53 protein-coding genes, 1 tRNA gene and 2 pseudogenes (2 of these 56 cut by a window edge) are annotated in these 55,996 nt (G+C 71.9%); 30 read left to right on the forward strand and 26 right to left on the reverse strand.

Going from position 1 to position 55,996, the window contains the following annotated elements:
- Positions 1 to 359, forward strand: partial view of a VOC family protein gene (locus tag H958_RS0106435; protein ID WP_028058058.1) — the 3' portion only. It extends 25 nt beyond the left edge of the window; only the last 359 of its 384 coding nucleotides appear in the window; its start codon lies off the left edge, out of view; it ends in the stop codon at positions 357 to 359.
- Here the strand turns inward: H958_RS0106435 and H958_RS35470 are convergent.
- Entirely contained in the window at positions 341 to 964 is a 624-nt protein-coding gene (locus tag H958_RS35470; RefSeq protein ID WP_196807242.1) for a polysaccharide deacetylase family protein, read from the reverse strand. The genes H958_RS0106435 and H958_RS35470 overlap by 19 nt on opposite strands.
- Before the next feature lie 99 nt (positions 965 to 1,063).
- On the opposite strand from H958_RS35470, the gene H958_RS35475 reads away from it, so the two are divergent.
- Both H958_RS35475 and H958_RS0106450 read left to right on the forward strand, forming a co-directional pair.
- Complete coding sequence (locus tag H958_RS35475; RefSeq protein ID WP_051323903.1) at positions 1,064 to 1,780, forward strand: acylphosphatase; 717 nt, start codon at positions 1,064 to 1,066, stop codon at positions 1,778 to 1,780.
- Between the two features lie 119 nt (positions 1,781 to 1,899).
- Positions 1,900 to 3,738: a bifunctional metallophosphatase/5'-nucleotidase gene (locus H958_RS0106450; RefSeq protein ID WP_028058059.1), complete on the forward strand. Its 1,839-nt coding sequence runs from the start codon at positions 1,900 to 1,902 to the stop codon at positions 3,736 to 3,738.
- A 63-nt stretch (positions 3,739 to 3,801) separates the two neighbouring features.
- On the opposite strand, the gene H958_RS0106455 is transcribed toward H958_RS0106450, so the two are convergent.
- The 3 genes from H958_RS0106455 to H958_RS0106465 are packed head-to-tail and all read right to left on the reverse strand — an operon-like array spanning position 3,802 to position 6,081.
- On the reverse strand, positions 3,802 to 4,455 hold the full coding sequence (locus tag H958_RS0106455) for a thymidylate synthase (RefSeq protein ID WP_028058060.1): 654 nt from the start codon (positions 4,453 to 4,455) through the stop codon (positions 3,802 to 3,804).
- Positions 4,456 to 5,169 carry a metal-dependent transcriptional regulator gene (locus H958_RS0106460; RefSeq protein WP_028058061.1) on the reverse strand — a complete coding sequence of 238 codons (714 nt, stop codon included), beginning with the start codon at positions 5,167 to 5,169 and terminating at the stop codon, positions 4,456 to 4,458.
- An 18-nt stretch (positions 5,170 to 5,187) separates the two neighbouring features.
- Positions 5,188 to 6,081: a LysR family transcriptional regulator gene (locus H958_RS0106465; protein WP_231379183.1), complete on the reverse strand. Its 894-nt coding sequence runs from the start codon at positions 6,079 to 6,081 to the stop codon at positions 5,188 to 5,190.
- 212 nt (positions 6,082 to 6,293) lie between these two features.
- Here H958_RS0106465 and H958_RS0106475 point away from each other — a divergent pair, with 212 nt between their 5' ends.
- Positions 6,294 to 7,238, forward strand: a complete 945-nt coding sequence (locus tag H958_RS0106475) for an ATP-dependent DNA ligase (RefSeq protein ID WP_028058063.1) — start codon at positions 6,294 to 6,296, stop codon at positions 7,236 to 7,238.
- Between the two features lie 16 nt (positions 7,239 to 7,254).
- Here H958_RS0106475 and H958_RS47375 read toward each other — a convergent pair whose 3' ends face one another.
- A complete protein-coding gene (locus H958_RS47375) occupies positions 7,255 to 7,572 on the reverse strand; it encodes a winged helix-turn-helix transcriptional regulator (RefSeq protein ID WP_028058064.1) in 318 nt (105 codons plus the stop codon).
- Positions 7,573 to 7,604: 32 nt separating this feature from the next.
- The gene (locus tag H958_RS47380; protein ID WP_196807243.1) at positions 7,605 to 8,525 is read right to left on the reverse strand and encodes a DNA polymerase domain-containing protein; all 921 of its coding nucleotides are present in this window, start codon (positions 8,523 to 8,525) and stop codon (positions 7,605 to 7,607) included.
- Positions 8,526 to 8,552: 27 nt separating this feature from the next.
- Here H958_RS47380 and H958_RS0106490 point away from each other — a divergent pair, with 27 nt between their 5' ends.
- Positions 8,553 to 9,560 carry a glycerate kinase gene (locus tag H958_RS0106490; RefSeq protein ID WP_028058065.1) on the forward strand — a complete coding sequence of 336 codons (1,008 nt, stop codon included), beginning with the start codon at positions 8,553 to 8,555 and terminating at the stop codon, positions 9,558 to 9,560.
- Between the two features lie 77 nt (positions 9,561 to 9,637).
- On the forward strand, positions 9,638 to 10,126 hold the full coding sequence (locus H958_RS0106495; protein WP_156027738.1) for an SIMPL domain-containing protein: 489 nt from the start codon (positions 9,638 to 9,640) through the stop codon (positions 10,124 to 10,126).
- 78 nt (positions 10,127 to 10,204) lie between these two features.
- Here H958_RS0106495 and H958_RS35485 read toward each other — a convergent pair whose 3' ends face one another.
- Entirely contained in the window at positions 10,205 to 11,071 is an 867-nt protein-coding gene (locus H958_RS35485; protein ID WP_156027739.1) for a polysaccharide deacetylase family protein, read from the reverse strand.
- Between the two features lie 76 nt (positions 11,072 to 11,147).
- Here H958_RS35485 and H958_RS35490 point away from each other — a divergent pair, with 76 nt between their 5' ends.
- Entirely contained in the window at positions 11,148 to 12,245 is a 1,098-nt protein-coding gene (locus H958_RS35490; RefSeq protein ID WP_231379184.1) for an NAD(P)H-dependent glycerol-3-phosphate dehydrogenase, read from the forward strand.
- Positions 12,246 to 12,255: 10 nt separating this feature from the next.
- Here H958_RS35490 and H958_RS35495 read toward each other — a convergent pair whose 3' ends face one another.
- The gene (locus H958_RS35495) at positions 12,256 to 13,602 is read right to left on the reverse strand and encodes a sensor histidine kinase (RefSeq protein WP_051323907.1); all 1,347 of its coding nucleotides are present in this window, start codon (positions 13,600 to 13,602) and stop codon (positions 12,256 to 12,258) included.
- Positions 13,602 to 14,282, reverse strand: coding sequence for a response regulator transcription factor (locus H958_RS0106520; protein ID WP_037409326.1), 681 nt, complete (start codon positions 14,280 to 14,282; stop codon positions 13,602 to 13,604). Before H958_RS0106520 ends, H958_RS35495 begins: the two co-directional genes overlap by 1 nt.
- Before the next feature lie 114 nt (positions 14,283 to 14,396).
- Here H958_RS0106520 and H958_RS35500 point away from each other — a divergent pair, with 114 nt between their 5' ends.
- From H958_RS35500 to egtD, 7 genes are all read left to right on the forward strand, one after another.
- Positions 14,397 to 15,509, forward strand: coding sequence for a S1C family serine protease (locus tag H958_RS35500; protein ID WP_196807244.1), 1,113 nt, complete (start codon positions 14,397 to 14,399; stop codon positions 15,507 to 15,509).
- A 31-nt stretch (positions 15,510 to 15,540) separates the two neighbouring features.
- The gene (locus H958_RS35505) at positions 15,541 to 16,569 is read left to right on the forward strand and encodes an AAA family ATPase (protein ID WP_051323909.1); all 1,029 of its coding nucleotides are present in this window, start codon (positions 15,541 to 15,543) and stop codon (positions 16,567 to 16,569) included.
- A gap of 7 nt (positions 16,570 to 16,576) precedes the next feature.
- On the forward strand, positions 16,577 to 17,545 hold the full coding sequence (locus H958_RS0106535; RefSeq protein WP_028058069.1) for a VWA domain-containing protein: 969 nt from the start codon (positions 16,577 to 16,579) through the stop codon (positions 17,543 to 17,545).
- Positions 17,542 to 18,540, forward strand: coding sequence for a DUF58 domain-containing protein (locus H958_RS35510; protein ID WP_051323910.1), 999 nt, complete (start codon positions 17,542 to 17,544; stop codon positions 18,538 to 18,540). The genes H958_RS0106535 and H958_RS35510 overlap by 4 nt, the downstream gene beginning before the upstream one ends.
- 67 nt (positions 18,541 to 18,607) lie before the next feature.
- A complete protein-coding gene (locus H958_RS0106545; RefSeq protein WP_037409328.1) occupies positions 18,608 to 19,582 on the forward strand; it encodes a VWA domain-containing protein in 975 nt (324 codons plus the stop codon).
- 46 nt (positions 19,583 to 19,628) lie between these two features.
- Positions 19,629 to 20,675, forward strand: a complete 1,047-nt coding sequence (locus tag H958_RS0106550) for a DinB family protein (RefSeq protein ID WP_051323911.1) — start codon at positions 19,629 to 19,631, stop codon at positions 20,673 to 20,675.
- Between the two features lie 2 nt (positions 20,676 to 20,677).
- Positions 20,678 to 21,655 carry an L-histidine N(alpha)-methyltransferase gene (egtD, locus tag H958_RS0106555; protein ID WP_407641131.1) on the forward strand — a complete coding sequence of 326 codons (978 nt, stop codon included), beginning with the start codon at positions 20,678 to 20,680 and terminating at the stop codon, positions 21,653 to 21,655.
- A gap of 159 nt (positions 21,656 to 21,814) precedes the next feature.
- Here egtD and H958_RS0106560 read toward each other — a convergent pair whose 3' ends face one another.
- Positions 21,815 to 22,198, reverse strand: a complete 384-nt coding sequence (locus tag H958_RS0106560) for a hypothetical protein (protein WP_156027740.1) — start codon at positions 22,196 to 22,198, stop codon at positions 21,815 to 21,817.
- Positions 22,199 to 22,271: 73 nt separating this feature from the next.
- Complete coding sequence (locus H958_RS0106565) at positions 22,272 to 22,673, reverse strand: hypothetical protein (protein ID WP_028058074.1); 402 nt, start codon at positions 22,671 to 22,673, stop codon at positions 22,272 to 22,274.
- Between the two features lie 53 nt (positions 22,674 to 22,726).
- Between H958_RS0106565 and H958_RS0106570 the strand changes: the two genes are divergently transcribed.
- Positions 22,727 to 23,137: a MarR family winged helix-turn-helix transcriptional regulator gene (locus H958_RS0106570; protein WP_037409330.1), complete on the forward strand. Its 411-nt coding sequence runs from the start codon at positions 22,727 to 22,729 to the stop codon at positions 23,135 to 23,137.
- A gap of 658 nt (positions 23,138 to 23,795) precedes the next feature.
- Here H958_RS0106570 and H958_RS42895 read toward each other — a convergent pair.
- Positions 23,796 to 25,076 (reverse strand): sigma-70 family RNA polymerase sigma factor, encoded by a 1,281-nt coding sequence (locus H958_RS42895; protein WP_196807245.1) that lies wholly within the window; start codon positions 25,074 to 25,076, stop codon positions 23,796 to 23,798.
- Between the two features lie 111 nt (positions 25,077 to 25,187).
- Here H958_RS42895 and H958_RS45975 point away from each other — a divergent pair, with 111 nt between their 5' ends.
- A complete protein-coding gene (locus H958_RS45975; protein ID WP_028058076.1) occupies positions 25,188 to 25,571 on the forward strand; it encodes a hypothetical protein in 384 nt (127 codons plus the stop codon).
- A gap of 260 nt (positions 25,572 to 25,831) precedes the next feature.
- Entirely contained in the window at positions 25,832 to 26,236 is a 405-nt protein-coding gene (locus H958_RS0106590) for a Clp protease N-terminal domain-containing protein (RefSeq protein ID WP_028058077.1), read from the forward strand.
- 180 nt (positions 26,237 to 26,416) lie between these two features.
- On the opposite strand, the gene H958_RS0106595 is transcribed toward H958_RS0106590, so the two are convergent.
- On the reverse strand, positions 26,417 to 26,851 hold the full coding sequence (locus H958_RS0106595) for a hypothetical protein (protein ID WP_156027741.1): 435 nt from the start codon (positions 26,849 to 26,851) through the stop codon (positions 26,417 to 26,419).
- 101 nt (positions 26,852 to 26,952) lie between these two features.
- Between H958_RS0106595 and H958_RS0106600 the strand changes: the two genes are divergently transcribed.
- A complete protein-coding gene (locus H958_RS0106600) occupies positions 26,953 to 29,235 on the forward strand; it encodes a DEAD/DEAH box helicase (protein WP_028058079.1) in 2,283 nt (760 codons plus the stop codon).
- On the opposite strand, the gene H958_RS0106605 is transcribed toward H958_RS0106600, so the two are convergent.
- The 5 genes from H958_RS0106605 to H958_RS45980 all read right to left on the reverse strand — a co-directional run bounded on the left by H958_RS0106605 (position 29,232) and on the right by H958_RS45980 (position 33,419).
- Complete coding sequence (locus H958_RS0106605; RefSeq protein WP_028058080.1) at positions 29,232 to 29,660, reverse strand: VOC family protein; 429 nt, start codon at positions 29,658 to 29,660, stop codon at positions 29,232 to 29,234. The genes H958_RS0106600 and H958_RS0106605 overlap by 4 nt on opposite strands.
- A gap of 10 nt (positions 29,661 to 29,670) precedes the next feature.
- Entirely contained in the window at positions 29,671 to 30,105 is a 435-nt protein-coding gene (locus H958_RS0106610; protein ID WP_156027742.1) for a helix-turn-helix domain-containing protein, read from the reverse strand.
- Complete coding sequence (locus tag H958_RS42900) at positions 30,102 to 30,980, reverse strand: M23 family metallopeptidase (protein WP_051323914.1); 879 nt, start codon at positions 30,978 to 30,980, stop codon at positions 30,102 to 30,104. The genes H958_RS0106610 and H958_RS42900 overlap by 4 nt, the downstream gene beginning before the upstream one ends.
- A 69-nt stretch (positions 30,981 to 31,049) precedes the next feature.
- Positions 31,050 to 33,095 carry a putative bifunctional diguanylate cyclase/phosphodiesterase gene (locus H958_RS35525; RefSeq protein ID WP_051323915.1) on the reverse strand — a complete coding sequence of 682 codons (2,046 nt, stop codon included), beginning with the start codon at positions 33,093 to 33,095 and terminating at the stop codon, positions 31,050 to 31,052.
- A 90-nt stretch (positions 33,096 to 33,185) separates the two neighbouring features.
- On the reverse strand, positions 33,186 to 33,419 hold the full coding sequence (locus H958_RS45980) for a hypothetical protein (RefSeq protein WP_156027743.1): 234 nt from the start codon (positions 33,417 to 33,419) through the stop codon (positions 33,186 to 33,188).
- Here H958_RS45980 and H958_RS0106630 point away from each other — a divergent pair.
- From H958_RS0106630 to H958_RS49010, 5 genes and pseudogenes are all read left to right on the forward strand, one after another.
- The gene (locus tag H958_RS0106630) at positions 33,418 to 33,975 is read left to right on the forward strand and encodes a DUF5317 domain-containing protein (RefSeq protein ID WP_028058082.1); all 558 of its coding nucleotides are present in this window, start codon (positions 33,418 to 33,420) and stop codon (positions 33,973 to 33,975) included. The two genes, H958_RS45980 and H958_RS0106630, sit on opposite strands and share 2 nt — an antisense overlap.
- Before the next feature lies 1 nt (position 33,976).
- Positions 33,977 to 35,212, forward strand: a complete 1,236-nt coding sequence (locus tag H958_RS0106635) for an MFS transporter (protein ID WP_037409334.1) — start codon at positions 33,977 to 33,979, stop codon at positions 35,210 to 35,212.
- A gap of 16 nt (positions 35,213 to 35,228) precedes the next feature.
- A tRNA-Phe gene (locus tag H958_RS0106640) sits at positions 35,229 to 35,301 on the forward strand.
- 377 nt (positions 35,302 to 35,678) lie between these two features.
- Entirely contained in the window at positions 35,679 to 35,915 is a 237-nt protein-coding gene (locus H958_RS49005; protein ID WP_081685662.1) for an epoxide hydrolase N-terminal domain-containing protein, read from the forward strand.
- Positions 35,900 to 35,989 (forward strand): annotated as a pseudogene (locus H958_RS49010) (DUF1059 domain-containing protein); the annotation flags it as partial. The gene H958_RS49005 and the pseudogene H958_RS49010, both read left to right, overlap by 16 nt.
- A 108-nt stretch (positions 35,990 to 36,097) precedes the next feature.
- Here the strand turns inward: H958_RS49010 and H958_RS47395 are convergent.
- Positions 36,098 to 37,099 (reverse strand): substrate-binding domain-containing protein, encoded by a 1,002-nt coding sequence (locus H958_RS47395; RefSeq protein WP_028058084.1) that lies wholly within the window; start codon positions 37,097 to 37,099, stop codon positions 36,098 to 36,100.
- A 264-nt stretch (positions 37,100 to 37,363) separates the two neighbouring features.
- Between H958_RS47395 and H958_RS49015 the strand changes: the two genes are divergently transcribed.
- On the forward strand, positions 37,364 to 38,320 hold the full coding sequence (locus H958_RS49015; RefSeq protein ID WP_407641127.1) for an SEC-C metal-binding domain-containing protein: 957 nt from the start codon (positions 37,364 to 37,366) through the stop codon (positions 38,318 to 38,320).
- A complete protein-coding gene (locus tag H958_RS42905) occupies positions 38,223 to 40,631 on the forward strand; it encodes a sensor histidine kinase (protein WP_051323917.1) in 2,409 nt (802 codons plus the stop codon). The genes H958_RS49015 and H958_RS42905 overlap by 98 nt, the downstream gene beginning before the upstream one ends.
- Before the next feature lie 563 nt (positions 40,632 to 41,194).
- On the opposite strand, the gene H958_RS45990 is transcribed toward H958_RS42905, so the two are convergent.
- The 3 genes and pseudogenes from H958_RS45990 to H958_RS49020 all read right to left on the reverse strand — a co-directional run.
- Positions 41,195 to 41,365, reverse strand: coding sequence for an SDR family NAD(P)-dependent oxidoreductase (locus H958_RS45990; RefSeq protein WP_156027745.1), 171 nt, complete (start codon positions 41,363 to 41,365; stop codon positions 41,195 to 41,197).
- Positions 41,362 to 42,147 (reverse strand): muconolactone Delta-isomerase family protein, encoded by a 786-nt coding sequence (locus H958_RS42910; protein ID WP_051323918.1) that lies wholly within the window; start codon positions 42,145 to 42,147, stop codon positions 41,362 to 41,364. The genes H958_RS45990 and H958_RS42910 overlap by 4 nt, the downstream gene beginning before the upstream one ends.
- 49 nt (positions 42,148 to 42,196) lie before the next feature.
- Positions 42,197 to 42,682, reverse strand: a pseudogene (locus H958_RS49020) (MFS transporter); the annotation flags it as partial.
- Between the two features lie 81 nt (positions 42,683 to 42,763).
- Here H958_RS49020 and H958_RS48865 point away from each other — a divergent pair.
- Positions 42,764 to 43,696, forward strand: a complete 933-nt coding sequence (locus H958_RS48865; protein ID WP_028058087.1) for a LysR family transcriptional regulator — start codon at positions 42,764 to 42,766, stop codon at positions 43,694 to 43,696.
- A 658-nt stretch (positions 43,697 to 44,354) separates the two neighbouring features.
- On the opposite strand, the gene H958_RS0106690 is transcribed toward H958_RS48865, so the two are convergent.
- Entirely contained in the window at positions 44,355 to 44,633 is a 279-nt protein-coding gene (locus H958_RS0106690; protein WP_028058088.1) for a site-specific integrase, read from the reverse strand.
- A 35-nt stretch (positions 44,634 to 44,668) separates the two neighbouring features.
- Positions 44,669 to 46,201: a carboxylesterase/lipase family protein gene (locus H958_RS35535; protein ID WP_051323919.1), complete on the reverse strand. Its 1,533-nt coding sequence runs from the start codon at positions 46,199 to 46,201 to the stop codon at positions 44,669 to 44,671.
- A gap of 507 nt (positions 46,202 to 46,708) precedes the next feature.
- Here H958_RS35535 and H958_RS0106700 point away from each other — a divergent pair.
- Positions 46,709 to 47,212, forward strand: a complete 504-nt coding sequence (locus H958_RS0106700) for a hypothetical protein (protein ID WP_028058089.1) — start codon at positions 46,709 to 46,711, stop codon at positions 47,210 to 47,212.
- Between the two features lie 379 nt (positions 47,213 to 47,591).
- Here the strand turns inward: H958_RS0106700 and H958_RS0106705 are convergent, their stop codons facing one another.
- On the reverse strand, positions 47,592 to 48,347 hold the full coding sequence (locus H958_RS0106705; RefSeq protein WP_028058090.1) for an SDR family oxidoreductase: 756 nt from the start codon (positions 48,345 to 48,347) through the stop codon (positions 47,592 to 47,594).
- A 39-nt stretch (positions 48,348 to 48,386) separates the two neighbouring features.
- The gene (locus H958_RS0106710) at positions 48,387 to 49,274 is read right to left on the reverse strand and encodes a hypothetical protein (RefSeq protein ID WP_231379186.1); all 888 of its coding nucleotides are present in this window, start codon (positions 49,272 to 49,274) and stop codon (positions 48,387 to 48,389) included.
- 243 nt (positions 49,275 to 49,517) lie between these two features.
- Between H958_RS0106710 and H958_RS48135 the strand changes: the two genes are divergently transcribed.
- The 3 genes from H958_RS48135 to H958_RS44885 form a co-directional block, all read left to right on the forward strand.
- A complete protein-coding gene (locus tag H958_RS48135; protein WP_028058092.1) occupies positions 49,518 to 50,117 on the forward strand; it encodes a TetR/AcrR family transcriptional regulator in 600 nt (199 codons plus the stop codon).
- Positions 50,118 to 50,395: 278 nt separating this feature from the next.
- On the forward strand, positions 50,396 to 51,760 hold the full coding sequence (locus tag H958_RS0106720; protein ID WP_028058093.1) for an ABC transporter substrate-binding protein: 1,365 nt from the start codon (positions 50,396 to 50,398) through the stop codon (positions 51,758 to 51,760).
- Between the two features lie 102 nt (positions 51,761 to 51,862).
- A protein-coding gene (locus tag H958_RS44885) for a GAF domain-containing protein (RefSeq protein WP_081685664.1) crosses the window boundary here: on the forward strand, positions 51,863 to 55,996 show its 5' portion. Its footprint extends 234 nt past the window's final position; 4,134 of the gene's 4,368 nt are visible here — the first part of the coding sequence; it begins with the start codon at positions 51,863 to 51,865; its stop codon lies beyond the right edge, outside the window.

Here is a 55,996-nt window from a genome sequence, read left to right on the forward strand (position 1 = left end):
GCTACATGGTCGACGACGTCGAGAACGCCGTCGGCTTCTACACCACCCACTTCGGCTTCACGCTGCGCACCAGCGCCGCACCCGCGTTCGCCGACGTCGTGCGTGGGAACCTGCGGCTGCTGCTCAGCGGGCCGGCGAGCTCGGCCGGGCGGCCGATGCCCGACGGCCGCACCCCGCAGCCGGGAGGCTGGAACCGCATCCACTTCATCGTCGAAGACATCGCGGCCGAGGTCGAGCGGCTGCGTGCCGCCGGCCTGACGTTCCGCAACGACATCGTCAGCGGTCCGGGCGGCCGGCAGATCCTGCTCGAGGACCCCGCCGGCAACCCGATCGAGCTGTTTCAGCCGGCGGGCAGGTGACGTACGGCGCCGGCGTGGCCGGCAACAAGCTGTGACGCGGTCACGGCGTGCCAGCCACGGCCCCGAAGCTCATGCAGCACCCGATCCACCGCCTCGGCGGTTGGCATCAGCTCGGGCCGGTCGTCGTGCAGCAGGACGATCGAGCCCGGGCGGATCGCGGCGATGATCCGGTCATAGATGGCCTGAGCGCCCGGGTCTTCGTAGTCGCGAGGGTCGACGTCCCACAACAGCGTCCTGAGCCGGTGCCGGGCCGCGGCCAGCTGCAGCCGCCGATTCGTGAGTCCGAACGGCGGGCGGAACAAGCGCGGCTCGACGCCGCACACCGAACGGATGACGGCCGCCGTGCGGGCGGCGCCGCGCGCGCCGGCCAGCGGGTGGTTGCGGTGATCGTCGTGGGCCCATCCGTGCACCCCGATCTCCTGACCCTCCTGCACCGCGCGCCTCACGTGCTCTTCGCGACCGGCGATCCGCTCACCTAGGACGTTGAACGTCGCGCCCGCGCCATGCTCGCGCAAGACGTCGAGGATCGCGGTCGTCACCGCTCCCGGCCCGTCGTCGAACGTCAACGCGATCGCCGGCACGTTGCGCGGTCCATGAGCCAGCACGCTCAGCACGGATATGAAGTCTGCGCGCCGCGCGCCGCGGCGTTGCGCGAGATGCGACCACCGCACGGCGCGGCCGCGATCTGCGGCTACGCTCGGGCGATGGCGTCACCACACAGGGCGCTGCGGGCGACGGCCGGCGGGGGCATCGGCGCCGAGGACTTGGCCGCCAAGGCCCGCGAGCTGGGTGTCATGGGTTGGGTACGGCCCACCGGGGAGATCCATGCCGAGGGCGCGCCCGACGCGGTGCACGAGCTGATGGCGTTCCTCGGGGACACGGTTGCGATCGAGCGCGCGCGCGTGGAAGGGCACGAGCAGTTCGCGATCCGCGGCGTGAGCGCGGGGGCGTTCGTCGTCCAGGAGCACCAGGCGACCGCCCACCACTACGACCTGCGCTTGGAGGTCGGCGGGCTCATGCGCTCCTGGGCCGTGCCCAAGGGGCCGTCGCTGGATCCCGCCGCCAAGCGCCTGGCCGTGGAGGTCGGCGACCACGAGGTCGACCACAACGACTTCGAGGGCACGCTCGGCGACGGCGGCGTGATCGTGTGGGACCGCGGCACCTATGAGCAGGGAGGCCGCGTCGCCTGGCCCGGGGCGATCGAGCGCGGCCACGCCGTCTTCGTCCTACACGGCGAGAAGCTGCGCGGCGGCTTCGCGCTCCAGCGCACCGGAGCGGGCGCCAAGCCGCAATGGCTGCTGATCAAGCGCCGCGACGACGAGGCGCGCCCCGGCTCGGACATCGTCGTCGAGCGGCCCGAGTCGGTCCTGAGCGGCCGCACGCTCGCGCAGCTGCTCGCCACGGAGACGCATCGGCCATGAGCCCCTCGACGCTCGACCGGGTCACACGCTTCCATCACGACATGCTCATGAACTAGGTTCTCGGCTATCGCGGCGCCGGGTTCTCGTGTCCGGCGTGGGCCGACACCGAAAGGGGACCGATGAAGAGGCGTCTCGCGAGCGTGCTCGCGCTGATTGCAGTGGTGGCGCTGCCGGGCACGGCCGCGGCGGATCACAGGGACCAGGACAGGCACGCGCCCAGGCAGAAGGACCGCGACGCGCACGTCCAGCTCCTGGCGATCAACGACCTGCATGGTCACCTCGCCGCGAACACGCCCGGCACGATCCAGACCGGCTGCTGCCGGCCCGTGATCACCAACGGAGTGCAGACCGGTTGGACCCAGATGACGGTGCCGACGGGCGGCATCGCGTACCTTGCCGCGCACATCAAGGCGCTGCGGGCGACGAATCCCGACACGATCACCGTGGGCGCTGGAGACCTGATCGGCGCCAGCCCGCTCGTGTCCGCGCTCTTCCATGACGAGCCGACGATCGAGGCGATGAACTCGATCGGCCTCGACGTGACCGGCGTCGGCAACCACGAGTTCGACGAGGGCGTCGCCGAGCTGCGGCGGATGCAGTACGGCGATCAGCACGGCGGCGACGGCTGTCATCCGGTCGACGGCTGTCAGGACGGCACGCCGTTCGGCGGCTCGCTCTTCCAGTACCTCGCGGCCAATGTCTTCTATGCGGGCACGAACCGCACGATCCTGCCGCCGTACGAGGTGCGCAAGGTCGGCAACGCGAAGATCGCGTTCATCGGCCTCACCTTCGAGGGCACGCCTACGGTCGTGACGCCGAGCGGGGTGGCGGGACTCGAGTTCCGGCCGGAGATCGCCACGGTCAACGCGCTCGTGCGTCAGCTGCGCCACGAGCGGGGGGTCAAGGCGTTCGTCGTGCTGCTGCATCAGGGCGGTACGCAGGTGCCGCCGGCGCCGCCCGCATCGCCGTCGGCAACGCCGGCCGGCGACGAGTACACCGACGTGAACCGCTGCGTGAACTTCAACGGTCCGGAGATCCAGTCGATCGCCAACGGGCTCGACCCGCGCGTCAGCGTGATCGTCAGCGCCCACACACATCAGCCCTACATCTGCCGCATGGCCGGAAAGCTCGTCACGAGCGCGGCGTCGTTCGGTCGCGTCATCACGGACATCGACCTCAAGATCGATCACCGGTCCAAGGAGGTGACCGCGGCAAGCGCCACCAACAGGATCGTGACCCAGGACATCGCGCAGGACCCCGCCGCCAAGGCGATCCTCGACAAGTACACGACGCTCTCGGCACCGCTCGCCAACCGGGTCATCGGCAGCATCGGCGGCGACATCCGCTCGGCGCGCGACGCCCCCAACGGCCAGAACGCGGCCGGGGAGCAGCCCATGGGCGACGTGATCGCCGACGCGATGCTGGAGGCCACCGCTCCCAGTGACTTCGGCGGCGCGGTCGCGGCGTTCATGAACTCCGGCGGCGTGCGGGCCGGCCTGCTCTACAACCAGATCAGCGGTGGTGAGCAGCCCGGGCAGGTGACCTACGCCGAGGCGTTCACCGTGCAGCCGTTCGGCAATACGCTCGTCGTGAAGACCTGCACCGGCCAGCAGATCTACGACGTCCTGAACCAGCAGTTCAACAACCCCGCCGCCGGGTCGAGCCGGATCATGCTGCCGTCCGCGAACGTCCACTACCAGTGGACGACGGCCGGCGGCCCGCACGTCGTCGACGGCTCCGTGTCGTTCGACCGCGGGGCGACGCCGATCGACAAGGCCGCGTCCTACCGCGTCGTCGTGAACAACTTCATGGCCGACGGCGGCGACAACTACACGGTCTTGCGCTCGTGCACGCAGCCGCTCGGCGGCGATGTCGATCTCGATGCGTTCGCGCGCTATCTGACCGCGCACGCGCCGGTCGCGCCGCCGGTGCTCAACCGCATCGAGAAGGTCGGCTAGCGACTCCAGACGCCCGTGGTGCCGGCGAGAGCACCGGCACCATGGTGCGTCGGTGGAGGTCGATCAGGCTTGGCCGGCGACGATGCCGGTCATCTCCGCGCGCTCGGTGTCGTAGATGTGGGCGGACTTGACGTTGAACCGCAGCGCGCCGACCGGACGCTCGAGCGCGTCCGCCACCCGGTGCTGCAGGAGCGCGAGCTCGGTCAGGTTGCCGTAGCCCTTGGCCCCGAAGTCGATGCTGTGGGCGTAGACGACGAGCTCGACGGCGCCGTCCGCGACCCAGAAGTCCAGCAGGCTGACGCACGGGATGTAGGTCGTGTCCGTCAGCGGCTCGAACGTCGTGATCGCCGCCGAGCGCGAGGCCGGGTCCGCGCGCAGGCGGTCGATCACCCAGGCGAGCTGATCGCGGCCGGACCCCGCGTAGTCGAACAGCCGGCTCGCGTAGCTGCGGGCGCCGCCGAGCGCCTCCACCCGGTCGTGGGCGGCGAAGTTGGCCCGCATCCAGCGCAGCCGCTCCGGGTCGCCGTAGCGGGCGATCAGCGGGTCGTCGGCGGACGGCTCGGCGACCACCAGCGTGACGTGCGCGAGCTCGAGGATCGGCAGGCCGTCGTAGTGCTCCGGCTCGCCCTCGCGGAGGATCCGCGCGGCGACCTGCAGCCATGCCTCGCCGATCGTCGGCGACTCGATCGGGGCGCCGGCCGGGGCCGCAGCACCCATCTAGCGGCCGTAGCGCTCCTTGCCGAGCACCAGCTGCTCCGGCAAGGCGGTCCGCGGCGGAGGCGAGGGGTCGGCCAGCACGGAGACGGTCTCGGCCACCGAGCGGGTCAGCGTCGCGGTCGAGTCGGCGCCGAAGTCGACCGTCACGAACTCGCCGTCGGCGGTCGCGACCGTGCCCTCGCGACCGGGCTCCAGCCCCTCGTGCTTGAACAGGTGCAGCAGGTCCTCGGCCTCGTTCTCGAACCGCAGCACCGTGATCTTGGCGCCCTCCTCGACGTCGCCGAGCGGGACGCCCTCGATCCGGGTGCCGGGCTCGATCGGATGCCCGTGCGGGCACGTCTTGGCGTCGCCGATCGCGGCCAGCATGCGCGCTTCGAGCACCGGCGACATCGCGTGCTCGAGCCGCTCGGCCTCCTCGTGGACGTCGTCCCACGCGATCCCGAGCACGTCGGTGAGGAAGCGCTCGATCAGCCGGTGGCGGCGGACGACCGCCTCGGCCTGCGACAGCCCCTCTTCGGTGAAAGAGATCGACTTGTCGGCGGCGCGCGTGATGTAGCCGTCGCGCTCCAGCCGGCCGACCATCTCGTGCACCGTCGGCGCGGAGAGCTGCATCGCGCGCGCGACGTTCGCGCCCGTCATCGGCAGCCCCGCTTCGTGCAGCCAGAAGATGGTCTGCAGATACTCCTCTTCGGCGACGGTGGCGTGCGACGACATGCCAGGATCGTAACCGGCTCAGACGGCGAGCCCGCGGACGCGCCGGTCCGCCAGCTCCATGAACTCGCGCGTTGCGGGCGACAGGCGCGCGTTGCGGCGCGTGATGAAGGCGAAGGTCTCCATCAGCGGCGGCTCGAACGCGACAGTCCCGAGGCGGCGCGCGTAGCCGCGCATGTCCAGGATCGAGCGCGTCGAGACCGTGTCGCCGAGGCCGCGGACCGCGAGATCGAGCGCGGCGGTCACGTATTCGACCTCGATCTGGGGCTCGACCAGGACGCCGGCGCGCTGAGCCCGCTCGCGCAGCTGCCGGCGCGTCGGGTCGACCGCCGCCCAGCGGGCGTCGTACAGGATCAGCGGCGCCGCGGCGAGGCGCTCGATCGTGATCGGCTCCGTCAGCCGTGCGCGGTCGGCCGAGACGTAGAGGAGCTCGTCGCGGATCGAGGGGCGCACGTCCAGCCCGCGGTCGTCGACCGGGAGCACGACCAGGCCGGCCTCCAGGTGGCCGTCGCGCACGGCGTCGGCGACCTCCGCGGAGTTCTGCCCGATCGCGCGCACGCGGACCTGCGGATGGCGCGTGCGGAAGTCCTGGACCAAGCCGCCGAGCAGGTAGTGGTGCGCGCTCCCGAAGGTCCCGAAGGCGACCGTCCCGCCGGAAAGATCGCGGACCTCGCGCACGGACTCGACCGCCTCCTGCGCCTCGGCCAGCGTGCGCTCGGCGTGCGGGCGCAGCAGCCGTCCCGCCTCGGTCAGCTCGAGGCCGCGGCCGACGCGCATGAACAGCGGCACGCCCAGCTCGGCCTCGAGCCGGCGGATCTGCTCCGAAAGGCTCGGCTGCGCCATCAGCAGGGTCTCGGCGGCCGCGGAGAAGGAGCCGTGGTCGGCGGCGGCGAGGAAGTACGTGAGCTGCTGCAAGGTCAAGGCTCTACCTATCGACTGTAGAGTCAATCAAGCCTAAGACAATGGCGCACAATGTCCGACAATGTGGGCATGACCATTCTCTCCCTGATCCTCGCCGGGTTCGCCGGCCTTGGAGTGGTCGACGCCCTCGCCATGAAGTTCGGCGCCGAGGACCGGCCCGGCTTCAGCGAGCGCGCTCCGCTCTCCTAGTGCTTTGATGGGCGGCGATGGCGCTGCCCCTCCAGCCTCCCCTCCTCCCCCAGCTCGCCCGGCCGGCGAAGAAGCTGCCGGCCGGCGACGCGTGGGTCTACGAGCCCAAATGGGACGGGTTCCGGACGATCGCGTTCGTCGACGGCGATGACGTCTACCTGCAGTCGCGCAGCGGCAAGCCGATGCGGCGCTACTTCCCGGAGCTCGAGTTCCCGCCGGGCCGCTACGTGATGGACGGCGAGATCGTGCTGTTCGACGCGGAGGGCCGCCAGGACTTCGACGCGCTCGGCCAGCGGATCCACCCGGCCGAGTCGCGCATCCGCATGCTCGCCGAGCAGACGCCCACGCGCTTCGTCGCGTTCGACCTGCTGGCGCTGGACGAGGAGTCGCTGCTGGAGCTGCCGCAGCGCGAGCGCCGCGCGCGGCTGGAGCCGCTGATCGATCCGCGGCTGGACCTCACGCCGGCGACGGCCGACCCCGACGCCGCCTCGGAGTGGCTGCGCAGCGCCGAGGGCGTGATCGCCAAGGATGCAGGCGCGCCGTACCGGCCCGGCGAGCGCGTCGGCATGACGAAGATCAAGCGCGTGCGGACGATCGACGCCGTCGTCATGGGCTGGCGCCCGGGCAAGGAGGAGGGCACGGTCGGCTCGCTCATCCTCGGCCTGCACGAGCCCGACGGGACGCTGCGCACGGTCGGCCACACCTCCGGCTTCAACGCGAAGGAGAAGCGCGAGCTGCCGGCGCGGCTGAAGCCGTATGAGACCGGCAACCGCGGCATGGGCGACCCGAGCCGCTGGGCGAGCGACCGCGAGCTCGAGTGGATCGAGCTGCGGCCCGAGCTCGTCGTCGAGGTCACGTTCGACCACACGAGCAACGACCGCATCCGCCATGGGGCCAAGATCGCGCGCTGGCGCGACGACAAGGCGCCGGCGGACTGCGGGATGGACCAGCTGCTCAATTAGGCACAGCGCCCGGCCGCTAGACGATCCGGTTGTGCTGGACCGCCCAGCCCGCGAGCGGGGCGAGCGCGGCGAAGAGCTCCTCGCCGGCCTGCGAGAGGTCGTACTCCACGCGCACGGGCACGTCGGGATAGACGCGCCGCTCGACGATCCCCTCCGCCTCCAGCGAGCGCAGGGTCGCGGACAGCATGCGGCGAGACACGCCGATCTCGCGCGTGAGCTCGTTGAAGCGAGCGGTCCCGGAGGCGAGCCGGGCAAGCACTGCGACGCTCCACTTCGGGGCGAGCGTGCCGACGGCGGCCTGCACGCCGGCGAGCTGGAAGGATTCGGTCGGCACGTCCACCAGATGGCCGTTCGGCCGATCGCGTGTCAGTCCTCGTCCTCTCCGGCGATCGCGAGCAGGGAGTCGAGCGAGCCGGGGTGCGCGTCGATGTCCGCGTTCGGGTCGCCGCGCCGCTTCAGCCGCGCCGGCACCGTGCGCACGGTGAAGTCGCCGGGCTCGCAGTCGGCGACCTCGTCCCAGTCGAGCCCGCAGGCCACGCGCGCGTCGGCGACCGGGCGCACAGAGTAGGCCGAGGCGACCGTGTGGTCCTTGGCGTTCTGGTTGTAGTCGACGAAGACGGCGTCCTGCGGCCGGTCCTGCTTGAACCACTTCGCGGTCGCGATCCCCCCGCCGCGGCGCTCGACCTCGCGCGCCAGCGCCAGGGCGGCGCGCCGCACGGTCCCGAAGTCCCAGCGCGGGTGGATGCGGACCGGGATGTGCATCCCGCGCGACCCGGACGTGCTCGGGAAGCCACGCAGGCCGTGCTCCTCCAGCACGTCGCGGGCCAGCAGCGCCGTGCGGCGGACCTTGTCCCACGTCGCGCGCGGCATCGGGTCGATGTCGACGCGCAGCTCGTCGGGATGGTCGAGGTCGGCGCGCCGCACCGGGTGCGGATTGAAGTCGATGTTGCCGAGCGAGACCGCCCACACCAGGTGCGCCGCGTCGACCGGGACGAGCTCCTCGGCCGTGCGCCCGGAGGGGAACCGGAGCACCGCCGTCTGCAGCCACTCGGGCCGCTTGGCCGGCACGCGCTTCTGGTAGAAGGGCTTCTCATCGATCCCGCCCGCGTAGCGCTTGAGCATCGTCGGCCGCTCGCGCACGTGGTTGAGCACCGCATCGGCGCAGTCGACGTAGTAGTGCGCGAGCTCTCCCTTCGTCACGCCGCACGCGGGGAAGTAGACCTTGTCGGGGTTGGAGAGCTTGACCTCCACGCCGCCGAGCTCGAACACCTCGTAGGGCGTCGCCATCGCGCGCAAGCCTGACAGGATGCGGGCGTGCCCGTACGCGAGCGCCCCGTCCTGGTCGCCCCCGACTCGTTCAAGGGAACCTTCCGGGCGTCCGAGGTCGCCGGCGCGATCGGCCGCGGGCTGGAGCGCGCCGGGCTGATGCCCCCGGACCTGTGCCCCGTCGCCGACGGCGGCGAGGGCACGCTCGACGCGCTGCTGCCGCAGCTCGGCGGCGAGCTGGCCGGGCTGGACGTCCACGACCCGCTCGGGCGCCCCGTGCGCGCCCAGTTCGGGCTTGTCGAGGACGGCGGCACGGCGATCGTCGAGATGGCCGCCGCGAGCGGGCTCGGCCTGGTGGCCGAGGACGAGCGCGACGCGTGGGCGGCCTCGACCTACGGCACCGGGGAGCTGATCGCGGCCGCCGCGCGGGCGGGCGCGGCGGTCATCCTCGTCGCGGTCGGCGGCTCGGCGACCACCGACGGCGGCGCCGGCGCGCTGGAGGCGATCGATCAGGCGGGCGGCCTCGGCGGCGCGCGCATCGTCGTGCTGTGCGACGTGCGCACGCCCTGGGAGGCCGCGCCGCGCGTCTTCGGCCCACAGAAGGGCGCCGACCCCGCGCTGGTGAGGCGGCTGGAGCGGCGCCTGGACGAGCTGGCCGCGAAGCTCCCGCGCGACCCGTGCGGCGTCCCGATGACCGGGTGCGCCGGCGGGCTCTCCGGCGGCCTGTGGGCGGCGCACGGGGCGGTGCTCGAGCCCGGCGCCCAGTTCGTGCTCGACGCGCTCGACTTCGACGCGCGCATGCGCGCCAGCCGCGCGGTGGTCACGGGCGAGGGCAAGCTGGACCAGCAGACGCTAGAGGGCAAGCTCGTCGGCGAGATCGGCACCCGCGCGCGCCAGGCCGGCGTGCCGCTGCACGCGTTCGTCGGCCGCGACGAGCTCGATCCGTTCGGCAAGCGGATCATCGACCTGCAGGTCGTGCGCGAGACGACGACGCTCGAGCAGCTCGAGGCGGCCGGCGAGGAGCTCGGCGCCGCACTGGCGACCGGCGCCGCCTGAGGGCCCGTCGAGGGCTTGGTCACAAATCCCGCCCGTACCGCAAGTATGAAGTGGTAAGCGACGAAAGGACGTGTCGGATGCGGTGGCAGATGGGTCTCGCGGCGGCGGTGGCCGCCGGTGTGCTGGCGCCCGCGGCACACGCGCAGGCGCCCGCGAAGTCGGTGACCACGATCGGGGCGGCGACGGTCAAGGTGAAGCCGCAGAACCGCAAGAGCAGCACGTCCATCGCCGCGGCGGTCGAGGCCGCCGACGCGAGCGCGCGCCCGAAGGCGGTCGCCGAGGCGCGTGAGCGGGCGGCGCAGCTGGCCCAGACCGGAGGCCTCGTGCTCGGCGCGATCACGTCGATCTCCGACGCCCCGACGCTGCCGTACTACGGCCCGTTCGGGATCCCGTACCCGCTGCAGGGGACGTTCGGCCCGGGCAAGTACTGCGGCACCGTCCGCACGGTGCACCGCAAGCGCGGCAGCGACGGCCGGACCCGCGTCGTGCGCGGCAAGCCGCATCGCGTGTGCCGGGTGCCGGCGAGCATCACCGTGTCGCTGACCGTCACGTTCGCCGCGAGCTGAGACGTGTCCAGCCTGCCCCGGACCGCATGACGACGGTCATGCGGTCCGGCCGGCGGTGCGGTCGTCCCGCGCGCCGTCTCAAACGCCCGAGAGCCGGCTGAGCAGCGTCCCCGGGGTGTCGCTGCCGTTGACGCGCACGCGCTTGAGCGTGAAGGAGTCGCCGCGCGCGGCGGGCCCCTCGTCGACGGTCGTCGCGCCGCGGTAGCCGGCGGCCCGCACGGCGGCGACGACGCGGGCGTCGTACTTGCCGGCCGGGTAGCAGAAGAACTCGGCGGTGTGCGACCCGAACCGCTTGCGGATCTCGCGCCGCGACCCCACCAGCTCCTCGCGCAGCTGCGCGTCGCCGACCGTCGTCAGGTCCGGATGCGTGAGCGTGTGGGAGTCGATCTCCCACCCGTTGGCGATCAGCGATCGCACCTGGTGCTCGGTGATGCCGTCCTTGCCGAGGTTGTTGACCTCGAGGTTGAGCACGCCCGGCCACTGGAGCCTGCGCAGCACCGGCCGTGCGTGCGTGTAGTCCGACAGGTAGCCGTCGTCGAACGACACCACCACCGGTCGGCGCGGGAGCGGGCCGCCGTCCTGCCAGGCGTCGAACGCCTGGCGCAGCGTGACCGCGTGGTAGCCGGCGCGCCGCAGGCCCTGCATCTCGGCCGCGAACACGTCCTTGTCCACCCACAGCTCGGCGTTCGCCGCCCCGGGGGGAGGCGCGGAGACCACGTGGTACATGAGGATCGGCACCTTCATCCGCCGCGCCGCGGCGCCCCGCACGTCGGCCGGCGCCGCCGGCAGATGCCATCGCCGCTTCCTGGCCGGCCGCGCCGGCGACGCCGACGGATTCGCGCGCGCGACCCCCGCGCCCGGCCGCGGCGACTGCGGCCGCGCAAACGCGACCACCGCCGCGGCGGCGGCCACCAGGGCTCCGATCGCCAGCAACCTCCTGCGCATGCCGCAGTCAGGGTACGCGCCGCCGCGGCGCGCCGGCCGCAGGTAACGCGGGCGCCGCTCGCGGGTACTTCGCCCTGTGCCGCCACGGCCCCAGCTGTCACTCCCCACGCCGGGGTCCAAGCGCGCGATCGTGCTCGGCGCGGGCTCGTTCGGCACCGCCGTCGCGGTCCTGCTGGCGCGCGGCGGCTTCCGCACGACGCTGCAGACGCGCACGCCCGAGCAGGCCCAGCGGCTCGAGGCCGACCGCGAGAACAAGGCCTACCTGCCGGAGGTCGCGCTGCCGCGCGAGCTTCGCGTGGAGCCGATGGCGACCGGGCTCTCGAAGGCCGACTACGTCTTCCTCGGGGTCCCGTCGCGCGGGCTGCAGGACGTGATCGCGAACCTCACGGCGACCGGGCTCCCGGCGCGCACGCCGGTGATCTCGATGGCCAAGGGCCTCGTCCCGCCGGACGGGATCGCGCCGACGACGATGCTCAACAACGCGTTCGGGATCGACCGCGTCGCCTGCATCGGCGGCCCGGCGCACGCGCGCGAGATGGTCACCGAGGGCGCGGGGCTCGTCGCCGCCTCGACCGACATGCGGCTCGCGGCCACGATCGCGAACGTGTTCCTGCGCGCCGGCGTCGTGTGCGAGCAGTCCAACGACCCCGTCGGCGTCGAGCTGTCGGGCATCGCCAAGAACGCCGCCGCGCTCGCCGCCGGCGCGACCGAGTCGCAGGGCCTCAACGCCGCCGGCGCCGCGGCCGGGCACATCTTCCTCGAGGTCTGGCGCTACGCGGAGCGCCACGGGGCCAAGCCGGAGTCGATGATCGGTCTCGCCGGGACCGGCGACCTCGTCGGCACCGCGCTCGCGCCGCAGAGCCGCAACCGCCGCGCCGGCGAGCTCCTGGCCCAGGGCGTCCCCGCGAGCGAGATCCCCGAGCGGATCGGGCAGGCCGTCGAGGCGCTGGACGTCGTCCCGCTCCTGCACCTCGCGCTCGAGCGCGCGCACGTCGACGCACCCGTGACGACCGCGCTGCACCGGCTGATCGCCGGCGAGCTCCCGCTCGACGACTGGGTCGCCCAGGTCCGCGCGACCGTCCCGCCGCCGCCGGCGCGCGAGCGGGCGTGGCGGCGCGCCTGGCTGCGGATGCGGTCCGGCTCGCAGCGCATGCGCGCGCGGACCGAGCCCTAGCCGCCGAGCCCTAGCCCGCCGCCCACAATCCCGCGGGCGCGACCACGGGCAGCGTGACCGTGAACTCGGCCCCGCCGCCCGGCGCGTTCGCGGCCCGCACCGACCCGCCATGCTGCTCGGCGACCTGGCGCACGATCGCGAGCCCGAGGCCGGAGCCGGGGCGCCGGCGGGCCGACGCGCCGCGGTAGAAGCGGTCGAACAGGTACGGGAGGTCGGCTTCGTCGATGCCGTCGCCGTGGTCGCGCACACGCAGGCCCTCCGCGCCGGCGTAGACCTCGACGAGGCCGCCGGGCTGGGAATGCGTCGCGGCGTTGTCGAGCAGGTTGTTGACCGCGCGCGCCAGCCGCTCGCGCGTCCCCTCCACCACCGCGGGCTCGAGCTGCGACTCGAAGCGCACGCGCGGCGCATGCCGGCGTGCCCGGGCGACGGCCTCCTCGACCAGCTCGTCCAGCCGCACGTCCTCGGTCTCGCGCCGCGGCTCGTCGCCGCGCCCCAGCTCGATCAGGTCCGTCACCAGCGCGCCGAGCTCGGCGACCTGCTCCTCGACGTCCTCCAGCAGGCGCTCGCGCTCCTCGCGCGCCAGCCCGTCGGACTCGGCCAGCACCTCGATGTTCGTGCGCAGGCTCGTGATCGGGGTGCGCAGCTCGTGCGAGGCGTCGGCGACGAGCTGGCGCTGGGAGGCGATCGAGCCCTCGAGCGTGTCGAGCATCGCGTTGAAGTGCTGCGCGAGCTCGCCGACCTCGTCCTGGCTGGTCACGGCGATGCGGCGGCCGAGGTCCTCGGTGGCGGCGATGTGGCGGGCCGCCTCGGTGACCGCCACGATCGGCGCGACGACGTTGCGCGAGACCAGCCGCCCGAGCGCGACGGCGAGCGCGACGCCGCCGAGGCAGACCAGCAGCAGGATCACCCGCAGCCGCGAGAGGACGCCGTCGGTCGAGTCGAGCGAGCGGCCGACCTGGACCGCCGTGGACTCGAAGTACGGGTCCGGCGCCGTCAGCACGCGCACGTGCGTGCCGTTGACGTCCATGTCGGTGAAGAAGCTGCCGCCGGTGCCGGCGGCGACGGCGAGCGTGCGCGAGTCGACCGGCAGCTCGGTGTCCTCGCTGCCGAACGTCCCGATCGAGCCGTCGGCGGCGACGCGCTGGATGTAGGGCGTGGGGCCGCCGTTGCGCGCGGACAGGGCGGGGAAGCGCCGGCCGCCCGGCCGCGGCGGCACCGACACCTGCGCCGTCAGCGCCTCGTCGACCTGCGAGATCAGCTCGCCGCGCACGGCGAGATACGCCACGAAGCACGCGAGCGCCACCGCGACCGCGACCGCGACCGCGGCGGCGACGGTGAGGCGGCGGCGCAGCGGCATCAGTCGCGCAGGACGTAGCCGACGCCGCGCACGGTGTGCAGCAGCCGCGGCTCGCCGTCCAGCTCCGTCTTGCGGCGCAGGTAGCCCATGTAGACCCCGAGCGAGTTCGAGCTCGAGCCGAAGTCGTAGCCCCACACGCGCTCGAAGATCTGTGAGCGCGTGAGCACCTGGCGCGGATGCTCGAGGAAGAGCGCGAGCAGCTGGAACTCCGTACGCGAGAGCTCGAGCTTGCGGGAGGCGCGGTAGGCCTCCCACGCGCCGCGGTCGAGCGACAGGTCGGCGAAGCGCAGCTTCGCTTCCTCGCCGTCGTCCGGCGCCTCGGCCCGGCGCAGGAGCGCGCGCAGGCGCGCCTTGAGCTCCTTCAGCGCGAACGGCTTGACGAGGTAGTCGTCGGCGCCGGCGTCCAGTCCGGCGACGCGGTCGTCGACGGCGTCGCGCGCGGTGAGCATCAGCACCGGCGTGCGGTCGCCCGCGTCGCGCAGGCGCCTGCACACCTCGAGGCCGTCGATCCCGGGCATCGCGACGTCGAGCACGATGGCGTCCAGCCGCGTCTCGGCGAGGCGGTCGAGCGCCTCGCGGCCGTCGGCGGCGAGCTCGACCTCGTAGCGGTCCAGCCGCAGCGCGCGGTCGAGCGCGGCCCGCACCGCGGGCTCATCGTCGACGATCAGAACCTTGGCCATGTCCGCAAATCGTGACTGATCTCCAATGTAAGGATTCCTGAAGACGGCCCGTCTTTAGCTTCCGCTGAGATTCCGTTCAGGATGAGTTGACGGCATCGCGCTCTCATGGACGCCATGCGAACCCTCGTTGCGTTCCTCGGCGGCGCCGTCTCGGTCGGGCTCGTGGTCGGCGTGCTCGCGGTTGCCGGCGTGATCGACGACGACGGCCCGCAGACCCAGGCCTCCGCTCCCGCCCCCGGCGCCACCGCGCCGCAGAAGGGCGGGAACGCGCCCTCCCCGCTGCCCGGCAGCGTCTCGGACATCTACCGGCGCGTGTCCCCAGGCGTCGTGTTCGTGCAGTCGAGCAGCTCCGGCGGAGGCGGCAGCAGCCTCCTCGGCGGCGGCCAGGGCGGCAACGCCGCGACCGGCTCAGGCTTCGTCTACGACCGCCAAGGCCACATCGTCACCAACGACCACGTGGTCGAGAGCTTCAACACCTTCAGCGTCCGCGTGGGCTCCAACCAGAAGGTGATCCCGGCCAAGCTCGTCGGCAAGGACCCGTCGTCGGACCTCGCGGTGCTCAAGATCGATCCCGCGGCGGTCCAGGGCGGCCTGCAGCCGCTCCAGCTCGGCGACTCCGACGCGCTGCAGCCGGGCGACCAGGCGATCGCGATCGGCTCGCCGTTCGGCCTGTCGGGCACCGTCACCGAGGGCATCGTCTCCGCGCTCGGGCGCACGATCACGGCGCCCAACGGCTTCCCGATCGCCAACGCGGTGCAGACCGACGCGGCGATCAACCCCGGCAACTCCGGCGGCCCGCTGCTCGACGGCAAGGGCCGCGTGATCGGCGTGAACTCGCAGATCAAGACCGACAACGGCGGCGACAACTCCGGCGTCGGCTTCGCCGTGCCGGTCTCGACGATCAAGCAGGTCGTGCCGCAGATCCAGTCCGGCGGCAAGGTCGTGCGCGCGTATCTCGGCGTCAGCAACAGCGACTCGCCGGACAACACGGGCGCCGTGGTGCAGGACGTCGTGCCGGGCGGGCCGGCCCAGAAGAGCGGCCTGCAGCAGGGCGACAAGATCACGGCGATCAACGACAAGCCGGTCCTCTCGTCCGACGACGTGTCGGCCGCCGTGAACAACCTCAAGCCTGGTCAACAGGCCAAGGTGACGGTGGAACGCGGCGGTGGCCGGCGTAATCTGAACGTGGAGCTCGGGACGCGGCCCGACCGGCCGACGACGCGTTGACCCATTTTCGAGTCAGATCCAGGAGAATCAGGTGACCCACGAGGACCGGCGGCTCCACGCGCTCGACCGCCCGCAGGAGCCGAGCCCGGCCCGCGAAGCCCATGACGCGCTGGAGAACGCGCTGTTCGAGATCAAGCGCGTCATCGTCGGCCAGGAGGCGATGCTCGAGCGCGTGCTGGTCGCCCTGCTGGCCGGTGGCCACGTGCTGCTGGAGGGCGTGCCGGGTCTCGCCAAGACTCTGACCGTCAAGACCGTCGCCGACGTGCTCGGCGGCTCGTTCAAGCGCCTGCAGTTCACGCCCGACCTGGTGCCCGCCGACCTCGTCGGCACGCGCGTCTACCGCCCCAACCAGGGCGACTTCGACGTTGAGCTGGGCCCGGTGTTCTGCAACTTCCTGCTCGCCGACGAGATCAACCGCGCGCCCGCCAAGGTGCAGTCGGCGCTGCTGGAGGTCATGCAGGAGCGCCAGGTGACGATCGGACACGACACGCATCGCGTTCCGGCGCCGTTCCTCGTGCTCGCGACGCAGAACCCGATCGAGTCCGAGGGCACCTACCCGCTGCCTGAGGCGCAGGTCGACCGCTTCATGTTCAAGCTCGTCGTCGACTACCCGAACCAGCGCGACGAGGTCGCGGTCGTCGAGCGCTCGCTCGACGGCGGCGCCCACGCCCGCGAGGTGCTCTCGCCGACCACGCTGATCGCACACCAGCGCGCCGCCGCGACGGTCTACGTCGACCGGCGGGTGATGGAGTACGCCGTCGCGCTCACGACCGCCACCCGCTCGCCCGGCGACGACAACTGGGTCGAGTTCGGCGCCTCGCCGCGCGGCTCGATCAACCTGATCCACGCCGGCCGCGCGCTCGCCCTGCTGCGCGGGCGCGACTACATGCTGCCGGTCGACGTGCGCGACCTCGCGCGCGACGTCCTGCGCCACCGCATCGTGCTGACCTACGAGGCGCTCGCCGCGGGCGTCGACACCGATCGCGTGCTGGACGACGTGCTCGAGCGCGTGCCGATGCCCCGCATCGAGCTGGCGCAGGAGCGCGCGTACGGGACGTGAGCCGGGCGTGAGCTTCCAGGCGCCGCTATTGCTGGCCACGCTGGCGGCCGTGCCGCTGGTGGCGGCCGTCTACGTGCTCGCGCAGAAGCGGCGCCGGCGCTACGCCGTGCGGTACACGAACGTCGATCTCCTGGCGGCGGTCGCGGGCCGCTCCTACACGCGCCACCTGCCGGCGCTGCTCGGGCTGCTCGCGCTGGCCGCGCTGCTGATCGCGATCGCGCGACCGCAGCGGACCGTGGCCGCCGAGCGGCACGAGGCGAACGTGATCCTGGTGACCGACACGTCGGGCTCGATGCTCGCGACCGACGTGCGCCCGACGCGGCTCGCGGCGGCGCAGGCCGCGGCGCGCACGTTCATCAAGGAGGTGCCGGACGGGTTCCGCATCGGCCTGGTGACGATCTCCAACAGCGCGCAGCAGCTCGTCGAGCCCACGACCGATCACGCCCGCGTGACGGCGGCGGTCAACTCGCTCCAGGTCAAGGGCGCGACGGCGATGGGTGACGCGCTGCAGCTCGCGGTCGACTCCGCGCGCGTCCCGGTGCCCGACGGCCTGGGCGGCTCGCGCCGGCTGCCGGCGGCGATCGTCCTGCTGTCCGACGGCGCGAACACGCGCGGGCGCGATCCGATCGACGTCGTGCAGCAGACGAAGAAGTTCAAGATCCCGATCTTCACGGTCGCGCTGGGGACCCAGGACGGCGTGCTCGAGCACAAGGACCCGCAGACCGGAGCCGTGACGAGCACGGAGAAGGTGCCGCCCGACTCGCTCACGCTGCAGGACATCGCGCGCGACACCGGCGGACAGTTCTTCGCCGCCCCGGACGCGCGCAAGCTTCAGGCCGTCTATGCGAACCTCGGCTCGCGGCTCGCCAAGACCAAGGAGAAGCGCCAGGTGACGTCGGCGTTCGCCGGCGGCGCGCTCGTGCTGCTGCTGGCCGGCGCGGGGCTGGGACTGGCGCGCGGCGGGAGGCTGCCGTGAGCCGCCCGCGGATCGTCCCGGAGGCGCCCGATCGCACGCCGGACAAGCCGGGACCCGGCCCCGTCCCGCAGGCGGTCCTGCGCTCGCTCGACCTGGCCGTGATGAAGCGCATCGAGTCGTTGCTTCCGGGCGAGCACATGACGCCGCAGGTCGGCCAGGGCACCGAGCTCGCCGGCATCCGCCCGTACTTCCCGGGCGACGACGTGCGCCACATCGACTGGAACGTGACCGCGCGCATGAACGAGCCGCACGTGCGCGTGCACGTGGGCGAGCGCGCCCTGACGTCGTGGCTCGTGCTCGACGTCTCGGCCTCGATGGCGTTCGGCACCGCCGACCGGCGCAAGGCCGACGTCGCCGAGGGCGTCGGGCTCGCCGTCGGCCACGTCACGACGCGCCGCGGCAACCGGCTCGGCGTGGTCGCGTTCGGCGGCCACGCCCCGCGCGTGATCCGCCCGCGCCAGGGGCGGCTCGGGCTGCTCGGGCTGCTCGCCGAGCTGCGCCGGGGCGGCGAGGAGGAGAACGCGGGACGCGCCTCGCTGGGCACCGTGCTCAAGACGACGGCGGCGCTGGGGCGCCAGCGCGGGATGATCGTGATCGTGTCCGACTTCCGCGGCGAGCTCGACTGGGAGGGGCCGCTGAAGGCGCTGCGCGCCCGTCACGGCGTCCTCGCGTGCGAGGTGCGCGACCCGCGCGAGCAGGAGCTCGTGCCCGCCGGCGACCTCTGGCTCGTCGATCCCGAGACCGGCCGCCAGCTGCAGATCGACACGCGCAAGCGGCGCGTGCGCGAGCGCTTCCGCGCGGCGGCGGCACAGGAACGCGAGGAGATCGCGGCGGCGCTGCGGCGCGCGGGCGCCGACCACGTCGTCCTCTCGACCGACGGCGACTGGCTGAAGACGCTCGCGGGCCACCTCCGGCGGGGTGAGGCGGCGCTGCGCGCCGGCAACTCGACGCGCGCGGCGGTAGCCGCCAGACTTCAAGCCCTGAGCGCGTCATGAGTATCTGCGAAGCGATACTCGACAGCGAACGCCGGCCGAGGCCTCGCCGCGAGTGGCAGTGCGCGCCATGAGCTTCGCCGAGCCGATCCTCCTATCCGGGCTGATCCTGCTGCCGCTCGCGGCGCTCGCCTACGCCGCGCTCCAGCGCCGGCGCCGGCGTGAGTCCGCGGCGTGGGCGAACCCGGCGCTCGTCCCCGGGCTGGTGCGCGAGCAGCCGGGCTGGCGGCGCCATCTCCCGCCGCTGCTGCTGCTGTGCGCGCTGGCCGCGCTGATCGTCGCGCTGGCGCGGCCGCAACGGACCGTCGCGGCACCGCAGCGGGCGGCCAACGTGATCATGGTCACCGACGTCTCCGGCTCGATGAACGCGACCGACGTCCAGCCCGACCGGCTCACCGCCGCGGTCAAGGCGGCCAAGACGCTGACCGACAAGCTGCCGCAGGCGTTCCGGATCGGCCTGATCGCCTTCTCGGACTACGCCGAGCAGCGGGTCGCGCCGACGACCGACCGCTCGCAGGTCCGCGGCGCCCTGGACCAGCTCTCGGCCGAGGGCGGGACGGCGATGGGTGACGGCCTGGAGCGCGGGCTGGTGGCGGCGCGCACGCCGGTGGCGAACGCCAACGGCAGCGGGACGCGCCGGCTGCCGTCGGTGATCGTGCTGCTCTCGGACGGCAAGAACACGTCCGGCCGGCTCGACCCGCTCGACGTCGCGCGCCAGGCGCGCTCGGTCCACGTCCCCGTCTACACGATCGCGCTCGGTACGTCCGACGGGCAGGTGCAGCTGCGCGACTCGTTCGGCTTCCTCCAGCGCGTGCAGGTCCCGCCCGACATCGAGGGGCTCAAGCAGATCGCCGCGGTCTCGGGCGGGAAGGCGTTCACGGCGACCGAGTCCTCGAAGCTGCAGGAGATCTACGCGGGGCTCGGGACGCGGCTGTCGTCGCGCAACGAGAAGCGCGAGGTGACGGCGGCGTTCGCCGGCGGCGCGATCCTGCTGCTCGTCGCCGCCGGCGGGCTCTCGCTGCGCTGGTTCGGGCGACTCCTGTAACGCCAAGCGTGGAAGTAGACACCAAGGCCTCGGTATGGTGGCTCCAGTGGCGGCGCAGCTCCACGAGGTGATGGGCGAGGTCCGGGCGCGTACGCTGAAGCTCGTCGCACACCTCGACGAGGACCAGCTGACGGCCGTCCACTCGCCGATCATGAGCCCGCTGGCCTGGGACCTCGGCCACGTCGCGGCGTATGAGGACCTGTGGCTCAACCACCGGCTCGCCGGGCAGGAGCTGCTGCGGCCGGGCCTGGCGGAGCTCTATGACGCGTTCGAGACACCGCGCGCGGTGCGCGGCGACCTCGAGTTCCTGCGCGGCGCCGAGCTGCTCGCGTACCTCGACGACGTCCGTGCGCGTTCCCTGGAGGCGCCGGTGCGCGACGGCGGTGAGCTGCACGAGCTGGTGATCCGCCATGAGCTGCAGCACACGGAGACGATGCTGCAGGCCATGCGGCTCGCCGGCCTCGAGCCGCCCGCGTTCGCCGGCCCGGCCGGGGTCGCGGGCTCCGGGCTGGAGCTGGTCGAGGTGCCCGGCGGGGCGGCGACGATCGGCGCGGGACCGGAGGGCTTCTCCTACGACAACGAGCGCCCGCGCCATGTCGTCGAGCTGCCGGCGTTCTCGATCGGGCGGGTGCCCGTGACGGGCGCCGACTGGACCGCGTTCGCCGAGGAGGGCGGCTACTCGCGGCCTGAGCTCTGGACGCCCGCGGGCTGGGAGTGGGCGCGCGACGTGTCCCCGCGGATGGGCGCCCCGGACGCCCCGATCGTGCATGTGTCCTGGTTCGAGGCCGACGCGTTCGCGCGCTTCCACGGCGCCCGCCTTCCCTCCGAGCAGGAGTGGGAGAAGGCCGCCCTCGCCGGGCTGCTCGAGGGGACGTACGAGGTATGGGAGTGGACCGCGAGCGAGTTCTCCGCGTACGCCGGGTTCGTGGCCCATCCGTACCGCGAGTACTCAGAAGTGTTCTTCGACAAGGGCTACCGCGTGCTGCGCGGGGGCTCCTGCGCGACGCACGAGCGGATCGCGTCACCGCACTTCCGCAACTGGGATCTGCCGCAGCGCCGTCAGCTGTTCGCCGGACTGAGGATCGCGAGATGACCATGAGGACCGCCGCGGGTGACATCGAGATCGTTTCGAAGCTGGGACCGGACGAGCGGCTCCTTGCGTTCGACGTGCTGGACGGGCTCACGCGCCCGTTCAAGGAGGTTCCGCCCAAGCACTTCTACGACGCGGAGGGCTCGCGGCTGTTCGAGCAGATCATCGAGCAGCCCGAGTACTACCCGTACCGCACCGAGCGCGTGATCCTCGAGGCGTGCGCCGAGGAGATCGTCGCGCGCACCGGTGCCGCGGAGCTGGTCGAGCTGGGGTCCGGTGTGCCCACCAAGACGCTGCTGCTGCTCGACGCGATGCGCGACGCGGGCACGCTGGACCGCTACGTCCCGTTCGACGTCAGCGAGAGCGTCCTGCTGGGGAGCGCGGAACGGCTGGTGGAGCAGTATCCGGGGCTGCGCGTGTACGGCGTTCTGGGCGACTTCGAGCGTCACCTGGACGCGCTGCCGGTGGCGGAGGGCCCGCGCATCATCGCGTTCCTCGGCGGCACGATCGGCAACTTCCCGCCGGGGTCGCGGCGCAAGTTCCTGCGCGGGCTGGCCCGTGAGCTGCGGCCGCAGGACCGGCTGCTGCTCGGCACCGACCTCGTCAAGGATCCGGCGCTGCTCGAGGCGGCGTACAACGACGCCGCGGGCGTGACGGCCGCGTTCAACCGCAACATGCTCGCGGTGATCAACCGCGAGCTCGGCGGCGACTTCGACCTGGACGCCTTCGAGCACGTCGCGTTCTACGACCGCGAGCAGGAGTGGATCGAGATGCGCCTGCGGGCGCTCGAGCCGATGGTGGTCAACGTGCGCGAGCTCGACCTCGCCGTGCACTTCGCCAACCGCGAGGAGATGCGGACCGAGATCAGCGCGAAGTTCACGCGCGAGCGGCTCCAGGCAGACCTCGCGGCGGCGGGCCTGCGGCTGCATGCGCTGATGACCGATGACGATTCGCTGTTCGCCCTTTCGCTCTCGGGCCCGTAGCGGTACATCCGTCGAAATGGCTTGGGACGGCCGGGTGCCGTGCCGATCGGAGTCGTGCGTGAACACCCGCCGTGAGCCACCCCCGCATTGGCATGGCGAGGCAATTGCGGCAGGGGGCCCGAGCCGGGCGGGACGGGCCACTCGGGCCACGGCGGGTGTTCACCGCCTCTCCGCCAGCTCCGTGATGACGGCGTCGTAGAGCAGCTGCTCGTCGTCCTCGGCCACGCGCACCTCGGGCCCGCGGGTCTCGAGGTCGCCCGGCCCGATCCACACGGCGCCGACCGGAGCGTCCTTGAGCGCCGAGCCCACGCCGATCGCCTCCTCGCGGTCGAAGGCGAGGGCGCGCATGACGAACTCGATCGCCGTCAGGTCCTCCGCGACGTCGTGCTCCTCGCCCTGCACGATGACGCGATCCTCGTCGCCGGCGAGCGCGAACACCTCCACGCCGGCGCGCGCGCACGCCTCCAGCGCCCGCCCGGTCAGCCGGTCGCCCGCGTCCACCACGCCGGGGTCGTAGAAGACGCAGCGAAGCTTCCGGGGCACGCGGGCCAATCTAGCCACCGCGCGCGCGTCCGAGCCGCGAGGAGGCGGCCGCTCGGTGGCGTCGGCCGCCGCGCTATGCGCGGCTCTCCTGCCGCGCGGCCAGCGCGGCGGCGATCGCGGGCTCCCAATCGTGCAGGGCCGGTTCGAACTCGTCGTCGAGCGCGATCGCCGTCATCTCGTACGTCACCTCCGCGATCGCGCCACCCTGGTGGGGCGCGAGACGGACTTCCACGGTGCCGGCCCGGACCCCTGGCGTCACCCGGGCGTAGCGGATGCGGTCCGCGGCGCGGTCGACGACGACCCAGTGGGTGTCGCCGGTGAGGAACACGGTGCCGGGCGCCGCGCCGTCGCCGTGCTCGCCCGCCGGGAACACCGGCGCCCAGTGCGGCGCCCACTCGCGCTCGCCGACAGGAGTGAACAGCTGCAGCGCCTGCTCAGGAGCAAGCGGGACGAAGATGCGGTGGGCGACGGGCATTACGAAACCGTACAGTACGGATACGTAAAACACGAGCAGGTAGGATCGCGCCTATGACCGGCGTCATCGCGAAGCTCGAGGCGACGACTCACCGGGTGGTCGACCACCTGGCGGGCGAGCTCGAACTGCTCGGTCTCACGGCGGGCGAGGTCAACGCGCTGGCCCAGTTGCGTGCGGGCGAGCGGCTCTCCGTCGCCGAGTTGCAGGCCGCCACCGGCCAGCGCCCCTCCACGCTCACCGGCGTGATCGACCGCCTCGAGCGCCGCGGCCTCCTCAGCCGCGCCCTGAACCCACGCGACCGGCGCTCCTTCGTGCTCGAGCTGACCAGCGAAGGCGCGTCCGCCGCCGACCACGTGCGCGAAGCCTTCAGCGCGCTCGAGGAACGAGTTCTCGCCCGCGCCGGCGAACGCTCCGTCGCCGGGTTCCTGCGGGTGCTCGAGGCACTCGACGCCGAGACGCGCTGACCAGCGAACGCGACGCGCGGAACGAGCACCCGCGCGGGGCGGGGCCGGCTTTCGCGGCGGCCGCGCGGAGACCCGGGGCGTTGCCGAATCGGGCGAACTGCGCGGGTGAGGGATGCCGGCGTGTTCTCGCCCGCCGGGGTGAAGCCGCGGTCACGAACGATCATCCCCGGCGGCGCGGTTCGCGCGCGAACGACCACCGCCGCGCACGAGCTCTGGGGGTGCCTCACGAACCTCCGAACTATTCGAAGCTTCGTAGGGCACCCCTCGCGGGGCCGCCTCAAACGATCATCCGGCCCGCGCCGGCACGCTGACCCGCTCCCAAACCAGCGCAGTTCGCCGGACCTGCGGGGCGACACGGAGACAGGCCCCGCGCGCCGTGGACGCTCGCGGTCATTGGCCGGACGGGGCGCCACGCCCGCGCGCGGGAACTACGCCCGCGCCGGCGCGACGACCGCGCGCTGGGGCGAGTCGGTACTGAGTCCTACGACGCCGGCGCCGGTCTGCGCTTCGGCGGTTCGCCGGCGCGGGCGGGCGATCAACGTCACGGCGAGCGCGCCGGCGGCCTCGTGAACGTCGCCCACCTGCATGCGAGCCGGGAGGCCTGACCGGCCCATTGGCTTGCGCCGGTGCTTCCGGCCGAGCTCCACGGGGGGCGGCGCTACTTGTTCTTCCCGTGGTTGCCGTTGCCGTGGGTGCCCTCGGCGGTGACGGGCGGCGCGGGCGTGGACTTCTTCGCGGCGTGAGGCTTCTTCGCCGGTCCGCTGCCCTGACCGCCGGTGTCCCGCTTGGCCTTTCCCTGCGGTGGCCTTTGCGTGTTGTGCGGCTTTGCCGCCGACCCCTTGGCGTGCCCGAGCGCGCGGCCGTGGCCTCGGGGCTTCGTCGCCTTGGCGTGTCCGAGCGCGCGGCCGTGGCTCGATGACTTCGGCGCCTTCGCGTGCCCGCGGCCAAGCGCCTTCGGCGGCGCTGCCTTCGCCACGGCACGGCGGTGACCCGGGCTGCGCGCAAGCCGCTCGCGCGCCGTGACCGAGATCGTCGCGGATGGTGGCGCGCTCACGTTCGCCGGCGTCGCCGCCGGACGCGTGACCGCCGGGACGGTGGGGGCGGGGACGGCGGCCGGCCGGTGATGGCGCTTGAGGGCCTGGTCCCCCGCTCCGGCGGCGATCGCGACGGCCGCGGTGCCGGCGAGCAGCTTGACGCCGAGCCCCGCGGCCGTCGGAGCCGCCGCGACGGCGGCGCCGCCGCCCGCCCCTCCGCTCCAGCTCAGCAGCGACGCCGGCAGCGGGAGGACGCTCAGGCGCCGCAGTGCGCCGCGATGCGCGCGCGCCCGGCGCGCGAACGTGGCGCATTCCTCGCAGGAGCGCAGATGCGCCCGCAGCGCCGCTCGCTCGCTCCGGGAGCTCGCGCCGTCGAGCTGGCGCGAGATCGCGCGCTCCGCCTCGCCGCACGTGAGCGAGGTCTCGAGCTGCTCGCGCACCCCGCGCCGCGCGCGGAACAGGAGCGTCTCGACGGCGCTGACCGACACGCCGAGCGCCTCGGCGATCTCGCTCTGCTTCCGCCCCTCCAGCTCGCGCATGACCAGGGCGGAGCGCTGGTTGAACGGCAGGCTCTGGAGCGCGCGGGCGATGTCCTGCGCGGTCGGCGCGTCGGTCTCCTCGACGTCGGCGACCGCCTCGTGAAGCTCGACCTCGCGCGGCCGCCGCGCCGCCTGCCGGAACCGCTGGCGGCAGACGTTGTGCGCGATCGCGAACAGCCAGCTGCGCGGCTTGTCCGGCCGCTCGCCGCGCTGGAACGCGCGGTAGGCGTTCATGAACGTGGTCTGCGTGACGTCCTCGGCGTCGGCGGGCGTGCCCAGCACCGCGAGCGCGTAGCCGTACACCTCGCGCACGTGGCGCTGGTAGAGCGACTCGAACGCCGCCTCGGACCGCTGCCGGAAGACCATCACGGAACTAGATCCCCGCAAGCCCCGGATCCTGCACAGCGCAGGATCCGCCCGCCCGCGGCATCTCCTTGATCTATGACACGAATTCTCGCACCGGCCGTACTTGCCGCCGTGGCCATCGCGGCGGCCCCCGCGCAGGCGCACACGCCCAAGCCGAAGCCCCATCCCAAGCCGGACCGCTGCACGCCCCACCGCTACATCGGATTCGACGCCCGCGGCCTGCTCGTCTCCCAGACGCTCACCCAGACGGCGGGGGCCGGCACCGCCACCCGTGCCGACGACCGCTACAGCGGCACGCTGACGGTCGACGTCAAGCGCGCCAACCACCGGGCGCCGGACGGCGTCCAGACCTACACGCTCGACAACGACCGCGTGCGCTTCGGCAGCGCGGACCCCAAGGCCGGCGACCGCGTCAAGCTCCACGGGAAGCTGGCGCGCAAGGGCTGCGACCCGGCGCTCGACGTCAACCGCATCGTGTTCAAGGAGGCGCGCTGACCGGCGGCCGCAACCTGGCTCGGCTCGCGGCCGAGGCCGCGAACGCGCCGAGCCCGGGCAGCGCCCTGCGCAGGATCACGGCGCTGCGGCGCGAGCTCGAGGAGTTCGAGCGCGCGCAGGTCGCGCTGGCGCTCGGAGACGGCGCGTCGTTCGCGTCGATCGCCCGCAACCTCGGCCTCTCGCGCCAGGCGGTCCACCGCCGCTACCGCGACCTCGCGCCGCCGTCCGACGACCTGCCGACGCTGCTGCCGGCGCCCGAGGTGCGGCTCGCCCTGCGCTACGCGCGCGAGGAGGCGTCGATGCTCGGCGCCCCGCTGCTCGGCGACGAGCACGTGCTGCTCGGCCTCCTGCGCGCCACGCACCTGCGGCCGCTCGAGGAGGCGGGGGCGACGCCGGCGAAGGTCCGCGTCCAGGTGGATGCGATGTCGCCGGGGTCACCGCTGTTCCGGCAGATCGTCTGCCACACGGACATGCGCGCGGTGCTCGCGGGCCCGGCCGCCGAGGCGCTCGCGCACGGCAGCCACACGATCGAGGCCGAGCACGTGCTGCTCGGCCTGCTGCGTGAGCAGGACTCGCCGGCGGCGCGGACGCTGCGCGCGATCGGCGTCGACCCCCGCGCGCTGTGCGCGGAGGTCGAGGCGCTCGTCGAGCCCTGGTTGGCCTAGGAGCCTGTTGATCTTTCCCCGCCGCGCGATGCGGCACGCCCGCGGCGCCGGATCGGCCGGGTCCGTGCCCAGGAAGACGCACCGGTATGCCTAGGCACGGGCCCGGCACCCGGCATCCACGGGCGCACCACCTCGCATCGACGGATCAAAGTTCAACATTCTCCTAGGCCCGGCTCCGGTTCAGCCGCCGGGCCCGAGCATGCCGCGGGGCCCGAGCGGGCCGTTCGGGCCCAGCGGCCCGTCCGGGCCGAGCGACGGGTTGGGTCCGAGGCCTTTGCCGTGCGGGCCGAGCGGGCTGGCGGCGCCGAGCGGACCGTTCGGGCCCAGCGGGCCGTTCGGGCCCAGCGGCCCGTCGGGACCGAGCGGCACGGGGCGAGGCACTGCGGGATGGCGGGGCACCGTGCGCGTGCGCGGGCGTGAGGTCGCGTGCGGGCGCGGGCGCGCCGCGACCGGAGGCAGAGCCGGCGCCGGCGGCACAGCCGCCGGAGGCGAGGTGTACGCCGGGCGCGCGGCCTGCCGCTCCCGCGAGGCCTTGCTCAACAGGACAGTGGCCGCGACGCCGATCAGCGCTCCCGCCACGGCGGCCGCGAGTGCGAGCCGAAATCGTCCAGACATGGTCATCCAAGGCTCGCGCCGCACTCGCGCGCGCCGGGCTGGACATCGGAACGGCGCAAACTGGTCCGTCACCTCGGAGGCAGGGCCTAGCATCGGATGCGATGGCGATCGTGCGCGACATCCAGCCCTGGGACGCACTGCTCGAGGCGGGGCGCGAGGACGAGCGGCTCGTCCGCGAGGAGATGCAGCACGCTCGCTTCCCGCGCGTGTCGGCGATCCCGGAGGAGCTGCACGAGGACGTGGCCAACGCGCTGCGCGCCAACGGGATCACCGAGCTGTGGAGCCACCAGGCCGAGGCCCTGCACGCGGCCTGGGCCGGCCCGACGATCGTCACCACCGGCACGGCGTCCGGCAAGTCGCTGTGCTTCAACCTGCCGACGTTGGACGTCCTCTCGCGCGACGCGCGCGCCCGCGCGCTCTACCTCTACCCCGCCAAGGCGCTCGCGCAGGACCAGGCGCGCGCCCTGCACGCGCTGCGCGTCCCGCGCGCGCGCCCGGCGATCTACGACGGCGACACGCCGCGCGAGCAGCGCCAGGCGATCCGCCGGCGGGCGAACCTGGTCCTCACCAACCCGGACATGCTGCACCTTGCGATCCTGCCCAACCACCCGGCGTGGGGGGACTTCTTCGCGAACCTCGCCGTCGTGGTGATCGACGAGGCGCACGTCTACCGCGGCATCTTCGGCTCGCACGTCGCGAACGTCATCCGCCGCCTGCGGCGCGTGTGCGAGGCCTATGGCACCGCGCCGCGGATCCTGCTCGCCAGCGCGACGATCGCCAATCCGGGCGAGCTGGCGGAGCGGCTGACCGGCCTCGACGACGTGACCGTGATCGACCGCGACGGCTCCCCGGGCACCAAGCGCACGGTGGCGATGTGGAACCCGCCGATCACCGACCCCAAGACCGCGAGCCGCCGCTCCCCGCTCGCCGAGGCGGCGGACCTGCTCGCGCGGCTCGTGTCCGAAGGCGCACGCACGATCGTGTTCATGAAGTCGCGCAAGGCCGTCGAGTTGATGGCGCACTTCACCAAGCGCAACCTCGAGGACCTCGGCCACCGCGACCTCGCGACGCGGATCGCGCCGTATCGCGCCGGCTACACCGCCCAGCAGCGGCGCGAGCTCGAGCACCGGCTGGTCAGCGGCGAGCTGCTCGGCGTCGTGTCCACCGACGCGCTCGAGCTCGGCATCGACATCGGCGCGCTCGACGCCGCGATCTGCGTCACGTTCCCCGGCACGGTGGCGAGCCTGCGCCAGATGTGGGGCCGCGCCGGCCGCCGCGGGCGCGGGCTCGCGGTCTACATCGCCGGCGAGGACGCGCTGGACCAGTTCTTCTGCCGCCATCCGGACGAGTTCCTGGAGCGCCCGGTCGAGGCCGCGATCCTCGACAACGAGAACGAGCAGCTCTACGCCGCGCACCTGCTGTGCGCCGCGCACGAAGGGCCGCTGGAGGACGCCGACGCCGAGACGCTGGGCCCGCGCTGGCGGGCGTTCGCGGAGCAGCTCGTCGGCGCGGGGGAGCTGCGCGAGCGCCCTGACGGGACGTTCGTCCCGCGCCGCACCGACGGCTTCCCCGCCGCCGAGGTCTCGCTGCGCAGCGCGTCCCGCGACAACGTCGCGATCATCGACACCGAGTCAGGGGAGCTGATCGGCAACGTCGACGCCGGCCGCGCGCCCTCGACCGTGCACGAGGGCGCGATCTACCTCCACGGCGGCCGCCAGTTCGAGGTCGCCGCGCTCGACCTGCACGACAGCCGCGCGCTCGTGCACAAGTTCAGCGGCGACTGGTACACCCAGCCCAAGCGCGAGACCCATACGGAGATCGACCGGCTGATCGCCCGGCGCGAGACACTCGGCGTGCGGCTGAGCTTCGGCACCGTCGTCGTGACCGATCAGGTGCTCGCCTACCAGCGCAAGCGGCTCGCCGACCACGAGGCGGTCGACCTGGTCGCGCTCGACCTGCCGACCACCTCGTTCGTCACGCAGGCGCTGTGGTACGAGATCTCGCCGCAAGTACTGCGCAGCGAAGTGCCCTTGGAGAAGCTCCTCGGCGCCCTGCACGCCGCCGAGCACTCGCAGATCGCCGTCCTGCCGCTGCTCGCGATGTGCGACCGCTGGGACATCGGCGGCCTCAGCACCAACCTGCACGTCCAGACCGGCGGCCCGACGATCTTCATCTACGACGGGCACCCCGGCGGGATCGGGATCGCCCGCCGGGGCTATGAGGCCTTCGAGCAGCTCGTCGACGACGCGCACCGCCTGGTCAGCGAGTGCCCATGCGAGAGCGGGTGCCCGTCGTGCGTTCAGTCGCCGAAGTGCGGCAACCTCAACGAGCCGCTCGCGAAGGCCGGCTGCGTGGAGCTGATGGGGAGGATGCTCGCGGCTTAGGAGGCGGGCACGGGCGCCTGCTGCACGAGCCGGAAGTTGTTGCCCGACGGATCGTGGAACGCGGCGTCGACGCCGTACGGCCGCTCGGACGGCTCCTCCGAGAACTCGACGCCGCGCGCCTTGAGCTCCTCGTAGGAGGCGCGGCAGTCCTCGGTCTCGAGGAACAGGCCGCCGGCGGCGCCCCTGGCCATCAGGTCGAGGATCTTCTGGCGCGTGTCCTCTTCGAACACCGGCGGACCGGGCACCGCCATCAGCACGAGGGAGATGTCGGGCTGCGACGGCGGGCCGACGGTCAGCCAGCGGAAGTCCGGGATCTCCGGAAGGGACACGTCGGCGCGGACCTCCCAACCGAGCTTCTCGGTGTAGAAGGCGAGCGCCTCCTCCTGGTCGTGCACCCATACGTTGACGGTCGCGAGCTTGATCATGCGCCCCAACCTAACCCGGCGTCACGGCGCTGTCTTCTCGAAACGTGCTGGATCGCGGCCGCCCGTACGCGCGCAGCATGCAGGAGGGAACGATCGCGCGCGAGGCGGCCGGCGGATGGTCCGCGCGATACGCCGTCGGGGGACGCCCGTACGCGCGCGTGAAGCTCGTCGTGAACGAGCCGACGCTGCGCAGCCCGACGCTGAAGCAGATCTCGGCGACGCTCCAGTCCGTGGTCACCAGCAGCTCGGCGGCACGCTGGAGCCGGCGCGTCAGCAGGTACTGGTGCGGGGACTCGCCGAACTCGCGCCGGAACTCGCGGCTGAAGTGCGCGCGAGAGAGGCGCGCGGCGGCCGCCATGTCGTCGACGTCCAGCGCCTCGCGGTAGCGCGCGTCAGCGAGCGCCTTGGCGCGGAGCAGGTGGCGGGCCGGCGGGACAGGGTTCACCCCGCCCATGCTTGCAGCTGGGGCAACGGGTCGATCGGCGGCGAGGCCTTGGAAGCCCACCAGCCGCCGGGCCAGATCTCGAAGTGCAGGTGCGGGCCCTCGGACTCTCCGGTGTTGCCGACCGAGGCGATCCGCTGGCCGGCGGCGACCGGCTGGCCCGTCGCGACCAGCGTCGAGCCGTCCTGGAGGTGCATGAAGACGTAGTCGCGACCGTCGTCGCCATTGATGACGACGTAGTGGCCGGCGCCCTCGGCCTGGTAGGCGACCCAGTGCACGGTGCCGGCGCGCGGCGACACGACCGGCGTGCCCTCGGCGGCGGCGATGTCCTGGCCCTGGTGCACGTGGCCGCTGCGCGGTGCGCCGAAGCGCGAGTCCGGGCCGCCGAAGCTGTACGCGCCCTGCACCGGGAACACGCCGCCGGCGATGACCGCGGCGACGGCGGGGGCCGGCGGCGGCGGCGCGACCACCGCGAGCTTCGCGCGCTCGTAGACCCGCGCGCCGCCGCCTTCGACGACCAGCCGCGCGGTGTAGCTTCCCGCCGCGAGCGGCTTCGTGCTCCAGCGCACGCTGATCCCGTGGCCGGCGCGCACCAGCCCGAGCTTCGCCCGCACCGCGGCCTTGCCGGGAGCGAGGATGTCGACGCGCGCCCGCACGCGGCCGGACGCGCCCGCCGTGCGGAACGCGAACGTCACCGGCTTGCCGGGCGCGATCGACGCGGGCGCCACGGCGAACCCGCGCGCCGAGAGCAGCTTCGCCTGTCCCGCCGGCGCGCCGCCGGTCTCCGGTGCCGCGATCGCGCCGCCGCTGGCGTCGGCGAACGCGGGGGCGCAGCACAGCGAGAACCAGAGCGTCGTCAGGACGGATATCCGGCGCATCACGTCCTACTGTCGGCGCGGCGACGGATCTTGTGAAGCCGTGCAGGAGATCCTGCGGCGGCGCCGACGCTACGCGCCGACGCCGTGGACGACGCGCAGTGCCGGAGGCGTCGCATCGCGCGCCGTGCCGCGCTCGCGGATCAGGCGCGTGGCCGCGTCGGCCGGCAGCGGCCGTGAGAGGTAGTAGCCCTGCGCGTAGTCGCAGCCGAGCGCCTCCAGCTGGCGCCAGGCGTCCTCGCTCTCGACGCCCTCGGCGACGACGCGCAGGCCGAGGTTGTGGGCGAGGTCGATCGTGGAGCGCACGATCGCGGCGTCGGACGCGTCGACCGCCATCTCCATCACGAACGACTTGTCGATCTTGATCACGTCGACCGGCAGCCGCTTGAGGTTGGCCAGCGACGAGTAGCCGGTGCCGAAGTCGTCGACCGAGAGCGTCAGCCCGATCTGGCTGAGCCGCGCGAGCGTCGCCTCGGCACGCGCCGGGTCGGTCATCAGCATGCTCTCGGTGATCTCGAGCTCCAGCTGCTCGGCCCTGACGTCCCAGCGCGCGAGCAGGCGCGGGATCTCAACCGCGAGATGCGTGTCCAAGAATGACCGGGCCGAGAGATTGACCGCGATCGTCAGCTCCAGCCCGTTGTCGCTCCACTCGCGGATCTGGCGCAGCGCGACATCGAGCACGTGCGAGGTGAGCGGCGTGATCAGACCGGTCTGCTCGGCGATCGGCACGAACTCGCTCGGCCCGACGATCCCGAACTCGGGGTGATCCCAGCGCGCCAGCGCTTCGACGCCGACGATCCGGCTGGACCGCAGGTCGGCCTTCGGCTGGTAGTAGAGCGTGATCTCGCTCTGGTTGATGGCCGAGCGCAGGCCGCCGGCGAGCGCGAGCCTGCGGGGAGAGTGGCGGTCCAGCTCGGGCTCGAAGATCGCGTAGCCGCGGCCGCTCTGCTTGGCCGAGTACATCGCGATGTCCGCGCGCTGGTTGAGCGTCTCGACGTCCTCGCCGTGGACGGGATGCAGCGCGATGCCGACCGACGCGTCGATCTCGAGCCGCATGCCCTCGAGGACGAACGGCTCGCGCAGGGCGACGAGCAGCTCGCCGGCGACGGCGGTCGCGTCCTGGCTGGTGGCGACACGCGGGAGCAGCACGCCGAACTCGTCGCCGCCGAGGCGCGCGACCGTGTCGGAGTCGCGCAGCGTGGCCTGCAGGCGGCGCGAGACCTCCTGCAGCAGCAGATCGCCGTGGTGGTGGCCGAGCGTGTCGTTGATCTCCTTGAAGTGATCGAGGTCCATGATCATCACGACGGCGGACTCGCCCGAGCGGCGCGAGGAGCGGATCGCCTGGTCGATGCGGTCACGGAAGAGCTCGCGGTTCGGCAGGCCGGTGAGCGCGTCGTGGAGCGCCTGGTGCTCCTTCGCGATCGCCTCGCTGCCGCCGCGGTGGACCGCGAACAGCGGCAGGAAGAGCAGCGCGATGGCCGGCAGGCTGAAGTCCGCGGCGAGCACCACGACAGGCGCGAGGCCGAGCATGAGCCCCGCCGTCGCGCACTGGAAGAAGATGTCCTCGGCGAGATATCGCCACAGGCTCAGGCGCTGGGCGAAGGCGATCACCGTCGCGACCAGGCCGGTGTTGCAGATGAAGAAGACGGTCGCGGCGAGCAGGATGCCGATCAGGTCCGCCGGGACCAAGTGGGGCTCATGCGCACGTGGGAGACCGGTCGTCGCCTTCAGCACCAGGCCGGAGGCGGCGATCGTGATCCCGTACTGCGCGATGTTGAACGCGACCTTCTTGGGCGGCTTGCGGCGGATGCCGTCGGCCAGCAGGTTCGCGCCGGCGAGCGCCACGAAGGACGCGAGCGGGCCGGCGGCGAGCATCGTCGCCATCGCGAAGGTGGTCGAGGTCGTGACCTCGCCCTCGGCGCCGCGCGTGAACACCTTCAGCGGGACGAACTCGCCGATGAGCGCGAAGACCGCGAAGATCGCGACCTCCGGCGACAACAGCAGCGAGAGGCCGCCCGCGCCGTCGACCCCCAGCCAGACCATGCACGCGCCGCCGATCAGGATGATCGCGGTCACGTAGAGGTCGAGTGGGTCGAGTCGTTTGGCGCGGGCGCTCATCGCTTGCTGGGGGCAGAGAGAAAAGTCGAGGGTGCCCGCCCCTGGGCACCCTCGCCTTCACCACTTACGGCCGTAGCGGACCGTCATCGTTCAGCCCCACTTGAGTCCGGCGCCGAGCCCTTCGAGGAAGACGGCGACGACGCCGGCGACGAGCGCAAGGCGATACATGCGTGCCTTCATTTTGTTGACCTCCGTGTCAATTCGGCTCCCCCCTTGAGAGCCGCTCCAGTCGGGGTTGTCGGTCAGGTCTACGCCCCAATTGAGCGATTCGACATTTGTTGGAGCGTGCGGTTCGCGGGCCCGGCCGATCACCTTGGTTGCCATGATCATCGCGCTCGTCTACCTGGCCGTACTCGCGAGCGTCCCGCTCGCGCGCGGGCGCTTGGGAGCGCTCGCGGACCTGCCGCTCCGGCGGCCGTGGCTCGCCCTGGTCGCGATCGCCATCCAGATCGTCGTGATCTCGCTGCTGCCCGGCGGCGACAAGGCCTTCCATACGACCTTCCACATCCTGTCCTACGTTCTGCTCGGCGCCTTCGCGTGGTCCAACCGCCGCATCGCGGGCCTGCCGGTCATCGCCGTGGGTGGCCTGTCGAACTTCGTCGCGATCGCCGCCAACGGAGGCGTCATGCCGGCCGACGCGGACGCGATCGCGTCGCTCGCGCACACCACGGCGAAGGGCGAGTTCGCGAACTCGCAGATCCTCGAGCACCCGAAGCTGTTGTTCCTCGGCGACGTGTTCGCGACGCCGGCGTCGTGGCCGCTCCACAACGTGTTCAGCATCGGCGACATGATCCTCGTCGCCGGCGTGGCGGTGCTCGTGCACGTCGCGTGCGGCACCCGTCTCGTCCCGCGGCGCTTCCTGCGCCCCGCAGTGGCCTGAGATGTTCCGGGAGGCATTGGCCGGCGCTCCGGCGCGGCGGTTCTTCGCCGCGCACGCCCAGTCATGCCTCGGGACGGGCCTCTCGTACGTCGCGCTGCCACTCCTCGCCTACGACCGCTTCGACAGCGCGTGGGCGGTGTCGGCGGTGCTGCTGCCGGACCTGCTGCCGGCGATCTTGCTCGGGCCGCTGCTCGGGGCCCTGGTGGACCGCGTGGGGTGGCGCGTCTGTGCGTCGCTGGCGGACGTCCTGCGGTGCGTCGCGTTCCTGGTCGTGATGAACGCGCACGCGCTGCCGTGGATGATCGCCGGCGCGGCGCTGGCCGGCCTGGGCACGGCGCTGTTCCACCCCGCTGCGCTCACCGGTCTGCCGCGCCTGACGCCGGGCGACCGGCGGCCGGCCGGCATGGGGCTGTTCAGCGCGCTCGACGACCTCGGCCTGACGGTCGGGCCTGCGTTGGCGGCCGTCGCGCTGGTCATGGTCGCGCCGGGGGCGTTGATGCTCGGCAACGCGGTCACGTTCGCGGTGTCGGCGCTGCTGATCGGGACGCTGCGCGACGCGTCGATCGCCCCCGAGGCGCGCGACGCCGTCCGCGCGCGGGTCTCGCTGCTGCGCGAGGCGCGGGTCGGGATCCAGTCGCTGCTGGAGCGGCCCCAGGTGCGCACGCTGCTCGCCTCCTCGACGGGCGTCGTGCTGTGCGTCGGCGTGACGAACGTCGGCGAGGTCGTCCTCGCCCGCGACGTGCTCGACGTCGGCGGCTCCGGCCTGGCGATGATGGTCACCGCCGGAGGCGTCGGAACCGGCCTCGGCTCGCTGGCCTCCCGCTTCACGCGCGGCAGCGCCTGGCTGTGGCGGCGCGCGTATCTGATCGGGCTGGGCGCGATGGTCTCCGAGCTGCTCGCGTGCGCGGTCGTCGACTCCTTCTGGCTCGTCATCCCGGCGCTGGCCGTCGGCGGCTTCGGCAACGGGCTCGCGCTGGTCCACGACCGGCTCCTGCTCTCGGACTCGACCCCCGAGTCCCTCCACGGCCGCCTGTTCGCGCTGCAGAAGACCTGCGTCTCGCTCGCGTTCGCGGTCTCGATCCTGGCGGCGGGAGCGGTGATTGTGCTGGGAGGGGTCCAGCTCGCGTTCCTGCTCTCGGGCCTCGCCCTGCTCGGCGTCGCCTCGCTCGCCTTGCCCCGCCTCCGCGCCGCCTGGCCCCGCCCGACGGCACTCGCGGCACTTCCGGCGACGCGCTAGCCTAAGCCGCCACCTCGGCGAGATAGCTCAGTTGGTAGAGCACACGACTGAAAATCGTGGTGTCCCCGGTTCGAGTCCGGGTCTCGCCATCTCGGGCGGGCGGTGGGATCTGTTTCGCGGTCTGTGACGCCGTAGAGGCGTTCGCGAGCGCGACGCACGAGCGCGTCGAATGCCTCGCCGTGCGAGCGTTCCGCCCGCTGCTGCGGCTGCGCGTAGACGTCCATCGTCATCTTTGAGTCGGCGTGTCCGATCTGCGCATGACCCAGAGAACATCGAAGTGGTTGGCGAGCAGGGCGATCGAGATGTACGTACGCCGCAGGGTGTGCGGCGTCGTGCTCGGGAGCGCCGGAAGACCGCGAGCGACCAAGTGGGTGGACGCGAGCGCGACCGACTTGCCGACGATCTTGTTGAGCTTCTGGCGCTGGAGCCGACCGCCGCGGCGGTTGCACCAACAACGGAAGTCGTCATGACCAGCACCGTCGAGACTGCCCGCGACATCCCTGATTCCACGTCGACATTCCGCGCGGCTCTGGGGGACCTTCGTCGACGCGTCGCGGCCACGAACTGGCGAGAGAGAGACCGTCGCGGTCAATCCCAGGGCGTGCCGCTTGCCATGATCCAGAGGCTCGCGCGCTATTGGATGACGGATTGCGACTGGCGCACGTCCGAGGCGGCTGACTGCCGTCGGTGGCGAGCGAGTTGAACCGCTCGCCGACGATCATCGGCGAGGAGGACGAGGTCGTTCGCGTAGCCGTTGACCACTCCGCCTCCGTGCACGGACACGAGGACACGCCGGAGCTGCGTCAGCAGGTCCGCGAGTTCCTCGAGCCGCCCGAGGCATACTCGAAATGCAAAAAGGAGCCGATGCCCGCTGACCGCCGCGACCTACGGCAGGCCGTCCTTGTGGGCGGCCAGCCAGGTCCGGAGTCCCTGCGGGTTGTCGCTGGTGAACTCCGTGGTCGGGATGTAGGTGTCGAACTGCGCGATCTGCTGGCCGCGGACTGCGCGCAGCGCCTGCTGAACGGCGACGCGGCCCATGCGCTGCGCGTCCTGGCCCACGGTCAACACGAGCGTCTTGGGCTGGGCGAGCATCGCTTCGGCGATCTGGACGCCGATGTCGCTGCCCAGGACGACCGTGCGACCGGCGTGCCTGGTGGCCTGGATGCCCTTCAGCGCGCCGAGGGTGCCGCCCTCGTTGGTCGCGTAGAGGGCGTCGACGTTCGCCTTGGCGGTGAGGATGTCCGCGGCGGTGGTCGGCGCCTCGTCGGGGAGGAAGCCCGGCTGGTCGGCGACGTACCGAACGCCCGGGACTTTGGCCGAGAGCGCCTTCTTGAAGCCCGCCTTGCGCTGACGGCATGCCTCGTAAGCGTCGCAGTTGAGGATGGCGACCAGGGGCGCGTTGAGCTGCTTCTTGAGGAAGTACCGTGCGGACAGGTTGCCGACCTGCTCGCCCATCTTGACCTGGTCGGTGGTCACGAGCGCCTTGACGAACTTCCTGGCGGCATCGCCCGAGACGCAGGTGTTGTAACAGACGACAGGAATGCCGGCGTCCGCCGCCTGGCGCACGAGCGGGACAGAGCCCGTGTCGGAGACCGGCGACATGATGATCGCGTCGACCTTGCTGCCGACGAGCGTCGCCATGAATGACGACTCGCGAGCGGCGTCGCCCTGCGAGTTCTGACCGATCAGGTCCAGGCTCTGCGACGCGGCGCCGACCTGGATGCCCTTGCGGATGCCGCCATAGAAGCCCTGCGCGTCGAGGTAGAGCGCGCCCACGCGGACGCGCTTCTTGCCGCCGTCGTCACTCGACCGCGCTCCGCAGCCCGTCACGGCGCCAAGAGCCAGCAGGGCGATCAGGAAGGCGCCGAGTACGAATCGCCGGATCATCGAGTGCACGTTGATCCTTCTCTTCTGCGGTCGGGATGGCCGAGGCACGTCCCTCGAGCAGCCCGCGCTCAAACGTATCGGATCGCGATTTAGGCTCAATTACTTCCCCCGGATGAATTTCCGGTCAGGCGGCGATGTGGAGGCCTCCGGGGGCACGTGCACCTCCCGATCGATCTGCAACCCGCTCATTTGCGGGTAAATCACCGTTCACAGGGCGGACGGAACGGTCCCGCTCCGACCGACCCGGATGCAGAGGAGACGCGAGTGTCCGGATCCGGACGCAACCAGCCATGCCCGTGCGGCTCAGCTCGCAAGACCAAACACTGCTGCGGCCAGCGACGCGGACCGTCCGACGACCAGCTCGCCCGCGCCCACGTCGCCCGGCTCGCACGCCAAGCGATCACTGATCTCGCCGGCCTCACCGACCGCGCGCTCGACCATCTCTCAGAAGGCCTGATGGACCTGCCCGCGATCGACCTATCCCTCGTCGTCACTCTCCCCAAGCTGATCGGCCCCGACCTCCAACGCTGCGCGGATCGATCGAACACGACGACCCCGACTGGGGCTGGGGCGCGCTCACCGCTGTCCCCCGGCAGATCGACACCCCGCAACAGAGAGCACACCTCGCGAGGTCGAGCTCGCCCCGGAGCGCCAGCGACACCCGCGCGTCCTCGCGCTCGACGTCCACGGACCGGCGCGAGGGGTAGAGCTCGGGCTCGTGATGCACGGCCGGCTCGGGAGCGACTTGCGGCAGCCACTCGAGTCACGACGGCAGCTACCAAAAAATTCCGGTCGTCGAGCGGCTTCATGCTCGCCGGCGGGAGCACGGCGCGGACGATCGTCGCATCGATGAGCACGGCGGACGCCAGCCCGACGCCCATCTCCTTGAAGTCGAGGGAGCTCAGCGTCGCGACGATTGAGAACACGCCGATCATCACCGCCGCCGCGCTCGTCACAGTCGCCCGGATCCCGGGCGACACCGCCTCGTCGGTCATCAGCCCGCGCTCGAAGCCCTCCCGGAGACCGCGTCCGGTGTGCAGTTCCGCGCCTACCTGCTCGGCCTCGACGCATCCTGTTGAACGCTTGCCATGGCTCCGGCGGTGCGGCACGATGTACCGAGCCCTTGAAGCACTCTCGGCTTCGCTTCGCGGGCTCATTCGGGCTCGCGCTTCCCCTGCTCATCGTGCTGTTGAGCCTGGTGGGGTACGTCGTCACGAGTGAGACGATCCGTAGGGATCGCGACTCGGACGCGTCGCGGCGTGTCGAGGTCGACACCGTGGGGGCGCAGGTCATCCTCGGGCGTGCGCGGGCGTACGTCGTGGGCTTGGGGAACATCCTGGCGGGCGAGCCGGTCCCAGGCCAGCAGCGCTTCGTCCAGTTGGCGGGCGGCACCGCCGGGGGTGTCGGCCTCCTCGACGCGATGTGGGTCGAGCGCATCCCCGGCTTCGCGCGCAGCACGTACGAGGCGCGCGTCGGCGCTCCCATCACGCGGCTGACGCCGGCAGGGAGCTTCAAGCCTGCCCCACCGGCAGCGTCGTACCTGGCTGCGACCTTCACGACCAATGGCAGCCCGGAGCTGCCGCCGGGGGTGGACGTGTCCCGCTGGCCGGCTCTCGCCACCGCCATCCGTGACCGCTCGTCGGCCTCCGCCGTCAGCGCCAGCGAGCTCGGCTCGCTCGGGGGCCGGCCTGGGTTCTATCTCCTCAAGGCCGGCAGCTTCGGCCATGGACCGAACTCCCGCGGATACCTCGTGGTGTTCGTGCCGCAGGGATGGTTGACCGCCTCAACTGGCGGGGATCCGCGACGTCTGGCGGTCAGCCTCGACGGCCGGCACCTCGAGGGGTTCGACTCTTCGCCCGCCCGCAGCGCGAGCTTCGGCACCCTCGGGCGTCGGTGGCGCATCGACGTTGCGACCGCGCCCTTAACGGGATTCCAGACGCTGCTGCCCTGGCTCGCAATCGCATGGCCCATCGCGGCGGCGCTCATCGCGGTCCTCGTCGTGCGCGGGATCGCGCGGCGTAGGCGGGCCGAGCGCGAGGTCGAGCGGATCTTCGATCTGTCGCTCGACCTGCTGTGCATCGCGGGCCTCGACGGCCGCTTCAAGCGGGTCAACCCGGCCTTCGAGCGGACGCTCGGCTACACGACCCAGCAGCTGCTGTCCCGGCCGTTTCTTGACTTCGTCCACCCCGACGACCGCGCGCGGACCGTTGAGGCGATGGAGATGCTCGAGCGCGGCGAGAAGTTGGTCCAGTTCGAGAACCGGTACATGTGCGGTGACGGTTCCGCGAGGTGGTTGCAGTGGAGCACCCGGCCGATGCCGGACGAGGGGCTCCTGTACGCCGCCGCCCGCGACGTGACCGACCGCCGGCATGCAGCCGACGAGCTGCGCGAAACCCAGCGGATGGTCGAAGCAAGCCGCGACGAACTGCGCCTGCTCGCCGACGAGCAGGCGGCGCTGCGGCGCGTAGCGACGCTGGTCGCGCAGGGCGTCTCCGCCACCGAGGTCTTCGATGCCGTCGCCGCCGAGACGTGCGAGCTCCTCGGGGCTGATTCCACGTACCTGTTGCGCTACGAGTCGGACGGCACAGCCACGGTCGTTGCAGTCAACGGCGACCCCGGCGTGGAGATGGCAGCGGGGACGCGCATGGCGCTCGCGGGCGAACACCCGGCCTCCAGAAGTGCGCCGGACTGCCTCGCCGCGCTTCGTCACCTCGGCCTGGGCTCGGAGCTCGGAGCCCCGATCGTTGTCGAGGGCCGCCCGTGGGGTCTGATCGTCGCCGCCTGGACGCACCAGCAGCCGGCGTCGGCCGGCGCCGAGGCCCGCATGGCGCAGTTCACGGAGCTCGTCGCCACGGCCGTCGCGAACGCCGAGAGCCGGGCCGAGCTCACGGCTTCGCGAGGGCGTGTCGTGGCGGCCGCGGACGAGACTCGCCGTCGCATCGAGCGCGATCTGCACGATGGCACCCAACAGCGGCTTGTCACGCTCGCGATCGAGTTGCACCTGGCACATGCCGAGGTCCCGCCCGAGCTCGTCGAGGTCAGGGCGCAGCTCGCGCAAATCGCCGAACGCCTGAGAGGTGCGACAGCGGAGCTCCAGGAGATCGCGCGCGGCATTCACCCCGCGATCCTCTCCAGGGGCGGCCTCACGCCTGCGCTTACAACGCTCGCCCGGCGCTCGTCCGTGCCGGTCGAACTCGACTCCCGGATCAACGGGCGACTCCCCGACGGCGTCGAGGTGGCCGCCTACTACGTCGTCTCCGAGGCACTCACGAACGCCGCCAAGCACGCCCAAGCGTCCGTCGTGCACATCGCCGTCCAAGCCGAAGACTCGACCGTCGCGCTCGTCGTCCGCGACGACGGCCTCGGCGGCGCCGATCCGAGACGCGGCTCCGGACTCATCGGTCTCAGAGACCGCGTCGAGGCGCTCGGCGGAACGATCGAGATCACCAGCAACGCCGGCAACGGCACATCGTTGCTCGCCAAGTTCCCAATCGAGGGGTGGGTGGCGCACGGGTATGGGTTGTCTCGGTAGAGCAGCGTGGTCGGAGCGCGCCGGGCCGTAAATGACAGGCGTCATCCGGCCGCGCAGCCAATCCGGGTGGCCTTCGCAAGGGGCCGGATGGCGACTGTCGCCGCGGAGCGGTGCTCTCCACCAGCGACCTATCGTCTTAATCAGCTCGGACGGATCCGACCGTTTGTGCGACAGCCACGCACGCGGAAGTGGAAGCCGGACGCGCGGGCCGAGCCGCCCGCTGAAAGAGGCCAGCGACGGAGTGCCCAGTTCCGGCGAAAGCAGTGGCGAAGTCTCGTCGGTAGCACCAACCGCGGTAGCTGATGGGAGCCGCGTTCAGTTGTTCGCAGAGAAGCCCGCACAGGGAGCGTGAGCTGTGCGCTGGGCGCGCCCCACCCATCAGGTCGTGTTGAGGACGACGATGGGCACTGGATCGTTCCCTAGGGGCGCCGCTAGCACTCGCTGCGCCAGGGTGAGTGCCGCGGCGCGTCGCGGCGCCTGCTCGACGACGGCGCGGTCGTAGCTAGGGTCCACCAGCTTTGGGGTCAGGGGCGCCTGCGCATCCGCGGTCAATGGCACGTCCCCTAGTGAATGCTCGGATCGGCGATGTCATCCGGAACCGTGACGAAGCCGTCACCCTCGGAGGGCGCGATCGAACGCGAGGTCCCGACCACCGCGTACCCGGCGCTGACCAAGGCGCCGGCAATGCCGGCGCCTATGCCCTGCGACGCGCCGGTGACGATCGCGACCTTCATGCGACCAGGTACGTCTCGTAGATCACGCCGTCCTGTTGGCGGCCGGCGACGCTGATGAAGACACCTTTGTTCAGCCAGTCGAGGTCGCGCGACGCGGTCTCGATCTGGGTGGAAGTGCGGAAGACGTACTCACTCGGGTCGACGTCTTCACCGCGGGCGAGCCGTGCGAGGACCTCAGCGCTGCCGTGGCGCACGCCTCGTGACCGGACGTAGAGAAGCGCGCCGCCGTCGGTCTGCAGCGTGTAGCGGATGTCGCCGAGCGCGGTGCCGTCCGGCAGCACGATCTGCCAGTCGGCGCTCGCGCCCGACAGCAGCTTGCCGTTGAGCTCGGGCCCTGCGAACGTGCCCCCGGTCAAGGGCACGATGCGGCGGTGTCCCTGGCTGACCTCGCCGACGTCGAGCGGGTCACCGAGCGCGGCCTCGAGGCGGTAGACCGGCGTCAGTCGGGGCGCCGGCAGCCGGCCGGTCATAGGCGCAGGACCGTCGCCGACGCGATTGGCCGGGTCGTTGGGGTGCGGGCCGAGCGGCGTGACCGTGATCTTCATCCACCGGTACAGCGGGAGAGCGCCCAGCAGACGGTCGAGCTCGGCGTGGCCGTCGGCGCGGTACAGGCCAAGGACCGTGGTGCCGCCACTGGGGGCTTCCCGGGTCCAGACCCGCAGGAGATGGCCCTTCTCCACCAGCTGGGCGGCGGCGGCGGCCTCGGCTCTCGTGCGCTCCTCGACCTCGGTCTCGGGCGTTCCGTCCGGCACCCTGATCTCGAACTCGACAAGGAACTCCATGATGCCCTCCGCGGTCGTACTCGGGAAAGACGACGCTGGCGAGACCGACTCCCGACGCGGCGCCCCAGACGGCAAGCGCCCGCCGACGCGCCCCGGTCTTCGCGAAGGCGTGGGCGATCAACACGAGCGAGCTCGCCATCAACCAGACGGCACCCATGCCCTGCGCGATCCGCGCTGCGACCAGGAACGCGACGGAGCCGGCGACGGCGCATGCTGCGCTGGCGAGGACGAACACCGTCAGCCCGACGAGAAAGCCGGTGCGAGCGCCCCTGCGGTCGGCCAGCGAGCCGGCGAGGAGGAGCAGTGAAGCGAACGCGACGGTATCTCCGTCGACAACCCGCTGCGCCGTCGACGGCGCACCGCCGAGGTCGGCGCCGATCGCCCGCAGCGCGACATTCACGATCGTGGCGTCGAGCGTGATCATCAGGAACCAGGCCGAGATCGCGGCCAACGCCAGCGCCTGACGCTGCGACCGTCCACGGCTCGGTGCGATCGGGACACACTGTGCGGCCGGCAGCTCCATGCGAGAGAGCATGCAGCCTGCGCGCGTGTTCGGCCACGACCGGTTGGCTCACGCTGTTAGGCGCCGGCTAACACCCGGCGTATCGTTCGGCGCATGGAGCTGAGGCTGCTCCGCTATTTCGTGGCGGTCGCCGAGGAGCTTCACTTCGGCCGGGCGGCAGAGCGGCTGAACATCGCCGCGCCGTCGCTGTCGCAGCAGATCAAGTCGCTCGAGGCCGGCGTCGGTACGCCGCTGTTCGTCCGCGATCGCCGCCATGTCGAGCTGACCGCAGCCGGGAGGATGCTGCTTCCCGACGCCCGCGAGATCCTCGAGCTCAGCGCGAGCGCGCGCCGCCGGCTGGCGGGAGCCACCGGAGCGTTGCGGATCGGCTACGTGAGCTGGCTTCCCGATGGGCTCACCGATTCGGCGGCATTGCACATCCGCGTCGACGAATGGGTCATGCCCAGCCACGTTCAGATCGGGCGCGTCCCCGACGGCGGACTCGACGCGGCCGTCGCATGGGCCGGCTCGCGCGATGACCGACTCGACTTCCGCCTGCTCTGGCCCGAACCGCTCGTGGCCGTCACCGCGGCCGGGCGCTTGGGAAAGACCGTTCAGGGGCGCAAGCTGCGGGTCCTCGTAGACGCCGACCTGACGTCATGGCAAGCCTGGAACGACTTCGCGGGGGAGTTCGCCGAGGCGACCGGTGCACGCGTCCAACACATCGATGACGGCGGCATCGCCGGCTCGGCATTCCACGACCGCGCCCTTCGTCTCAACGCACCGGTGCTGATGTCGCCGAAGCGGTACACCGACACTCTGCCAGCACGCCTACGCACCCTGCCGGTCGTCGATCCGTGCCCGCTCTGGTGCTGGTCACTCGTCACACGCGCAGACGACGGTCGCGAAACCATCGCCGCTTTACGCGAACACGCGAGCGCGGTGGCGCGGACCGCGGGACTGCACGCCGTTCCCGTCGGACCGACCTGGCTCCCCTCGAGGGACCCGCATCGAGAGGAACTCGCGCCGCATGACTCCGGGCGCTGATGGGCGATCCCATCGTGGCGCGGCGGTCGCTCGCGGGGCGGGCAGCCGCTCGTGCTTCGCGGCGAGCCCGGCAATCGGAAAATCGCGCTGTTGTCCGAGGCCGAGCGGCCGGCACGTGAGCCCTGCATGACCGTGCTCACGGCGACCGGCGTTCAGTCGGAGGCGCATCTGCCGTTCGCCGGGCTGCATCAGCTGCTTCGGCTAGTGCGCGGCGTGCGAGCGAGCTCCGAAGCTCGAGAGCCGCAGCGAATGGTCCTCTGCCGTCGCCCCGACCACAGTCTTGGGAGAATCCGGATGAGGTGGACGCCTACTTCGGGCGCGCGACGCAGCAGGCTCCGGGCCCACGAGCAGCGATCGCCATCGCATTGGGTACTCGCAGCGGGCCGGGTACCCGAACGCCGCTGAAAGATCGCGAAGTGCGACGTCCGCCGCCGACGGTTGAGCGCTTGAGATCCGGTATGTACGCAGGGATTTCGCCGTGTGAGAGACTTCCGCGCGGCGTCCTGAAAAATCGTGGTGTCCCCGGTTCGAGTCGGGGTCTCGCCATCCAACGAACCGCCTGCTACAGGCGGTTTTTCTTTGCTCGGGGCCTCGTGGCTCGGGTGGTTCGAACCCCTGGTCGGGCCATCCGTGGCCCAATCCGTGGCCCAGCGGCGGGTCATTTCGCCCCGTTGAGCTGCTTTCGCGCCTTGCGCACGAGCTGGTCGAAGGCCCGCCCGTGCTCGCGCTTGACGCGCTGCTGCAGTTGTGCGCAGACGTCCATCGTCATCTTCGAGTCCTCTTGGCCCACCTGGCCCATGACCCACAGCACGTCGAAGTTGTTCGCCACCAGCGCGATCGAGATGTACGTGCGGCGGAGCGTGTGCGGCGTCGTGCGCGACAGCGGTGCGCTACGCCCGCCCGCCCGCGACCTCTCGCGCGAGAGGCGAGCAGTCACGTTGCCGATCGACCCACCTGACTGTCCTATATTCGTCAGGCACCGAAATTGGGAGCGTGTTCCTCATGTTCGGCGCGCGCGGCGACCTGGGTTATTGGGGTGGTGTGCGGCAGGTATTCGGCGCCGGTGTCATGGGGCGCGGTGTCCTCGCGTACGTGAGGGCTGACGTCGAACCTCATCGTTGTTCTGGCGTCGTCGTAAATGGGCCAGCCCGGGTCACCATCGGTTGCGAAGTTGATCCAGGTCTGGTGCATGGCGTGGGTGAGGGCCTCGGGTGCTGCGTCACCGATGAGACGGCGGCATGCCTGGGTTGTGTCGAAGACGAACGGGACGTCCAGGCCGTGCGCGGCGCCGTGTAGCGGTGATCGCCATGCGAACTCGTAGACGTAAGTGCGGCCTGGGTGGCGAAGCGCAGTACGGCGGCTTGGTGATCGGAACATCAGGTCCGTGTAGGTGGCTGTGAGTGCATCTGCGGCGGTGACACTCGTGGTGTGGAGGCCGTGGCGTTCGAGGAGTGCCTCGGCGGCGGGGTAAGTGGCGGCCAGCTCGGCTACGGCGCGATGCTCGTCGAAGCCGGCGAACTCGTCGGCACCGAGACCGAGGTTGGCTTCTTCGAGCGTTGTGCCGATCAGCAGGTCGATGCCGCGCGAATGTGCGCTCGGAACACCCACCGGGTCGGGGAGGACGTCGTCACCGGTGGTGGGGAGGAACAGCGCGCGACGGTGGCCCGAATCGACACCGTGCTCATCGCGGAGGTCCGGGCGGGGTTCGTGTCTGAGCAATGCTGCCTGCGCGCGTAGCACGTCGGGGGCAGAGATTGCCCGGAATGCGTCTGCTGTCGAGGGGACCCCGAGCCGGGACGCGAACGCCTTCGTCAGTGCTTCGGTGAGCTCGAGCCGGCGGGCCATCTCGTCGTGTCCGCTCTGGACGATCGCTCGCTGGAACAGTCCGGCGGCCATCGGGGAATGCAGCAGGAACGCGACCGAGGTGCCGCCGGCCGATTCACCGAAGACGGTGACGTTGTCCAGGTTGCCGCCGAACCCGGCGATGTTGTCGCGAACCCAGTGCAGCGCTGCGATCTGATCGCGCAATCCGATGTTCGTGCTCCCACCGGTCGGCGCGAGGAAGCCTTCCGCCCCGAGTCGGTAGTTGACGGTGACCAGAACGACGCCGTCGCGAGCGAACGCGGTGCCGTCGAAGGCGGCGGCGCTGCCCGAGCCGATCATGAACCCGCCGCCGTGGATGTAGACCATCACCGGAAGCCCACTCGTGCCCGGATCGGGTGTCCAGACGTTGAGATTGAGGTACTGGCCGTCGCCGGTGACCCAACCCGGCCCGATCAGCGGCGCGAGGTCAGCATGGGCTGGGTTCACAGCCGGCTGCGGTGCGGTAGCGCCATAACCGGTGACGATTCGAGTCCCTTCCCACCGTTCGGCAGGGCCCGAGGGTGCGAATCGGCGGTCGCCCACCGGAGCCGCCGCGTAGGGGATTCCCAGAAAGCGGGCAACCTCGCCCGTGCGGTCACCGGAGAGTCGCCCCGCCGCGGTATTGACAATGTGAACAGTCATCGGTGGTAGTCCCCTTGGTCTGTAGGCACGAAGCCGAACGGCTGGGCCGACAGTGGTCGCGCTAACCGGCAACCTCGCCTGCCCCAAGCCTGCCATCAGCATCCGCGCCCCTGGCTGAGACCGCTGCGACCGGGTCGTGTTTGCGGTCGTAGTAGTAGCGCCCGTCCGGCAGCTGCGTGATCCTCACGCCGCCCGTCCCGCCTGCCGCTCGATCGCATGGAGCTCGTCGACGAAGGTCTGTGAGCGGCCGCCACGGCGAACGCCCATGACTGACCCGTAGACCGGCGGCTCGTAGCGCGGCCGCACCTGACACCGCTCCTTCCACTCCCGAAAGCCTCACGCTCGACCCGGACCCGAGTCCCCCACCTTGTACGCGCGCAGAGCGGTCCAGGGCGCCGCGAGAGACAGCCGGTAGCAGGCCTGCCCCCGAAGCCGGCGGCGCCTTAGCCTCGAGAATCAGCGAATCCGCATCGCTCGGCCTTGTAGCAGCGAACTACGCTGATCACGATGCCGGCCGCCACCGACACCGCCGATCGCACCGCCGACGTCTTCATCCCGGCGGAGTTCGCGACCTGGCAGCCACCGCCCGGCTCAGGCATCGTCGGCTCCCTCGCCACTGCACGGCTGGTCGTCAACTACGAGGACGAGGCCGACACCTACGCCGACCGCGTGCGCATCGCCTGGGGGCACTTCATCGCGCAGACCCCGACGACGAAGCGCCGCGAGCTTCGGCGCTTCGACGTGATCGCCGTCGGGACCTACGACGCACGAGACGGCCAAGTCGTCGTTGACTCGTATCTCAGCGAACTCGTCATGCGCTTCTTGGCCATCGACCCCGACGCACGGCATGCCACCGAAGCGCTCAAGCGTGAGTGCCAATCCACCCACACACAGCACCAGCGGCGCCGCCACATACGCCAGCTGCTCGCCGGCGCCGGCAAGAACAGAGCTCAAGCCGAGGCCGCTCGCGAATGCGCACACCGCTACGGCCACGACGATCTTCTGACGTAGCTCCGCCGATGAGCTTGGTAGGTCCGGTTGCCCGGACCCTGCCGAGCAGAGCTCGACCACGACGACCGGGCGGCCGATGACCGGTGTCGCCGAGACATGGGTACCGGTCGGGGAGAGTTGGCTCGGGCATCGCCCGGAGCCGTTGATCCATGAGCGCGTTCGCGTCCGCCCTGGCGCGACGCGACTGGGCGGGTGGACCGCGCCGACCGACGACTTCGTCGCCGAGCACGGCGAGGACATCCCGCCCAAAGCGGGAGTCGGTTTGCGCCGTCAACCCGCCCGAACGGGCCGCGACGTGGGATGCGCGGTTCCCGCGCGAGGACGACGATCTCGGGGATCAGGAGCCTTCTTCTTGGTGTCGATCGTTGAGTGACCGGGGCTAGGCGTTCGTCGTCGCCCGGTCCAGCCACTCCGCGAAGCGGATCTCACCCATGCGGGGATCGTCCCCGGGAGTCAGCGACCCGTCGTCGAGCAGAGCGCCGAAGTAGCGGGCCTGCGGGTCGGCGATGACCTCGCCGGCATCGCCCTTGCCGGCCAGGAGCAGGCGTGCGAACTCGGCCATGGGAAGTGCCTCGGGGCCGGCCAGCTCGACGGTGCCGCCCAGCGGCGTTCCGGTGGCGATCTCCGCCAGGACCGCGGCGACGTCGCCGGCGGCGACCGGCTGGAACAGCGCACACGGAAGCCGGACCTTGTCGCCCTCGGTGGCGGAGTCGGCGATGGCGCCGACGAACTCGAAGAACTGGGTGGCCCGGAGGATCGTGTAGGGGACCCCGTGGCCCTTGACGAGTTCCTCCTGCGCCGCCTTGGCCCGGAAGAACCCGATGTCCGGGAGGCGGTCGGTGTTGACGATCGAGAGCACGACGTGGTGGCCGACGCCCGCCGCCTGCTCGGCCGCGAGGAGGTTTCGCGACGACGTCTGGAAGAACTGCATCACCGCCGTGTCCTCCCAGTCCGGTGCGTTGGCCACGTCGACGACGACCTGGGCTCCCTCGAGCGCCTCCGCCAACCCCTCACCCGTAACCGCATCGACGCCGGTGCTGGGCGAGGCGGCCACGGCGTCGTGCCCGTGGGCCGCGAGGTTGTTGACGAGCTTGCTCCCGATGAGCCCGCTTCCGCCGATGACGACGATCTTCATGAGGTTCCCTTCCGTGTCGTGGTGCAGATTGCGTGAGGGTCATGCCGCTGCCGGCTCCTCGGCCTCGGCGCTCGCGCGCTCGAAGACATGCCGCCCGATCGGCGGCGGCCAAGGCCCGTGGTGCCCGATCGCGCGCGCGGCGCCGTGGATCGTCAGCGCGGCGGCCATCCAGGCGAGGAGGACCAAGATCGGCGTCGTCGTCCCGCCGCCGCCGTAGTACACCGCGCCTTTGAGCGCCTGCAGCGCGGCATGGCTCGGCAAGACCGGAGCGATCGAGCGATAGAAGTCGGGCACGAACTCGGGCCCGACCGCTCCGCCGGTGGCGGGCAGGCTGAACAAGGTCAACAGCACCATCGCGATGCCGACCCCCGGCGCGCCGACCCACCGGACCAACGCGGTCGTGACAAGGGCGATCACGGCGGCCAGCAGCGCCGCGATGCCGGCCACCGCGAAGAACGAGGCGGCCAGGCCATCGGCGACGAGGTTCGTGGCGATCGCACCCACCGTCCCGGCGAGTGCGACGAAGAGCGCCATCAGCGTCAGGCGCAACCGCAGTGATGCGCCGCCCGCGTGTCCGCCGAGCAGGAACAGGATCGCGCTGAAGATGGTCGCGCCGAGCGTCGTCCCCGCCACCACGAAGAACGCCGCGATGCCGCGCGAGTCATGCGAGGGAAGCGGCGCCGCGTCGTCGATCTGCAGCCGCTGCCCCTGTGCGGACGCCGCCCCGCCGAAGGCCGCCCGCAGCACGTTCGTCGCGTTGGCGCCGGAAGCGCCGGCCAGCAACAGCCTCGGCGAGCCGCGGCCCGGGACGAACGCCCCGTCGATGCGCTGGGCGCGCAGCGCGTCGCGCGCGGCAGCCAGGTTCGGGTAGCCGTGGACGTCGAACGCGCCCGGCAGCGCTTGCGCGAGCTCGCGGCCGACCTGCACGACCACCGGCGCCGGTCCCACGACGCCGATGTCCAGGTCGTTCGGCCGAGGGTCGTGAAGCGCAGACGTGAAGAAGGTGATGAAGGCGAAGCTGACGACAAGCCCGGCGAGCACTGCCGGGAGGAGTCTGCGGATGAGGATGCGCTCGGCCATTCTTGGTTGGTCCTTGGTTGCGAACTCAACGTGGTTGATATCAACGTGGTGGATATTGTTCAAGGGCAGAATGCGTCCAGGGACGGCTCGATGACGAAGACCGGGCGGCGACCCGGCGACAGCGGCACCCGCCGCGCAATCGCTACAGCCGCGCAGCGTCAGTTCGGCGAGCGCGGCTTCGCGAAGACCACGATCCGATCGGTCGCCGAGGAGGCCGGCGTCGATCCCGCGCTCGTCATGCAGTTCTTCGGCTCCAAGGATCAGCTTTTCGCGCAGTCGATCCGCTGGCCGTTCGACCCGGTCGAGGAGATCGGCGCCGTGATCTGCGGAGATCGCACGACCGCAGGAGCGCGGCTCGTCGCCCTCTTCGTACGGACGTGGGACGCGGAGCGTGGCCGCAACCCGATCGTCACCCTGCTCCGGGCGGCCACGACCCAAGACGCCGCCGAGCGGCAGTTGCGGGACTTCCTCGAGCATGAGCTCCTCACGCCGTTGGTCGAGGGGCTGCATTGCGATGCGCCGGCAGTCCGCGCCAACCTCGTCGCGGCGCAGCTGCTCGGGCTCGGAATCGCGCGCTATGTGCTGCACTTCCAGCCGCTCGCCGCGATGCCCCCTGAGGAGGTCGTCGCGCTCCTCGCGCCGCTCGTGCAGTCGGCGCTCACAGGCCCGCTACCTCGCGCAAGAAACTGACCCCTCCCTCGCCGGCGCAGTTCGCCGCTACCCGCGGCGCACGAGCGCGCGGCGGAGGGACGTCTCCGAGGCCGCGGGGCACCTTCGGGCCATCGCATGGGAGGCGCCGCGCCTCGACGGGGACCCGATCGCATCGGTCGCGGGGAGCCGGATCCCGGTCTGCCGGGTGGTCGTGGTGGGCCATCGTGTCGCGTTGTGCCCCGGCCGAGCGACGGTTAGCGTTCTTGGGCGAGCACGCGCACGCCGCCGCGGAGCACGTGCGCAACGGGAGGAGTGCCATGAGCGCGTCAGTTCGCGTCGCGTGGATCGCCGTTCTGCTCGCGATCGGCGCGGTTGCCGTGGCCGGCTGCGGGGGCCACAAGCAGAAGGGCGGTGGGACGCGCGCCGGCGGCTCGATCAACGTCGCGATCGTCGACACCCCGAACATGCAGGACCTCGCCCATCTCACGCCGTCGCTGTTCACCGACAGGACCCACATCAAGGTGAACTACACGATCCTCGACGAGGGGACGTTGCGTGAGGTCACCACGCGCGACGTGGCCTCCAGCGGCCGCCAGTTCGACGTGGTGATGATCGGCCCGTACGAGGCGCCGCAGTTCGGCAAGGACGGGCACATCAGGGACCTCACGCCGATGGCCTCCGCCGACCGGGCCTACCGCCTGGACGACGTCATCCCGACGATACGGAAGGCCCTGTCGTACCACGGCAAGCTCTACGCGTCGCCGTTCTACGGGGAGTCGTCCTTCCTGATGTACCGCAAGGACGTCCTGAAGCGAGCCGGCATCCAGATGCCGACGCACCCGACCTGGAGACAGGTTGCCGAGATCGCCCGGAGGATCGACACGCCCGCTCGGGCCGGCATCTGCATGCGCGGCAAGCCGGGCTGGGGCGAGCTCGGCGCCTCGTTCGGCACGGTGCTGAACACGTTCGGTGGAACGTGGTGGTCCGCCAGGCCTGACGGCTCGGTCGGCAGGGCGATGGTCGACCAGCCGCCGTTCCGGCAGGCGCTCCAGTTCTACGTCGACCTCGTCAGGGACGCGGGCGAGAACGGCGCCGCCGGCGCGAGCTACAACCAGTGCCTCGCCCAGTACCTGCATGGCAAGGTCGCGATGTGGTACGACGCGACCGTCGCCGCCGGCCTGCTCGAGGCCGACGACAGCGACGTGAAGGGCAAGAACGGCTACGCCCGCGCCCCGGTCGAGCTGACGAGGTCGTCGGGATGGCTCTGGTCGTGGGCGCTCGCCATCCCGTCGACGTCGAGCAAGGCGGGCCTGGCCTGGAGATACATCTCGTGGGCGAGCGGACCGCAGTACATCCATGAGGCCGGCACGAGCATCCCCGAGGGGTGGGCGGCGATCCCGCCGGGCACGCGCCGGTCGACCTACGAGATCCCCGAATACCTGAGGGCCGCCCGCGCATTCGCCCGGCCGACGCTCGAGGCCATCGAGTCCGCGCCGATCGACGACCCGGGCACGACGAAGCGGCCGGGGCTGCCGGCATCCGGAGCCTACGTCGGCATCCCCGAGTACCAGGACGTCGGCAACCAGTGCACCGAGCAGTTCTCCGCCGTGATCGCCGGCCGGTCGTCGATCGATTCGGCGCTCAGCAACTGCCAGACGATCGCGTCCCGCGTCCCGAAGTGACGTTCGACCACTGACAGCCACGGCCCGCGGTGCCTCTGACGTCCTGCCTTGCCGGGGGCATGGCGACGGAGCAGAATCAAGGGAATCCCTCGAAATCTGGCCGTGCGGCCGCGACAGATCGCACCTGTAGCGCTGGTCCTCGCGCTCACCGTTGCGGGCTTCATCGCCGCCCGCCTGCTCACCGAGCGGGATGCGCGACGGGACTCCGAGCGACGCGCCGAGGTCGCGGCGGCGCAGATCGGTGGCCGCCTCGCGCAGGCGGCGTCGCTCACCGAGAGCCTCCGCCGGTTCATGCTGGACGCCAGCGGCACCGGGGTCACGAGCGACCAGTTCGCGAGGAACGCATCCAGGTGGCTCAGCCCGGCGGGCTTCCCCGCCGCCGCATGGGTCGAGCGCGTTCCGGGCTCCCGCCGCGCGGCGTACGAGCGGCGTATCGGCCAGCCCATCGTGACACCCGACCAGCGGGTCAGCGGATCCCGCTCCTCCTACCTGCCGGCGACGCTGGTGTCCGGCTTCTATCCCATGGCCGTGCCCGGCACCGATCTGAGCGGCGAGCCGGGGATGGCCGCGGCACTCGCTCGCGCGACCCGCCGCGATGACGTAGCCGGGACCCCTGTGGAACCCCCGAGCACCGGGACCAGCGGGCTCTTCCTCGTCTCGCCGGCGCCGAATCTCGTCGCGGAGGTCCTCGACCCGGGGTACGTGGTCGTCTTCGTATCGGACCTCACGCTGCGTGCGGCGGCCAGGGGCTCGCCGGCGGTGCGGATCGCGGCCGCAGGCACATCGCCGGAGAGCCGCGCGAAGACCGTCAGCAGGACGCTCGCCGTCGCAGGGCAGCGGTTCGACGTCGTGGTGCCGCGGGAATCGGTCCGGGACGCCGCGGCGGTGCTGCCTTGGCTCGTCCTCGCCGCCGGGCTCGTCCTTGCCGCGCTGGCGGTCGCGCTCGGCATCAATGGAGCACGGAGAGCCAGGGCACAGGAAGAGCTCGACCGCATCTTCACGCTCTCCTCCGACCTGATCGCGGTCGCCGACTTCAACGGATGCTTCAGGCGCGTCAATCCGGCTGCCGAGCAGATCCTGGGGTACACCGAGGAAGAGCTCCTCTCGAGGCCGTATCTCGACTTCGTCCACCCCGACGACCGTGAGAGGACGGCGGTGGAGACCGCCGCGATCGGTCAGGGCAACGCGACGCTGTCGTTCGAGAACCGCTACGTCCGCAAGGACGGCACGCTGAGGGTGCTCGAGTGGCAGACGACGCCGATCGTCGAGGACGGGTTCGTGTATGCGGTGGCGCGCGACGTGACGGAGCGCCGGCAGACCGAGACCGAGCGGGAGCGTCTGGCGGGCGAGCAGGCGGCACTGCGGAGGGTGGCGACGCTGGTCGCGCGCCAAGCGCCCCAGGCCGAGGTCTTCCGGGCGATCGCGGAGGAGATCGCGCACACGCTCGGCGCGGATGAGATGTGGATGCTGCGATACGACGGCGACCTGACCGCGGTCGTCGTGGGCAGCTCCGGCGGGCATGACGACGCCTTGCCCGTCGGCTCGCGCCTGTCGCTGGAAGCCGACACCGCCGCCTCGCGGGTGTTCCGGACAGGACACACGGCGTCGATCGACGACTCCCGGGCGATGAGCGGGCCCCTGGCGGAGACCGCCCGCTCGATCGGGATCCGCTCGATCGTGGGGGCGCCCATCCGCGTGGAAGGCCGGCTCTGGGGTGCGATGGTCGCGGGCACGACTCGCCGGCATCTGCTGCCGCCGGATACCGAGTCCCGCCTCGGGCAGTTCACGGAGCTGATGGCCACGGCGATCGCCAACACGGAGTCGCGTGCCGAGGTGGAGCGTCTCGCCGAGGAGCAGGCGGCGCTGCGGCGGGTGGCGACCCTCGTCGCGCGCGAGGCGCCCCAGACAGAGGTCTTCACCGCGATCGCGGAGGAGGTCGGCCGGCTGCTCGGCACCGAGCAGGCCCGGATGCTGCGCTATGAGGACGACCGGAGCGTCGTCCTGGTCGCCAGCGGCGGCGAGGCCGCAGATGCCCTGCCCATCGGGGCGCGCTGGGAGCTGGGCGGCGAGAACATCGTCTCGCGCGTGTTCCGGACCGGGCGACCGGCCAGGCTCGACGACTACGGCAAGACCTCGAGCGGCCCGATCGGCGAGGCGGTTCGCCCGGTCGGCATCAGCTCCGTCGTGGGGACGCCGATCATGGTGGAAGGCCGGCTGTGGGGTGCGATGGTCGCCGGGACGAGTCGGGACGTGCCCATGCCGCGGGGGACCGAATCGCGCCTGGGCCAGTTCACAGAGCTGATGGCCACCGCGATCGCCAAGACCGAGTCGCACGCCAGGGCGGACCAGCTCGCGGACGAGCAGGCGGCGCTGCGGCGCGTCGCGACGCTTGTCGCCAAGGAGGCGTCGCTGGCGGAGGTGTTCGAGCGGGTTGCCGAAGACGTGGCGAAGGTGTTCGGTGACGTCGACTGCGCCCTCCTGCGCAACGACCGTGACGGGAACGCGCGTGTGGTGGCCATGTGGGACGCAGACGGCTCCGCCCGCTTCTCGGTCGGGACGCCGGTACCGCTCGACGGCGGCGGCGTCGTGCCGGCGGTCCTCGAGGAGGGCCGGCCTGCCCGGATCGACGACTACTCGGACATCGTCGAGCCCGTCGGCCGGCGCGCCGAGGGGCTCCGGATCCGCTCGGCCGTCGGCTGTCCGATCGTCGTCCGCGGCCGCCTGTGGGGCGTGATGGGCGTCGCGAAGCCGGAGGCCGGTGCGTTTCCGCCGGACACCGAGGCGCGCGTCGCTCAGTTCACCGAGCTGATCGCGACCGCCATCGCCAACGCCGAGGCCCGCGCGGAGGTGGAGCGGCTCGCCGACGAGCAGGCCGCGCTGCGGCGGGTGGCGACGCTCGTCGCGCAAGGCGTGCAGCCGGCCGAACTCTTCTCGGCCGTCAGCGTGGAGGTCGGTCGACTGTTCGGCTCGGACCTGGCAGCGGTCAGCAGGTTCGACTCCGACCCTCCGTCCTCCGTCGTCGTCGGCTCGGCGAAGAGCACCGAGGCGATCGCCATCGGATCGCGATCCGCGGTCGACGACGAGACGAGTGCGGCGCAGGTGTATCGCACCGGGCGCTCCGCCAGGAGCGACGGCGAGGACTGGGCGACGGTCGGCGACCCCACCGCCGTCCACGCGCTTCGCGCGGGCGCCGTCTCCTCGGTCTCGAGCCCGATCGTCGTCGAGGGTCGTCTGTGGGGCGCCGTCACCGTGTCGGCCAGAGCGTCGCTCCCGGTGGACACCGAGGAGCGCCTGGAGAAGTTCACCGAGCTCGTCGCAACCGCGATCGCGAACGCCGAGTCGGGCGAAGCGCTCGCCCGGCTCGCCGACGAGCAGGCGGCGCTGCGCCGCGTGGCGACGCTGGTCGCGGAGGGGGCCTCGCCGACCGCTGTCTTCAACGCGCTCGCCGGCGAGATGGCACGGTTGCTGGATGCCCAGCACGTCGTGGTGGGCCGCTACGAGCCCGGCGCCGAGCTCACCGTGCTCGCGCTCCGCGGCTCGAGCGCACACGCGGTCCCCGCGGGTGCGCGGATAAGCCATGAAGGCGACAGCGTGGAGGCGGTGGTGCGGCGCACCGAGCGCTCCGCGCGGATGGAGAGCTATGCAGGTGCGCGCGGCGTCATCGCCGAGCTGGCACGGGCGGCGGGCGTGCGTGTGGCGGTCGGAGCGCCGATTGTCGTGGACGGCCGGCTCTGGGGCGTCGTCTCGGCGGGCTGGAACTGGGAGGAGTCCCCGCGCGCCGACACCGAGCAGCGGATGGCCAAGTTCGCCCAGCTGCTCGAGACCGCGATCGCGAACGCCGACAGCCGCGACCAGCTCACGGCCTCGCGGGCGCGGCTCGTGACCGCGGCGGACGAGGCCCGCCGCCGCGTGGCCCGGGACCTGCACGACGGCGCGCAGCAGCGGCTGGTGCACACCATCGTGACGCTGAAGCTCGCGCAGCGGGCGCTCGACCAGCGCGACGGCCAGGCGGCGTCGGTCGTCGGCGACGCGCTCGAGCAGGCGCAGCACGCCAACGCGGAGCTGCGCGAGCTGGCCCACGGAATCCTCCCCGCGGCCCTCACGAGCCGCGGCCTGCGGGCCGGCCTCGAGGCGTTCGTGGCGCGGCTCGACCTGCCGGTCGAGGTGGAGACTCCGGCCGAGCGGTTCTCGGCGGAGATCGAGGCGAGCGCGTACTTCATCGTGGCCGAGGCGCTC

It is taken from the genome of Candidatus Solirubrobacter pratensis (genome assembly GCF_000425945.1).
GTDB classification, from domain to species: domain Bacteria; phylum Actinomycetota; class Thermoleophilia; order Solirubrobacterales; family Solirubrobacteraceae; genus Solirubrobacter; species Solirubrobacter pratensis.

Excerpts from the sequence above, each read along its gene's own strand:
- H958_RS35475 (WP_051323903.1), top strand. The coding sequence starts at position 1,064 with ATGGCGTCACCACACAGGGCGCTGCGGGCGACGGCCGGCGGGGGCATC.
- H958_RS0106450 (WP_028058059.1), top strand. The coding sequence starts at position 1,900 with ATGAAGAGGCGTCTCGCGAGCGTGCTCGCGCTGATTGCAGTGGTGGCG.
- H958_RS0106455 (WP_028058060.1), bottom strand. The coding sequence starts at position 4,455 with ATGGGTGCTGCGGCCCCGGCCGGCGCCCCGATCGAGTCGCCGACGATC.
- H958_RS0106460 (WP_028058061.1), bottom strand. The coding sequence starts at position 5,169 with ATGTCGTCGCACGCCACCGTCGCCGAAGAGGAGTATCTGCAGACCATC.
- H958_RS0106475 (WP_028058063.1), top strand. The coding sequence starts at position 6,294 with ATGGCGCTGCCCCTCCAGCCTCCCCTCCTCCCCCAGCTCGCCCGGCCG.
- H958_RS47380 (WP_196807243.1), bottom strand. The coding sequence starts at position 8,525 with ATGGCGACGCCCTACGAGGTGTTCGAGCTCGGCGGCGTGGAGGTCAAG.
- H958_RS0106495 (WP_156027738.1), top strand. The coding sequence starts at position 9,638 with ATGCGGTGGCAGATGGGTCTCGCGGCGGCGGTGGCCGCCGGTGTGCTG.
- H958_RS35485 (WP_156027739.1), bottom strand. The coding sequence starts at position 11,071 with ATGCGCAGGAGGTTGCTGGCGATCGGAGCCCTGGTGGCCGCCGCCGCG.
- H958_RS35495 (WP_051323907.1), bottom strand. The coding sequence starts at position 13,602 with ATGCCGCTGCGCCGCCGCCTCACCGTCGCCGCCGCGGTCGCGGTCGCG.
- H958_RS0106520 (WP_037409326.1), bottom strand. The coding sequence starts at position 14,282 with ATGGCCAAGGTTCTGATCGTCGACGATGAGCCCGCGGTGCGGGCCGCG.
- H958_RS35500 (WP_196807244.1), top strand. The coding sequence starts at position 14,397 with ATGCGAACCCTCGTTGCGTTCCTCGGCGGCGCCGTCTCGGTCGGGCTC.
- H958_RS0106545 (WP_037409328.1), top strand. The coding sequence starts at position 18,608 with ATGAGCTTCGCCGAGCCGATCCTCCTATCCGGGCTGATCCTGCTGCCG.
- egtD (WP_407641131.1), top strand. The coding sequence starts at position 20,678 with ATGAGGACCGCCGCGGGTGACATCGAGATCGTTTCGAAGCTGGGACCG.
- H958_RS0106565 (WP_028058074.1), bottom strand. The coding sequence starts at position 22,673 with ATGCCCGTCGCCCACCGCATCTTCGTCCCGCTTGCTCCTGAGCAGGCG.
- H958_RS0106570 (WP_037409330.1), top strand. The coding sequence starts at position 22,727 with ATGACCGGCGTCATCGCGAAGCTCGAGGCGACGACTCACCGGGTGGTC.
- H958_RS42895 (WP_196807245.1), bottom strand. The coding sequence starts at position 25,076 with ATGGTCTTCCGGCAGCGGTCCGAGGCGGCGTTCGAGTCGCTCTACCAG.
- H958_RS0106595 (WP_156027741.1), bottom strand. The coding sequence starts at position 26,851 with ATGTCTGGACGATTTCGGCTCGCACTCGCGGCCGCCGTGGCGGGAGCG.
- H958_RS0106600 (WP_028058079.1), top strand. The coding sequence starts at position 26,953 with ATGGCGATCGTGCGCGACATCCAGCCCTGGGACGCACTGCTCGAGGCG.
- H958_RS0106605 (WP_028058080.1), bottom strand. The coding sequence starts at position 29,660 with ATGATCAAGCTCGCGACCGTCAACGTATGGGTGCACGACCAGGAGGAG.
- H958_RS42900 (WP_051323914.1), bottom strand. The coding sequence starts at position 30,980 with ATGCGCCGGATATCCGTCCTGACGACGCTCTGGTTCTCGCTGTGCTGC.
- H958_RS35525 (WP_051323915.1), bottom strand. The coding sequence starts at position 33,095 with ATGAGCGCCCGCGCCAAACGACTCGACCCACTCGACCTCTACGTGACC.
- H958_RS0106630 (WP_028058082.1), top strand. The coding sequence starts at position 33,418 with ATGATCATCGCGCTCGTCTACCTGGCCGTACTCGCGAGCGTCCCGCTC.
- H958_RS45980 (WP_156027743.1), bottom strand. The coding sequence starts at position 33,419 with ATGGCAACCAAGGTGATCGGCCGGGCCCGCGAACCGCACGCTCCAACA.
- H958_RS0106635 (WP_037409334.1), top strand. The coding sequence starts at position 33,977 with ATGTTCCGGGAGGCATTGGCCGGCGCTCCGGCGCGGCGGTTCTTCGCC.
- H958_RS49005 (WP_081685662.1), top strand. The coding sequence starts at position 35,679 with ATGACCAGCACCGTCGAGACTGCCCGCGACATCCCTGATTCCACGTCG.
- H958_RS47395 (WP_028058084.1), bottom strand. The coding sequence starts at position 37,099 with ATGATCCGGCGATTCGTACTCGGCGCCTTCCTGATCGCCCTGCTGGCT.
- H958_RS45990 (WP_156027745.1), bottom strand. The coding sequence starts at position 41,365 with ATGAAGGTCGCGATCGTCACCGGCGCGTCGCAGGGCATAGGCGCCGGC.
- H958_RS42910 (WP_051323918.1), bottom strand. The coding sequence starts at position 42,147 with ATGGAGTTCCTTGTCGAGTTCGAGATCAGGGTGCCGGACGGAACGCCC.
- H958_RS48865 (WP_028058087.1), top strand. The coding sequence starts at position 42,764 with ATGGAGCTGAGGCTGCTCCGCTATTTCGTGGCGGTCGCCGAGGAGCTT.
- H958_RS35535 (WP_051323919.1), bottom strand. The coding sequence starts at position 46,201 with ATGACTGTTCACATTGTCAATACCGCGGCGGGGCGACTCTCCGGTGAC.
- H958_RS0106700 (WP_028058089.1), top strand. The coding sequence starts at position 46,709 with ATGCCGGCCGCCACCGACACCGCCGATCGCACCGCCGACGTCTTCATC.
- H958_RS0106705 (WP_028058090.1), bottom strand. The coding sequence starts at position 48,347 with ATGAAGATCGTCGTCATCGGCGGAAGCGGGCTCATCGGGAGCAAGCTC.
- H958_RS48135 (WP_028058092.1), top strand. The coding sequence starts at position 49,518 with ATGACGAAGACCGGGCGGCGACCCGGCGACAGCGGCACCCGCCGCGCA.
- H958_RS0106720 (WP_028058093.1), top strand. The coding sequence starts at position 50,396 with ATGAGCGCGTCAGTTCGCGTCGCGTGGATCGCCGTTCTGCTCGCGATC.